This is a genomic window from Bradyrhizobium sp. AUGA SZCCT0182, assembly GCF_018130185.1.
Lineage (GTDB): Bacteria > Pseudomonadota > Alphaproteobacteria > Rhizobiales > Xanthobacteraceae > Bradyrhizobium.
In genome coordinates this window covers 32,501-89,669 of the sequence record NZ_JAFCLY010000017.1, presented here as the reverse complement: position 1 = coordinate 89,669, position 57,169 = coordinate 32,501, and the positions used below count along the sequence as shown (strand labels likewise).

The 57,169-nt window shown below is 62.8% G+C and carries 51 protein-coding genes and 1 pseudogene; 31 read left to right on the top strand and 21 right to left on the bottom strand.

Annotated features, from left to right (window positions below; genetic code table 11):
* Positions 1-19: 19 nt before the first annotated feature.
* The 5 genes from JQ611_RS19285 to JQ611_RS19265 form a co-directional block, all read right to left on the bottom strand.
* Entirely contained in the window at positions 20-604 is a 585-nt protein-coding gene (locus tag JQ611_RS19285; protein ID WP_249133292.1) for a TadE/TadG family type IV pilus assembly protein, read from the bottom strand.
* 19 nt (positions 605-623) lie between these two features.
* Positions 624-1,157: a TadE/TadG family type IV pilus assembly protein gene (locus JQ611_RS19280; RefSeq protein WP_212390155.1), complete on the bottom strand. Its 534-nt coding sequence runs from the start codon at positions 1,155-1,157 to the stop codon at positions 624-626.
* Positions 1,158-1,272: 115 nt separating this feature from the next.
* Positions 1,273-2,088: a Flp pilus assembly protein CpaB gene (cpaB, locus tag JQ611_RS19275; protein ID WP_212466286.1), complete on the bottom strand. Its 816-nt coding sequence runs from the start codon at positions 2,086-2,088 to the stop codon at positions 1,273-1,275.
* A gap of 156 nt (positions 2,089-2,244) precedes the next feature.
* Positions 2,245-3,072, bottom strand: coding sequence for a sterol desaturase family protein (locus JQ611_RS19270; protein WP_212267055.1), 828 nt, complete (start codon positions 3,070-3,072; stop codon positions 2,245-2,247).
* Between the two features lie 210 nt (positions 3,073-3,282).
* A complete protein-coding gene (locus JQ611_RS19265; RefSeq protein ID WP_212466285.1) occupies positions 3,283-4,110 on the bottom strand; it encodes a sterol desaturase family protein in 828 nt (275 codons plus the stop codon).
* Between the two features lie 308 nt (positions 4,111-4,418).
* On the opposite strand from JQ611_RS19265, the gene JQ611_RS19260 reads away from it, so the two are divergent.
* The 9 genes and pseudogenes from JQ611_RS19260 to JQ611_RS19220 all read left to right on the top strand — a co-directional run bounded on the left by JQ611_RS19260 (position 4,419) and on the right by JQ611_RS19220 (position 12,781).
* Entirely contained in the window at positions 4,419-4,583 is a 165-nt protein-coding gene (locus JQ611_RS19260; RefSeq protein WP_192737154.1) for a Flp family type IVb pilin, read from the top strand.
* 219 nt (positions 4,584-4,802) lie between these two features.
* The gene (locus JQ611_RS19255) at positions 4,803-5,327 is read left to right on the top strand and encodes a prepilin peptidase (protein WP_192737153.1); all 525 of its coding nucleotides are present in this window, start codon (positions 4,803-4,805) and stop codon (positions 5,325-5,327) included.
* A gap of 127 nt (positions 5,328-5,454) precedes the next feature.
* Positions 5,455-5,652: pseudogene (locus tag JQ611_RS41790) on the top strand (Flp pilus assembly protein CpaB); the annotation flags it as partial.
* A 158-nt stretch (positions 5,653-5,810) separates the two neighbouring features.
* Positions 5,811-7,295 (top strand): type II and III secretion system protein family protein, encoded by a 1,485-nt coding sequence (locus JQ611_RS19245; RefSeq protein WP_212466283.1) that lies wholly within the window; start codon positions 5,811-5,813, stop codon positions 7,293-7,295.
* Between the two features lie 9 nt (positions 7,296-7,304).
* A complete protein-coding gene (locus JQ611_RS19240; protein WP_212267047.1) occupies positions 7,305-8,054 on the top strand; it encodes a CpaD family pilus assembly protein in 750 nt (249 codons plus the stop codon).
* Positions 8,051-9,322, top strand: a complete 1,272-nt coding sequence (locus JQ611_RS19235; RefSeq protein WP_212267045.1) for an AAA family ATPase — start codon at positions 8,051-8,053, stop codon at positions 9,320-9,322. Before JQ611_RS19240 ends, JQ611_RS19235 begins: the two co-directional genes overlap by 4 nt.
* Before the next feature lie 22 nt (positions 9,323-9,344).
* Positions 9,345-10,814 (top strand): CpaF family protein, encoded by a 1,470-nt coding sequence (locus tag JQ611_RS19230; protein WP_212267043.1) that lies wholly within the window; start codon positions 9,345-9,347, stop codon positions 10,812-10,814.
* On the top strand, positions 10,814-11,791 hold the full coding sequence (locus JQ611_RS19225) for a type II secretion system F family protein (protein ID WP_212267041.1): 978 nt from the start codon (positions 10,814-10,816) through the stop codon (positions 11,789-11,791). Before JQ611_RS19230 ends, JQ611_RS19225 begins: the two co-directional genes overlap by 1 nt.
* Positions 11,792-11,800: 9 nt before the next feature.
* Positions 11,801-12,781 carry a type II secretion system F family protein gene (locus JQ611_RS19220; protein WP_212466282.1) on the top strand — a complete coding sequence of 327 codons (981 nt, stop codon included), beginning with the start codon at positions 11,801-11,803 and terminating at the stop codon, positions 12,779-12,781.
* Between the two features lie 234 nt (positions 12,782-13,015).
* Here JQ611_RS19220 and JQ611_RS19215 read toward each other — a convergent pair whose 3' ends face one another.
* On the bottom strand, positions 13,016-13,843 hold the full coding sequence (locus tag JQ611_RS19215; RefSeq protein WP_212267036.1) for a tetratricopeptide repeat protein: 828 nt from the start codon (positions 13,841-13,843) through the stop codon (positions 13,016-13,018).
* 212 nt (positions 13,844-14,055) lie between these two features.
* Here JQ611_RS19215 and JQ611_RS19210 point away from each other — a divergent pair, with 212 nt between their 5' ends.
* Positions 14,056-15,438, top strand: coding sequence for a M17 family metallopeptidase (locus tag JQ611_RS19210; RefSeq protein WP_212466281.1), 1,383 nt, complete (start codon positions 14,056-14,058; stop codon positions 15,436-15,438).
* Positions 15,431-16,273, top strand: coding sequence for an NlpC/P60 family protein (locus JQ611_RS19205; RefSeq protein WP_212466280.1), 843 nt, complete (start codon positions 15,431-15,433; stop codon positions 16,271-16,273). The genes JQ611_RS19210 and JQ611_RS19205 overlap by 8 nt, the downstream gene beginning before the upstream one ends.
* A 56-nt stretch (positions 16,274-16,329) precedes the next feature.
* Here the strand turns inward: JQ611_RS19205 and JQ611_RS19200 are convergent, their stop codons facing one another.
* From JQ611_RS19200 to JQ611_RS19175, 6 genes are all read right to left on the bottom strand, one after another.
* On the bottom strand, positions 16,330-17,955 hold the full coding sequence (locus JQ611_RS19200) for an ABC transporter ATP-binding protein (protein ID WP_212267031.1): 1,626 nt from the start codon (positions 17,953-17,955) through the stop codon (positions 16,330-16,332).
* A gap of 7 nt (positions 17,956-17,962) precedes the next feature.
* Positions 17,963-19,141, bottom strand: a complete 1,179-nt coding sequence (locus JQ611_RS19195) for an ABC transporter permease (RefSeq protein WP_212267029.1) — start codon at positions 19,139-19,141, stop codon at positions 17,963-17,965.
* Positions 19,141-20,247, bottom strand: a complete 1,107-nt coding sequence (locus tag JQ611_RS19190; protein ID WP_212466279.1) for a microcin C ABC transporter permease YejB — start codon at positions 20,245-20,247, stop codon at positions 19,141-19,143. Before JQ611_RS19190 ends, JQ611_RS19195 begins: the two co-directional genes overlap by 1 nt.
* 3 nt (positions 20,248-20,250) lie before the next feature.
* Positions 20,251-22,125 carry an extracellular solute-binding protein gene (locus tag JQ611_RS19185; protein WP_212466333.1) on the bottom strand — a complete coding sequence of 625 codons (1,875 nt, stop codon included), beginning with the start codon at positions 22,123-22,125 and terminating at the stop codon, positions 20,251-20,253.
* An 8-nt stretch (positions 22,126-22,133) separates the two neighbouring features.
* On the bottom strand, positions 22,134-24,035 hold the full coding sequence (locus JQ611_RS19180) for an extracellular solute-binding protein (RefSeq protein ID WP_212466278.1): 1,902 nt from the start codon (positions 24,033-24,035) through the stop codon (positions 22,134-22,136).
* A gap of 212 nt (positions 24,036-24,247) precedes the next feature.
* Entirely contained in the window at positions 24,248-24,796 is a 549-nt protein-coding gene (locus tag JQ611_RS19175; protein WP_212466277.1) for a cytochrome c family protein, read from the bottom strand.
* 210 nt (positions 24,797-25,006) lie between these two features.
* Between JQ611_RS19175 and JQ611_RS19170 the strand changes: the two genes are divergently transcribed.
* Together JQ611_RS19170 and JQ611_RS19165 are read left to right on the top strand one after the other, a co-directional pair.
* Positions 25,007-25,747, top strand: coding sequence for a 3-deoxy-manno-octulosonate cytidylyltransferase (locus tag JQ611_RS19170; RefSeq protein WP_212267021.1), 741 nt, complete (start codon positions 25,007-25,009; stop codon positions 25,745-25,747).
* Between the two features lie 30 nt (positions 25,748-25,777).
* A complete protein-coding gene (locus JQ611_RS19165; protein WP_212466276.1) occupies positions 25,778-26,638 on the top strand; it encodes a prephenate dehydratase in 861 nt (286 codons plus the stop codon).
* A gap of 168 nt (positions 26,639-26,806) precedes the next feature.
* Here the strand turns inward: JQ611_RS19165 and JQ611_RS19160 are convergent, their stop codons facing one another.
* Positions 26,807-27,826 (bottom strand): LLM class flavin-dependent oxidoreductase, encoded by a 1,020-nt coding sequence (locus tag JQ611_RS19160; protein ID WP_212267016.1) that lies wholly within the window; start codon positions 27,824-27,826, stop codon positions 26,807-26,809.
* Between the two features lie 390 nt (positions 27,827-28,216).
* On the opposite strand from JQ611_RS19160, the gene metF reads away from it, so the two are divergent.
* From metF to maiA, 3 genes are all read left to right on the top strand, one after another.
* The gene (gene metF, locus JQ611_RS19155; protein ID WP_212466275.1) at positions 28,217-29,131 is read left to right on the top strand and encodes a methylenetetrahydrofolate reductase [NAD(P)H]; all 915 of its coding nucleotides are present in this window, start codon (positions 28,217-28,219) and stop codon (positions 29,129-29,131) included.
* Positions 29,132-29,135: 4 nt separating this feature from the next.
* Positions 29,136-32,990, top strand: a complete 3,855-nt coding sequence (gene metH, locus JQ611_RS19150; RefSeq protein WP_212466332.1) for a methionine synthase — start codon at positions 29,136-29,138, stop codon at positions 32,988-32,990.
* A gap of 123 nt (positions 32,991-33,113) precedes the next feature.
* The gene (maiA, locus tag JQ611_RS19145) at positions 33,114-33,776 is read left to right on the top strand and encodes a maleylacetoacetate isomerase (RefSeq protein ID WP_212466274.1); all 663 of its coding nucleotides are present in this window, start codon (positions 33,114-33,116) and stop codon (positions 33,774-33,776) included.
* A gap of 1,520 nt (positions 33,777-35,296) precedes the next feature.
* On the opposite strand, the gene JQ611_RS19140 is transcribed toward maiA, so the two are convergent.
* Both JQ611_RS19140 and JQ611_RS19135 read right to left on the bottom strand, forming a co-directional pair.
* Positions 35,297-35,968 carry a hypothetical protein gene (locus JQ611_RS19140; RefSeq protein WP_212466273.1) on the bottom strand — a complete coding sequence of 224 codons (672 nt, stop codon included), beginning with the start codon at positions 35,966-35,968 and terminating at the stop codon, positions 35,297-35,299.
* Positions 35,969-36,046: 78 nt separating this feature from the next.
* Positions 36,047-36,349: a hypothetical protein gene (locus JQ611_RS19135; RefSeq protein WP_212267176.1), complete on the bottom strand. Its 303-nt coding sequence runs from the start codon at positions 36,347-36,349 to the stop codon at positions 36,047-36,049.
* A gap of 775 nt (positions 36,350-37,124) precedes the next feature.
* Here JQ611_RS19135 and JQ611_RS19130 point away from each other — a divergent pair.
* The 8 genes from JQ611_RS19130 (at position 37,125) to JQ611_RS19095 (ending at position 44,607) form a co-directional block, all read left to right on the top strand.
* A complete protein-coding gene (locus JQ611_RS19130) occupies positions 37,125-37,907 on the top strand; it encodes an SDR family oxidoreductase (protein WP_192738251.1) in 783 nt (260 codons plus the stop codon).
* A 15-nt stretch (positions 37,908-37,922) separates the two neighbouring features.
* The gene (locus JQ611_RS19125; protein WP_212466272.1) at positions 37,923-38,912 is read left to right on the top strand and encodes an NADPH:quinone reductase; all 990 of its coding nucleotides are present in this window, start codon (positions 37,923-37,925) and stop codon (positions 38,910-38,912) included.
* Between the two features lie 168 nt (positions 38,913-39,080).
* Entirely contained in the window at positions 39,081-39,929 is an 849-nt protein-coding gene (locus tag JQ611_RS19120; RefSeq protein ID WP_212416038.1) for an MBL fold metallo-hydrolase, read from the top strand.
* A 194-nt stretch (positions 39,930-40,123) separates the two neighbouring features.
* Positions 40,124-40,966, top strand: coding sequence for a fumarylacetoacetate hydrolase family protein (locus JQ611_RS19115; RefSeq protein WP_212033656.1), 843 nt, complete (start codon positions 40,124-40,126; stop codon positions 40,964-40,966).
* A 150-nt stretch (positions 40,967-41,116) separates the two neighbouring features.
* Positions 41,117-41,731, top strand: a complete 615-nt coding sequence (locus JQ611_RS19110; protein ID WP_212267165.1) for a glutathione S-transferase family protein — start codon at positions 41,117-41,119, stop codon at positions 41,729-41,731.
* A 16-nt stretch (positions 41,732-41,747) separates the two neighbouring features.
* Positions 41,748-42,935: a serine hydrolase gene (locus tag JQ611_RS19105; protein WP_212466271.1), complete on the top strand. Its 1,188-nt coding sequence runs from the start codon at positions 41,748-41,750 to the stop codon at positions 42,933-42,935.
* The gene (locus JQ611_RS19100; RefSeq protein ID WP_212466270.1) at positions 42,932-43,801 is read left to right on the top strand and encodes an MBL fold metallo-hydrolase; all 870 of its coding nucleotides are present in this window, start codon (positions 42,932-42,934) and stop codon (positions 43,799-43,801) included. The genes JQ611_RS19105 and JQ611_RS19100 overlap by 4 nt, the downstream gene beginning before the upstream one ends.
* The gene (locus tag JQ611_RS19095) at positions 43,798-44,607 is read left to right on the top strand and encodes an enoyl-CoA hydratase/isomerase family protein (protein ID WP_212466269.1); all 810 of its coding nucleotides are present in this window, start codon (positions 43,798-43,800) and stop codon (positions 44,605-44,607) included. Before JQ611_RS19100 ends, JQ611_RS19095 begins: the two co-directional genes overlap by 4 nt.
* Positions 44,608-44,613: 6 nt before the next feature.
* Here the strand turns inward: JQ611_RS19095 and JQ611_RS19090 are convergent, their stop codons facing one another.
* A complete protein-coding gene (locus tag JQ611_RS19090; RefSeq protein WP_212267157.1) occupies positions 44,614-45,156 on the bottom strand; it encodes a methylated-DNA--[protein]-cysteine S-methyltransferase in 543 nt (180 codons plus the stop codon).
* Positions 45,157-45,331: 175 nt separating this feature from the next.
* Between JQ611_RS19090 and JQ611_RS19085 the strand changes: the two genes are divergently transcribed.
* Both JQ611_RS19085 and JQ611_RS19080 read left to right on the top strand, forming a co-directional pair.
* The gene (locus JQ611_RS19085) at positions 45,332-46,144 is read left to right on the top strand and encodes an alpha/beta fold hydrolase (RefSeq protein ID WP_212466268.1); all 813 of its coding nucleotides are present in this window, start codon (positions 45,332-45,334) and stop codon (positions 46,142-46,144) included.
* Positions 46,145-46,148: 4 nt separating this feature from the next.
* Positions 46,149-46,961, top strand: coding sequence for an alpha/beta fold hydrolase (locus tag JQ611_RS19080; RefSeq protein WP_212466267.1), 813 nt, complete (start codon positions 46,149-46,151; stop codon positions 46,959-46,961).
* Positions 46,962-46,974: 13 nt separating this feature from the next.
* Here the strand turns inward: JQ611_RS19080 and JQ611_RS19075 are convergent, their stop codons facing one another.
* Together JQ611_RS19075 and JQ611_RS19070 are read right to left on the bottom strand one after the other, a co-directional pair.
* Positions 46,975-48,708, bottom strand: a complete 1,734-nt coding sequence (locus JQ611_RS19075) for an adenylate/guanylate cyclase domain-containing protein (protein ID WP_212466266.1) — start codon at positions 48,706-48,708, stop codon at positions 46,975-46,977.
* A gap of 183 nt (positions 48,709-48,891) precedes the next feature.
* Positions 48,892-49,347: a carboxymuconolactone decarboxylase family protein gene (locus JQ611_RS19070; protein WP_212267288.1), complete on the bottom strand. Its 456-nt coding sequence runs from the start codon at positions 49,345-49,347 to the stop codon at positions 48,892-48,894.
* Between the two features lie 119 nt (positions 49,348-49,466).
* On the opposite strand from JQ611_RS19070, the gene JQ611_RS19065 reads away from it, so the two are divergent.
* From JQ611_RS19065 to JQ611_RS19050, 4 genes are all read left to right on the top strand, one after another.
* Positions 49,467-50,333: a sigma-70 family RNA polymerase sigma factor gene (locus JQ611_RS19065; protein ID WP_212466265.1), complete on the top strand. Its 867-nt coding sequence runs from the start codon at positions 49,467-49,469 to the stop codon at positions 50,331-50,333.
* Between the two features lie 102 nt (positions 50,334-50,435).
* The gene (locus tag JQ611_RS19060; RefSeq protein ID WP_212466264.1) at positions 50,436-51,110 is read left to right on the top strand and encodes a GntR family transcriptional regulator; all 675 of its coding nucleotides are present in this window, start codon (positions 50,436-50,438) and stop codon (positions 51,108-51,110) included.
* Positions 51,111-51,244: 134 nt separating this feature from the next.
* On the top strand, positions 51,245-52,045 hold the full coding sequence (locus JQ611_RS19055) for a phytanoyl-CoA dioxygenase family protein (protein ID WP_212466263.1): 801 nt from the start codon (positions 51,245-51,247) through the stop codon (positions 52,043-52,045).
* A gap of 176 nt (positions 52,046-52,221) precedes the next feature.
* Entirely contained in the window at positions 52,222-53,541 is a 1,320-nt protein-coding gene (locus tag JQ611_RS19050) for an NAD(P)H-dependent oxidoreductase (RefSeq protein ID WP_212466262.1), read from the top strand.
* 8 nt (positions 53,542-53,549) lie between these two features.
* Here JQ611_RS19050 and JQ611_RS19045 read toward each other — a convergent pair whose 3' ends face one another.
* Both JQ611_RS19045 and JQ611_RS19040 read right to left on the bottom strand, forming a co-directional pair.
* On the bottom strand, positions 53,550-53,921 hold the full coding sequence (locus tag JQ611_RS19045) for a VOC family protein (RefSeq protein WP_212267286.1): 372 nt from the start codon (positions 53,919-53,921) through the stop codon (positions 53,550-53,552).
* A gap of 73 nt (positions 53,922-53,994) precedes the next feature.
* Positions 53,995-55,080, bottom strand: a complete 1,086-nt coding sequence (locus JQ611_RS19040) for an NAD-dependent epimerase/dehydratase family protein (protein ID WP_212267135.1) — start codon at positions 55,078-55,080, stop codon at positions 53,995-53,997.
* A 309-nt stretch (positions 55,081-55,389) separates the two neighbouring features.
* Here JQ611_RS19040 and JQ611_RS19035 point away from each other — a divergent pair, with 309 nt between their 5' ends.
* On the top strand, positions 55,390-56,478 hold the full coding sequence (locus JQ611_RS19035; protein ID WP_212267132.1) for a TRAP transporter substrate-binding protein: 1,089 nt from the start codon (positions 55,390-55,392) through the stop codon (positions 56,476-56,478).
* 133 nt (positions 56,479-56,611) lie between these two features.
* Here the strand turns inward: JQ611_RS19035 and JQ611_RS19030 are convergent, their stop codons facing one another.
* Positions 56,612-57,151: a hypothetical protein gene (locus JQ611_RS19030; RefSeq protein ID WP_409411283.1), complete on the bottom strand. Its 540-nt coding sequence runs from the start codon at positions 57,149-57,151 to the stop codon at positions 56,612-56,614.
* Between the last annotated feature and the right edge of the window lie 18 nt (positions 57,152-57,169).

Sequence of the window (57,169 nt, the reverse complement as noted above, 5' to 3'; positions counted from 1 at the left end):
TACCCTTGCGCCGCGCGACCTAAGTAGTGGGACAGCTACCAGTGGCGCCAACCGCAGGCGGCGGATTGAAAACGCACAGTGACTGACGCGGACGGGTATAGGTGACGTCGCTCAAATTTTTCCCGGCCTTCGGCATCAGATAGCCGATGATCGGTTTATGCTGGTACGTGACCTCGCTATAGATCAGATACGAGCCGGCGACCTTGAGTGCGGCAGGTACAGTCACGGTACCCGCCGGCGGCGTTGATCCCGACGTAGCGGTCCAGATCTGACGCACGACAAGATCCTTGTCGATGTAGAGCTCCACGATCCTGGCATTCACCTCCGAGGACGGATACGGCGTCATGATGCCGGTGCTGGCATTGAATATGTTACTCAATTGACCAGTCGTCACCGAGACGTTCTGCGACGTCAGATCGGACAGCGTTCGCGCCATCAACGTCACCTTGCGGTCGACCGCGACGGCCGTCGAGTACTCGACCGTACCGAAGAACAACACCAGCATCACCGGCACGACCATGGCGAATTCGACCGCCGCGATACCCCTTGTGTCACCGGGCAGAGCGCGCGCCGAACGCCGCATGCGAAGCCAAACTCTGGTCATCAGACTCATCGCCCTGCCCTTAATTGAAAGGTTCGTTCTGGAACGCAGCAGTTGCGGTCAACAGCCGCGTGCCGTCGGAGAGATTCGAAATGTCATAACCGAACTTGGTGACCAGGATCGGCCATCGATAGAACAGCCGCACCACGACGATGTCGCCGGGGCCGCCGGGTTTGTAATTGTTCGGATTGGTGAATGCCTTCTTGGTGATCGGGTTACCGACGTCGACGTCGCTGAACTGCGTATAGCTCTGTACGTCGACTTCAATTTTGTTGCATTCGAACAGCGCGGCGACCTTGCCGCAGACGACCGTCTTGAACTCTGCCGGAGTGAGCTGCTGGTTCTGCGCCTGACCGGTCATGATCATGCGCGCCGAATCCTGCGTCACCGTCTCGAGCACCTGGCTGGCAAAGAACATCAACGCCGTCTCGATGATCGCAAACAGCAGCGCAAAGAATATCGGCGCGACAAACGCGAACTCGACGACGACCGAGCCACCGCGATTGCGGCGAAAACGGCGCAGCAACTGGCTGAAGGAGCGGATATGCGACGGCATCGAAGCGACCTCAGGCGCGTGCGGAACTGCCGTCATAAGTAGCCGAAACAGATTGTCGAAGTGTTTCGGCGGATAGAAGCAGAACGACCCGCGCCGTTAAGCCGCCGTTAACTCTCTACCGCCGGGCGCAAAGCGGCGTGCAACTCAGCACGTCGGCGCTGCTGCTTCCGCGGTAAACCGTGACCAGTTTGCTGTTGCCGGTTGGAGCAACGGCCGCCGTTTTGCTGTCCGTGATGCTGCGCAACGCCAGTGATAAACTCCCGCTCAGGCGCGCTTTTCCAAGAATCTCGACTTCATCAGGCGTCATTTCCAGCGTCGCCGTCTTTCCCAGCACCGCGTTTTGGCCCTCTTTTTCCTTGGGGGCCTGGTCGATGGCGAGAACCCGGACATTGGTCAGAACGGTCTGGGAGGAGATGATATCGGGCGGCTGCCCCCCGCCATCGACACTCTGCTGCTTCTCGCGCTTCGACAGAATCACGTCGACGCGGTCGTTCGGCAGAATAAAGCCGCCTGCCCCGGTTTCGGCCGAGATTTCAGTCGAGACGGCCCGCATTCCCGTCGGCAGGATCGCCGCCATGAACCCTGAACCGTTCGCCTTGACCAACTTTTGCTCGCGAATCGGTTCTCCCGCGATGAATGGCATGCGGGCGATGGAGCCAACGATTTGGGTGATGGCCTCGGGCCGGTCCTTCTTGCGAATGAAGCTGCCGCTTGAAGACGACTCGGTCCAGGTCTGCCACTGCAGGTTTTCGGCGGCGACAGTCTGGCCAAGGCCGATGTCATCTTTGGCTACGAGCACGTCCGCCGTCGGCAGTTGTGGTACTGCTGCGACCGGTGCGGGGGCTTCTTTGTCGATACCGCTCGCAAGGTATGCGGCAACACCGCCAGCACTGATTGCGATGGCCAGAACAATAATTCGGGCGGTGTTCATACGCTTTTACTCATACATGACGCAGCGACGCTTCCGGCGCTGAAGCGAGTCTAGCCGGATATAGGTCAAAGCAAGGTTAAGGGAGCGCATCGAAGTCGCGTTAACAAACCCCGCTGTCGGGAACCGGACTGACGCCCGACGCTTCGCGTTCCGAGCCTATTTCCGGAATGGATAGGCCAGTTGCCCTGCGATCTCGCGCGGGAAGGTCGACTGATCGTCGACACCGTAATTGTCCGGCAAACGGCCTTCGGGCATCCGGAAGGTTCCGAACAGGATGTCCCAGAGCGGAAAGGTGCCCGCGAAATTGGTATTGCCGCCCTCTTCCTGCGCGGTGTGATGCCAGCGGTGGAATACTGGAGTGGCAAGCACGTATTTGAACGGGCCGAGCGTCCAGTTCAGATTGGCGTGAACGAACGCCGAATGGAAAATGTTGAAGGGGCCAAGCCACAGCATCACGTTCGGCGAAATACCCGCCATCAGCAACGCGACGTCGATCCCGATGGTCCCGAGCAACAGGTTGACGGGGTGAAAGCGCGCCGCCGAAATCCAGTCCACATCCTCGGAGGAATGATGGATGGCGTGGTATTTCCAGAAGCCGCCGCCATGGAACATGCGGTGCAGCCAGTACATCATGAAATCGGCGAGCACCAGGAACAGCACCGCCTGCAGCCACAGCGGCAGCGTCGACAGCGGCCCATGGCCATTGTCATAGAAGGCGATCAGTTCGTCGGCGTCATGAATTTGGAACACCAGGGCGGCGCCGAGCACCAATAGCCCGATCCGGAACACGCGGGCGAACAGTGGCACCAGGAACCAGTAAGCGAGGTCGGTCACCAGCTCGCGCTTGCGCCACCACGGCCGGCCGGGATTGCAGGCCCAGAAATGCGCCAGCACCGAGAACACCAGCGCCAGGGCGATCGTCACCGGCACCACGATGGCCATCGTCTGGCCAAGCATCTCGACGATTTCCAGGCCCAGGAACATTGCCGCTTCTTAGCACCTTGCGCGATAAAGCGCCCCCCCAGAACTCGATTTCTGCAAGGCTCAGGCGCGCAGCGTGCCGCGATCGGATTGGGCGGTCAATTCCGCCGTGAGCAAAACTTCCGGCAGGATTCTGCCGGGCCACCGCGCTGGATCTTCCGGCCGGCATCTCACCCCCGGATCAAGTCCGAGGGCATGCTTTCCTCGAATGCGCTACTGGCGAAACGGATAGGCCAGTTGTCCGCCGATTTCGGCCGGCACCGACCGATCGTCGACGCCGTAATTGTCCGGCAGCTTGTTTTCCGGCATCCGGAACGTTCCGAACAGAATATCCCAGAGCGGGAAGGTGCCGGCAAAATTGGTATTGCCGCCCTCTTCCTGCGAGGTGTGATGCCAGCGGTGGAACACCGGCGTCGCCAGCACATATTTGAACGGGCCGAGCGTCCAGTTCAGATTGGCGTGGACGAAGGCCGAGTGGAAGGTCGTGAACGGCCCGACCCAGAGCATGATGTTGGGCGAGATGCCCGCCATCAGAAGGATGACGTCCACCATGATCGTTCCGATGAACAGGTTGACGGGGTGAAACCGCGCCGCGGAAATCCACTCGAGATCTTCCGAAGAATGATGGATCGCATGGTACTTCCAGAAGCCGCCGCTGTGAAACATCCGGTGCAGCCAATACAGCATGAAGTCGGAGGCAACCAGGAACAGCAGCGCCTGCACCCAGAGCGGAAGCGCGGCCAGCGGCCCGTGGCCATTGTCGTAGAATGCGATCAGGGCGTCGACATCATGAATGTTGAAGACGACACCGGCGCCGAGCACCAACAGCCCGATGCGGAACACACGGGCGAACACGGGAACGAAGAACCAGTAGCAGATGTCGGTGATGAGTTCGCGCTTGCGCCACCACGGCTTGCCGGGATTGCAGGCCCAGAAATGCGAGAGCACCGTGAACACCAGGGCGAGGCCGATCGTAACCGGCACTACCTTCGCCATGGTCTGGCCCATCATCTCGATGACTTCCAACGGCATACCCGACATGACGGCCTCGCTTGATGGGGAGACCCAAGGGGTATCACCCTCGCGCTTAAGGAGCGGTGAATTCGGCAATGATTCAGGCCGTACGCGGCTGCGACAGCAAGGCCCGCAATACTACGCGCATTTTATCAACTGGCTTAATTCCGCGTTTACTCTGAGTGAGAACAGCGAGTTCCCCGCGGTTTTACGCAACCGAATTAACTGCGCCGCAATGGTCGGCTTTTAGGGTGAAGTCATGGTCACGGTGCTGAGAACGCCGGCGAGACCAAATGATAGTTCGACCAGCCACGTGTACACAGGAGTTATCTATTATGAAGAATCTCGTTTCGCGTTTCGTCAAGGATGAGTCCGGCGCGACTGCCATCGAATACGGCCTGATTGCCGCCGGTATTGCGATCGCGATCATCACCGCCGTTCAGGGCGTCGGCGGCAAGCTGTCGACCAACTTCGGCACGATCTCGACCTCGCTGAAATAAGCGATCGTCGCAATTTGCTTCAAAGGCCCCGGGTCACCCGGGGCCTTTGTCGTTTGCGCGACTTAGGGTCGTTTCCGAGACTCGGGGTTTTTGCGGGATCCGTCTCGTGCGGGCCGTTTTCCGATTGTTCACTTCTCGCCGATAGGTTCGCCGGATGCTGGAACGTCTTCTTTCAGGTCTTCCCGGCCTTCGCGTTGGCAGCACGGGCTGTGTGAATCCATGATCCTCGATATTGCCCGCCTCATGCTGTTTCCGGCCCTGATGGCATTCGCGGCCGCGAGCGACCTTTTCACCATGACGATTTCGAACCGGATATCGCTGGCCCTGGTGGCCGGCTTTCTGGTTCTGGCGCCGCTGGGCGGAATGGGCCTGCACGATTTCCTGATGCATCTCGGCGCCGGCGCCACTGTCCTCGTCGTGGCCTTTGGCTGTTTCGCGATGGGCTGGGTCGGCGGCGGCGATGCCAAGGTCGCGGCTGGGGTAGCGCTCTGGTTCGGCTTCGATCACCTGCTCAACTATCTGCTCTATGCGTCGCTGCTCGGCGGCGCCCTGACGCTGCTGCTGCTCTATGCCAGGCAATGGCCGCTCCCCCGGCCGCTCACGGGCCAGGCCTGGCTGCTCCGCCTCCACGACAAACAGACCGGAATCCCCTACGGCATCGCGCTCGCGATCGGCGCGTTGATGGTCTATCCGGAGACCGAGTGGATCAAGTCGATCGACGTCACGCACCTCGCAATGCGTTGATCCTTCGAACGGTAACGCACCGTTAAGGCAATTTACTCACGCCTCATTAACCATGCTTTGACGAATAGCTGGTCAACTCCCATCACGGCGGCGGAAGCGTCGCGGCGTAATGTGGAAAGTGAAGCGTATGAATACCGCTCGCATTGTCGTTTTGACCATCGCCATGGGCGCTGGCGGCACTGCCGCAAATCCGGCCAGCGGATCCTACCACCAGCCAGCCGCGCCCGAGCCGGTCGCGCAGCTGCAGACCATCGATATTCTGGTCGCCAGGGGCGACATCGGCCTCGGCCAGTCGCTCAAGCCCGAGGATATGCAATGGCAGAGTGGCACGCTGTCGCTGGCGCTGCGCAGCATCGCGGACATCAACATGGTCGAGAACAAGACGGACGGCCAACCCATGCGGCGCGGCGACAGCATCAGCGTCGTCAGATACGGCGTGGCCAGCCAGCAGTCGATGCAGAAGTGACCGAAAGGACGCACGTTATGAAGTGCAGGGGAAATCAGCCGATGCTGCGGACATTTATCGTCCGCGCCCTGTCATTTTCGGCGGTCGCAGCGCTGACGCTCAATCCGGCCCTGGCGCCGGTCAAGGCAAGCGACTATCGCGCCGCGGCGCCCGCCGCCATGGACGGCCAGATGAACGCGCGCGCGGTTTCGCTCGGGATCGGAAAGTCGATCGTGATCGACCTGCCGCGCGACATCAAGGACGTGTTGGTGGCCGATCCGAAGATCGCCAACGCCGTCGTCCGCTCCTCCCAGCGCGCCTACATCATCGGCGCGGCGGTGGGCCAGACCAACATCATATTCTTCGATTCGGCGGGCCAGCAGATCGCGGCCTATGACATTGCGGTCACGCGCGACCTCAACGGCGTGCGCGCCGCACTGAAACAGACGCTTCCGAACTCGGACATCCGTATCGACGGCGTCGGCGACGGCGTGGTGCTGACCGGCACGGCGGCAAGCCCGATCGACGCGCAGCAGGCCTTCGATCTGGCCTCCCGCCTCGCCGGCGGCACCGACAAGGTCGTCAATTCGATCGCCGTCCGCGGCCGCGACCAGGTGATGCTGAAGGTGACGGTTGCCGAAGTCGCGCGCAACATCATCAAGCAGATGGGCATCGACCTTACGGCCAGCATGACCTACGGCACGGCGGTGGTGAACTTCAGCAACGCCAACCCGTTTACCGCCTATGGCCGCCCGCTGGTCGCAGCTAACGCCGCATCGGGAACGTTCGGCGGCGGCAACGTCCCGTCGGTGACGGCTACCCTTCGCGCCATGGAAAGCGCCGGCGTGGTGCGGACGCTGGCCGAACCCAATTTGACCGCTATTTCCGGTGAGTCCGCCACCTTCATCGCCGGCGGCGAGTTTCCCGTTCCCGCAGGCTATTCCTGCGACCCGGTCACGCGCGTCTGTACGACCCAGATCCAGTTCAAGAAGTTCGGCATTTCGCTCAATTTCACGCCGGTCGTGCTGACCGAAGGCCGTATCAGCCTGCGGGTGATGACCGAGGTATCCGAACTGTCGAACGAGAACTCGATCACGCTGACCCAGTCGGTGAGTTCCACGAGCACCAACTCGCTGACCATTCCCTCGATCAAGACCCGCCGCGCGGAGACAACGCTTGAAATTCCCTCGGGCGGCGCGATGGCGATGGCCGGCCTGATCCAGGAACAGACCAAGCAGGCCATCAATGGCTTTCCGGGTCTCGCGCAATTGCCGGTGCTCGGCACGCTGTTCCGCAGCCGCGACTTCGTCAACAGCCAGACCGAGTTGATGGTCCTGGTGACGCCCTACGTGGTTCGCGCGGTGGCGCAGAAGGATCTTTCGCGCCCCGATGACGGGTTCGCCAACGCCTCCGATCCGCAGACCGATCTGCTCGGCAGCATCAATCGCGTCTACGGCGTTCCGGGCCGCAGCAATGAGCCGGGACGGAAATATCGCGGCACCTACGGCTTTATTACGGACTGAGGCGGGACGATGACACGACAAAGCACATCCGCAATAACCGCCGACCGCAAGCGCGCTCTCCGCCTCGCGGGAGCGCTGATCGGTCTGGCCGTGGTGCTGGGCGCCTGCAAGCACACCGACCCGGTGGCGACGGCAAGCGTGCCGGACGATTATCGCCTGCGCCATCCGATCGCGATTCAGGAAGCCGATCGCACGGTGATCGTATTCGTCGGCCGTGGCCGCGGCGGACTTTCCGCGAACCAGCGCTCCGATGTGATGGGAATGGCCCAGACCTGGCTCAAGGAGGGTACCGGCGGCATCACCATCGACATGCCCACCGATACGCCGAACGCGCGCGCTGCCAGCGAATCATTGCGCGAGATCCAGGCGACGTTCGCCGCCGCCGGCGTCCCGCCGCGCGCGGTCGCCATACGCCAGTATCGTCCCGAGGACCCCAGGCACATGGCGGCGATCCGGCTGACCTATCCGAAGATCTCGGCCACCGCCGGGCCCTGCGGCCTGTGGCCCGACGACCTCGGACCGTCCGTCAACAACCGGGGCTATTTCGAAAACAAGCCCTATTACAATCTCGGTTGCTCCAATCAGCGCAATCTTGCCGCGATGGTCGATAATCCGTCGGATCTCGTGCAGCCGCGTGAGGAGACGCCCGCTTATACGCCGCGGCGCAACATCGCCTTCGACAAATATCGCAAGGGTACGTCAACCACGACCACCTATCCCGAAGCCGACAAGGCCAAACTCAGCGATACAGGCAAATGATCAGCTACTCGCGCCAGACCCCCGAACAGCAGCCGGACGGCCAGCCGCCGTCGACGGAAGATCATATCGCGCCGGCGCCGCGGGTGTCCGTCCAGGCATTCTGCGAGACGGTGGAAACCGCTGCCGCCGTGCAATCGGCCGGCGAAGACCGCCGCCTCGGCAAGGCTCATTTGAAGATCCAGATGGGCGGCATGGCCGCCGCCATCGAGGCCTATCGCTCCGCGCCGACACCGAACGTGATCATCCTGGAAACCGAAGGCCGCAACGATATCCTGCTCGGCCTCGATCAGTTGGCCACCGTGTGCGACGCCGGAACGCGCGTGATCGTGATCGGCCGCATCAACGACGTCACGCTGTACCGCGAGCTGGTGCGCCGCGGCGTCAGCGACTATGTGATCGCCCCGGTCACCGCCATCGACGTCGTCCGGGCGGTCTGCAACCTGTTCTCGGCGCCCGAAGCCAAGGCAGTCGGCCGCATCATTGCCGTGGTCGGCGCCAAGGGCGGCGTCGGCTCGTCCACCGTCGCGCATAACGTCGCCTGGGCGATCGCCCGCGATCTGGCGCTGGATTCGGTGGTCGCCGATCTCGACCTCGCCTTCGGCACCGCCGGCCTCGACTACAACCAGGACCCGCCGCAGGGCATCGCGGACGCGGTGTTCTCGCCCGACCGGGTCGATACCGCCTTCATCGACCGCCTGCTGTCGAAATGTACCGACCATCTCAGCCTGCTCGCGGCGCCAGCGACGCTCGACCGGGTCTATGATTTCGGCGCCGACGCTTTCGATGCGATCTTCGATACGCTTCGCACCACGATGCCCTGCATCGTGCTCGACGTCCCCCATCAATGGTCGGGATGGACCAAACGCGCGCTGATCGCAGCCGACGATATTCTGATCGTGGCGGCCCCCGATCTGGCCAATCTGCGCAACACCAAGAACATCTACGACCTCTTGAAGGCGTCGCGGCCGAACGACCGCGCGCCGCTCTACTGCCTCAACCAGGTCGGCATTCCGAAGCGCCCCGAGATCCCCGCCAGCGAATTCGCCAAGGCCATCGAGAGCCAGCCGATCGCCACGATCCCGTTCGAGCCGCAGATGTTCGGCTCGGCCGCCAATAACGGCCAGATGATTGCGGAAATCTCCGCCAATCACCGGACCACCGAGATGTTCCTGCAGATTGCGCAGCGGTTGACAGGCCGCGGCGAGACCAAGAAGCCGAAGGGGTCGTTCCTGTCGCCCCTGATCGAGAAGTTGCGGGCCAAGAAGTAAGCCGTCCGCGTGGAGTACGATCGTGTTTGGTAAGCGTAGCGGAGACAACGACACGCGGGCGCCGAAGCCCGCCATTCACGCGCCGGAGCCCTCCGGCGTGGCGGCCGTTTCGCGCGAAATGGCCGCGCCGACCGTCTCTTCCCCGCCGATCGCGCCCTCGAAACCGCCGCCGGCGCCCGCCATGGAAGCGCGGCGCTCCGACAATTATTACCAGGTCAAAGCCACGATCTTCGGCGCCCTGATCGAGGCGATCGACCTTGCCCAGCTCGCCAAACTCGACGGCGAGTCGGCGCGCGAGGAAATCCGCGACATCGTCAACGAGATCATCGCGATCAAGAACATCGTGATGTCGATTGCCGAGCAGGAAGAGCTGCTCGACGACATCTGCAACGACGTGCTCGGTTACGGTCCGCTGGAGCCGCTATTGTCGCGCGACGACATCGCCGACATCATGGTCAATGGCGCCGGCACGGTGTTCATCGAAGTCGCCGGCAAGATCCAGAAGACCGGCATCCGGTTTCGCGACAACCAGCAACTGCTCAACATCTGCCAGCGCATCGTCAGCCAGGTCGGCCGGCGCGTCGACGAATCATCGCCGATCTGCGACGCGCGTCTCGCCGACGGCTCCCGCGTCAACGCCATCGTGCCGCCGCTGGCAATCGACGGGCCCGCGCTCACCATCCGCAAATTCAAAAAGGACAAGCTGACCCTCGAGCAGCTGGTCAAGTTCGGCGCGATCTCGCCGGAAGGCGCGGAAATCCTCCAGATCATCGGCCGCGTCCGCTGCAACGTGCTGATCTCCGGCGGCACCGGCTCCGGCAAGACCACGCTCTTGAACTGCCTGACCCAGTTCATCGAGCATGACGAGCGCGTCATCACCTGCGAAGACGCCGCCGAGCTTCAGCTGCAGCAACCGCACGTGGTGCGGCTGGAAACCCGGCCACCCAACATCGAAGGCGAAGGCCAGGTCACGATGCGCGAACTGGTCCGCAACTGCCTGCGTATGCGGCCCGAACGCATCATCGTCGGCGAAGTCCGCGGACCCGAGGCGTTCGACCTGCTGCAGGCGATGAACACCGGCCACGACGGCTCGATGGGAACGCTGCACGCCAACAACCCGCGTGAAGCCCTGTCGCGCTGCGAATCGATGATCACGATGGGCGGATTTTCGCTGCCGTCCCGCACCATTCGCGAGATGATCTGCGCCTCGATCGACGTCATCGTGCAGGCCGCGCGTCTGCGCGACGGCTCGCGCCGCATCACCCACATCACCGAGGTGATGGGGATGGAAGGCGATACCATCATCACCCAGGACCTGTTCCTGTATGACATGATCGGCGAAGACGCCAACGGCAAGATCATCGGCAAGCATCGCTCGACCGGCATCGGACGCCCGCGGTTCTGGGAACGCGCGCGATATTATGGCGAGGAGAAGCGGCTCGCGGCCGCGCTCGATGCCGCCGAAGTCACAGCTGAACCCGGAGCACGCTGATGTCCATTCAAGCGCTCGCACTGGCCTTTCTCGCATTCACCGCGATCGGCGGCATCGCCTGGGTCTTCGTCTACCCGATGCTGTCCGGCGAGAAGAAAGCGGAATCGCGCCGCGCCTCGATCGCGCGGTCCGAACCCGCGGCAGCGCGTCAGGCCGACAAGAGCCAGCGTTCACGCCGCGAACAGGTCGAGGGATCGCTGAAGGATCTCGAGTCGCGCCGGCTGAAGGAAAAATCCATTCCCCTGAGCACGCGCATCACCCAGGCCGGACTTTCCTGGTCGACGCAGAAATTCTGGATCATCTCCGGCGCCCTGGCTGCGGTCGCCGGCTTCGCCGCGTTCAGCGTCGGCGGCGGCGTTTTGGGCGCGCTCGGCATGGCCTTCGGCGCGGGCTTCGGGCTGCCGCGCTGGCTGCTGGGCTATCTCAAGAAAAAGCGCGAAAAGGCATTTTTGAAAGCGCTGCCGGACGCCGTCGACGTCATCGTCCGCGGCATCAAGGCCGGACTGCCGCTGTTCGAATCGATCAAGGTGGTCGCGGCCGACTCGCCGGAGCCGCTGAGGAGCGAGTTCCTGGCCATCATCGAGACCCAAACCATCGGCATGCCGCTCGGCGAAGCCTGCGCGCGCCTTTATGAAAGGATGCCGGTGCCGGAAGCCAACTTCTTCGGCATCGTGATCGCGATTCAGCAGAAATCGGGCGGCAACCTGTCGGAAGCGCTCGGCAACCTTTCGAAGGTGCTGCGCGACCGCAAGAAGATGGCGGAGAAAATTCAGGCGATGTCGATGGAAGCCAAAGCCTCCGCCGCCATCATCGGTTCTCTGCCGCCGGTCGTGATGGTGCTGGTCTGGATTACGACGCCCGAATACATCTCGCTGCTGTGGACCGACCGGCTCGGCCAATTCATGCTTGTGTGCTGCGTTGGCTGGATGACGATCGGCGTTCTCGTGATGAAGAAAATGATCAACTTCGACTTCTGACGGTGTAACATGATTGAGTTCCTCATAAACAAGATGCACGACGCCCGGTTCATGACCATGTTCCTGGCCGCCATTGCCGCGACCCTGACCGCCTACACGCTGGTCACGCCGCTGTTTGCCGGCGAAGGCCTCGCCAAGCGCATGAAAGCGGTCGCCAGCGAGCGCGAACGCATCCGGCAGCGCGAGCGCGACCGTCTTGCAAAAACGGAAAAAGTATCGCTGCGCCAGAGCCCGAAGCAGCTGGTATCCAAGGTGGTGGAAGACTTCAACCTGACCAAATGGCTGGCACAGGAAGCCGCGCGCGACAAGCTGATCATGGCCGGCTACCGCGGCCACGCGCCCTACGTCACGTTCCTGTTCGCCCGCGCGGTGACGCCGATCGTGCTTTTCATCGGCGCGGTCCTCTACGTCTTCGTGATCACGCACATGGACAAATCGATGCCGGTCAAGATCGGCATCTGCGTCGGCGCGGCCTATTTCGGGCTGCAGGCGCCGATGCTGTTCCTGCAGAACGCGATCACCAAGCGCCAGCTTTCCGTCAAGCGCGCGTTCCCCGACGCGCTCGACCTGCTGTTGATCTGCATCGAGTCCGGCATGTCGGTCGAAGTCGCCTTTCGCAAGGTCTCCACCGAAATCGTCTCGCAATCGGTGGCGCTGTCGGAAGAATTCGCGCTGACCACGGCCGAACTGTCCTATCTGCAGGACCGCAAGGTGGCCTACGAGAACCTGGCGAAGCGTACCGGCCTCGACGGCGTCAAATCGGTCTGTCTGGCCTTGCAGCAGTCCGAACGCTACGGAACGCCGCTCGGCCAGAGCTTGCGCGTGATGGCGCAGGAAAACCGCGACATGCGCATGAACGAGGCCGAGAAGAAGGCGGCCGCCTTGCCGCCGAAGCTGACCGTGCCGATGATCCTGTTCTTCCTGCCGTGCCTGTTCATCGTCATTCTCGGGCCGACCTACATCAAGCTGCAGACGACGACGATCCTCTGACGATTCTCTAAAGCATCATCGGTTCTGATTGAATCAGAACCGATAGCTGCTTTGGCGCGCTTTCTACCGCAGATGAGCACGCAAACCGCGTAAACTCGATTGCTGTGCGAACCGGCAGCCACCCCCGGATCAAGTCCGGGGAGCATGCTCCGCTCGAAAGCGTTCTAAATCGGGATTAGTCCGGCGGAAAATCTGGATTGAGCGGTCCGGGCCGATCGGTCCGCCGCGCGGCTGTCAGTCGGGCCGATTGAGCGCGGCAACCGGGACGGTCTTGCCGCCGCGCGGATCCTTGCGGCTCAGCATTTCCCGCAAATAGGCCACGTTCGCCGCGGCCTCCTCGGACGGCAGATCGCCCTTGGCGATGGTCTCGGCCTCGGCGAAGCGACCCTGCAGGCCGACCACCAGCGCCAGATTCTGCCGCACCCGCGCGTCCGCCCGCGGATTGCCATAGGCCCGCCGCAGCGTCGCCTCGGCGTCGGGCAATTCGCGCGTCAGCATGTAGGACAGGCCGAGATTGGACAGCACCGACGGTTCTTCCGGCGCGATCTTCAGCGCGCTGGCGTAATAGCGGCGGGCTTCGTCGTGCTTGGCCAGCTTGTCGAGCACGGTGCCCTGCACCGAGAGGATGCGCCAGTCGGGATTGTCGGGCGAATGGGCGCGGCTGAGGACGTCGAAGGCGGCTTGCGAATTGCCGTTGTCGGCGAGCGCGCGGCCATAGCCGGCGAGCAGCGCCTTGTTGCCGGGATGGGCGATGGTTGCCTGTTCGAGAACGGCGGCGGCCTGCGAACGCTGGCCTGAGGCACGCAGCGCCTGGCCATAGGCCAGGGCGGCGTTGGCATCCTTGGGATTGGCGCGATAGCGCTCGCCATAGACTTCGACGGCCCGACGCGGATCGTCGGGAATGGCGGGAGCGGCGGCGCTGCTGGACTTCTGGGTCAGCGCGCCCGTCACATCGGACATGGTCTGGCAGCCGCCAAGGCCTGCGGCCAAAATCGCCGTCACGGCCGCGGAGGCGAGAAACCGGGCCACATTGGGCCGGACAAGGCTGGATGATGGACGCATGGCACTTCAACTCACGATTTCGGGTGGAGCCGAACACGCCAGCAATAGACTGTTAACCCTAACGGCTGGTTAATCGGCAGGCGGGAGCTGCGGCTCTGCGTTGGGCCCCCGACGGCTTTTGACCCACAATTTTGCAGCTTCGCCATTGAAGTCACACGAATATCCTGCAACCTCGGCAGCTGACCGAGCCCGCTCCATTCCGCGAGACAAGCATGCAATCCCCGTTCGAGACCGCGCCCGCCGCTTCCAGCATTCCGATTTATTTTGCCACCAAGGCGACATGGGCCACGGTCAGCAAGGAGCTTCCTCCACACGCCCAGCAATTTGCTCTCGCCAACGATTTTTCCGCCAAGCCCGGCAAGTGCCTGACGCTCCCCTCGCCCGACGGACAGATTGCGCAGGTCATCTTCGGTCTCGAAGAGGAGGCAAGCAAATCCCGTGACCTGTTCCGGCCCGGCGCGCTGCCCGGCCTGCTGCCACCGGGCGTCTATCACTTCGCCAATGCGCCGCACGACACGCGCCTCGCCACGCTCGCTTTCGCGCTCGGAAGCTATCGCTTCGGCCGCTATCGCAAGGCGGACCGCCCCGATGTTCGGCTGGTGCCGCCCGATGGCGTCGACATATCAGACATCGCGCGGATGGCAGAAGCGGCCTCGCTGGCGCGCGACCTCATCAATACGCCATCGAACGACATGGGACCGGAGCAGCTGGCGGCAGCCGCCGAGCACCTCGCGGCTCGCTTCGGCGCCAGCTTCAAGGCCATCGTCGGCGACGAACTGATCCAACAGAATTTCCCGCTGATCCACGCCGTCGGCATGGCCTCGACGCGCGCGCCGCGGCTGATCGATATGAGCTGGGGCGATCCTGCGCATCCCAAGGTGACGCTGGTCGGCAAGGGCGTGTGCTTCGACACCGGCGGGCTCGATCTAAAACCCTCCAGCGGCATGTTGATCATGAAGAAGGACATGGGAGGTGCGGCCAACGTGCTGGCGCTGGCCCAGATGGTGATGGACGCCAAGCTGAAAGTCCGGTTGCGGGTGCTGATCCCCGCGGTCGAAAACGCGGTCGCCGGCAACGCCTTCCGTCCGCTCGACATCTTCAGGTCGCGCAAGGGGCTTAACGTCGAGATCGGCAACACCGACGCCGAGGGCCGGCTGGTGCTCGCCGACGCGCTGGCCTTTGCCTGCGAAGAGAAGCCGGATCTGCTGGTCGATCTGGGAACCCTGACCGGTGCGGCGCGTGTTGCATTGGGGCCGGATTTACCGCCCTTTTACACCAATGATGAGACGCTGGCGCAGGACGTTGCGCGTTTCGCAACCGGGGAGCGGGATCCGTTGTGGCGCATGCCACTGTGGCCGGCTTACGATTCCTGGCTGGATTCGAAAGTCGCCGATATCAACAACGCGCCGTCGGGCGGTTTCGCCGGTTCGATCATTTGCGCGCTGTTCCTGCAGCGCTTCGTCACCGACGCCAAAAGCTGGCTGCATGTCGATATCTACGGCTGGACCCCCTCGGCCAAACCCGCGCGCCCCGAGGGCGGCGAATGCCAGGCCGCGCGCGCGATCTACAAATTGCTGAGTGAGCGCTATGGATGATCCACGCCTGACCCCGGCACGCCCTGATCTGGCCGCCAAATATCTCGAAGGCAAGGTCAAGGCGGCGCGTTTTGTGACCGGCGAAGAATTCTGTGTGGTCGATGCGATCGCGCCGCTGCGCGAGGCGCCGGCCGCCGATGCCGCGTTGCTGACGCAGGCGCTGAAAGGCGAACGCGTCACGATCTACGACCGCAATGGCGAAGGTTTTGCCTGGGGCCAACTGGGCAGCGACGGCTATGTCGGCTGGATTCCCGACGCCGCGCTCGGCAAACCATCCGCTGCACCGACCCACAAGGTCACGGCGTTGCGGACCTTTGCGTTTCCGGCTGCGTCGATCAAGCTGCCGCCGGTGGATACGCTGTCGATGGGCGCGCTGCTTACGGTGGCGCGCGAAGACGGCGCGTTCGCCGTGACGCGCGAAGGCTGGTACCTGCCGCGCCGCCACGTCGGCGGCCTGGAGACGATGGAGAAGGATTTCGTTGCGGTCGCGGAAAAATTCGTCGGCACGCCCTATCTGTGGGGCGGCAAGAGCAGCCTCGGCATCGATTGCTCCGGCCTGGTGCAGATAGCGCTGACCGCCGCCGGCACCGGCTGCCCGCGCGACAGCGACATGCAGCAAGACGGCCTCGGCCGCGCCTTGAATCCTTCCGAGACCAAAAAGCTGCAACGCGGCGACCTGATCTTCTGGAAGGGCCATGTCGCGATCGTGCGCGACGCCGACACCATGGTGCACGCCAATGCACATCACATGGCCACGGCGATCGAAAATACGCTGGAGGCCATCGCCCGCATCAAGGCGGCAGGCAGCGAAGTCACGGCGATCAAGCGGCTTTAGTTCTTTGACGCGTTTTCTTTAAGCGAACCGGTGTCCACTTCGCTCGAAAACGCTATCTAAATATCCACCGTCCCGTCAGGCACGGCTTCGATCCGGAACGCGGCGGCGAACAGCGCGCGGGTGTAGTCGCTCTGCGGATTCTTGAACAGCTCGGCCGCCGGCCCTTCTTCCACCACCTTGCCGTGACGCATCACGATCAGATGGCTCGCCAGTGAGGCGACCACGCGCAGATCATGCGAGATGAACATGTAGGTGAGGTCGCGCTTGCGCTGCAGCTCGCGCAAGAGGTCGACCATCTGGGCCTGGAACAGCATGTCGAGCGCGCTGGTCGGCTCGTCCAGCACGACGAAATCCGGCTCCAGCACCACCGCGCGCGCGATGGAAATGCGCTGGCGCTGGCCGCCGGAGAATTCATGCGGATAGCGAAACCGGGTCTTGGGGTCGAGGCCGACATCCCTGAGCGCCTTGATGACGCGCGCCTCGCGCTCCTCATATGTCAGCTTGGGCTGATGCACGCTCAAACCCTCGGCGACGATATCGCCGACCGACATGCGCGGGCTGAGCGCGCCGAACGGATCCTGAAACACGATCTGCATGTCGCGGCGGAACGGCAGCATCGCCTTGAAACGCAGGCTCTGGATGTTGTTGCCGAGGAACACGATCGGCCCGTCCGACGAGATCAGCCGCAGCAGCGCGAGGCCGAGCGTGGTCTTGCCGGAACCGGACTCGCCGACAACGCCGAGCGTCTCGCCCTTGCGCACCGCAAGGCTGACGCCATCCACCGCCTTGATATGGTCGACCGTTCGGCGCAGCAGGCCGCGCTTGACCGGAAACCAGACCTTCAAATTATCCGCCGACATCACCACCGGCGAATCGGGCCGCGGCGGCGCCGGGTCGGGCTTTGGTTCGGCCGCGAGCAAGTCTCGTGTGTATGAATGCTTCGGCGCCGTAAAAACCTGTTCCACCGGCCCCTGCTCGACGATCTTGCCGCCATTCATGACGCAGACGACGTCGGCGATGCGGCGGACGATGCCAAGATCGTGGGTGATGAACAGCATGCTCATGCCGAGCCGCGTGCGGATTTCGGCCAGCAGCGCCAGGATCTGGGCCTGCACCGTGACATCCAGCGCCGTGGTCGGTTCGTCCGCGATCAACAGGTCCGGCTCATTGGCGAGCGCCATCGCGATCATGACGCGCTGGCGCTGGCCGCCGGACAATTGATGCGGATAGCTTTGCAGCCGCCGGTCCGGATCGGGAATGCCGACCTGGGTCAAGAGTTCGAGCGTGCGCGCCCGCGCCATCGCGCCGCGGACGCCGTTGTGGAGAGACAGTATCTCGCCGATCTGCGCCTCGATCGTATGGAGCGGATTGAGCGAGGTCATCGGCTCCTGGAAGATGATCGAGATGTCGTTGCCGCGGATTCCGCGCATCTCGTTCTCGGGCGCCGTCAACAGATCCTGGCCGCGAAAGCGAATGCTGCCGGAAGGATGCGAGGCCGTCGGGTATGGCAGCAGCCTCAGGATCGACAATGCACTGACGGATTTTCCGGAGCCGGATTCGCCGACGAGGGCCACGCACTCGCCGCGCCGAATCGAAAACGAGACATGATCCACCGCAAGGGTGTCGCCGAACGCCACCGAGAGATCGCGGACATCGAGCAGAGGCTGGTTGATGGCGTCCATGCTGCCCTTACCTGAACGTCTTGCGCGGATCGAAGGCGTCGCGTGCGGCCTCGCCGATGAAGATCAACAGCGTCAGCATGATCGCGACCGAAAAGAATCCGGTGAGTCCGAGCCAGGGCGCCTGCACATTGGCTTTTGCCTGCGACAGCATTTCACCCAGCGACGCCGAGCCCGGCGGCAGGCCGAAGCCCAGAAAGTCCAGCGCCGTCAGCGTCATCACCGACGACGACACGATGAACGGCAGGAACGTCATGGTCGCCACCATCGCATTCGGCAACAGATGGCGGAACATGATCCTGGCATTGGAGACGCCGAGCGCCCTTGCGGCCTGGATGTATTCGAAATTGCGGCCGCGCAAAAACTCCGCGCGCACCAGCCCCACCAGCGACACCCAGGAGAACAGCAGGAGAATGCCGAGCAGGATGAAGAAGCCCGGCGGCAGCACCGCCGAGATGATCAGGAGCAGATAGAGCGAGGGAATCGCATTCCAGATCTCGATGAAGCGCTGAAACAGCAGATCCGTCATGCCGCCGAAATAACCCTGCACGCCGCCGGCGGCGATGCCGATGATCGAGGAGAAGATCGTCAAGGTCAGGCCGAACAAGACAGAGATGCGAAAGCCGTAGATCAGACGTGCGACCACGTCGCGGCCCTGGTCGTCGGTGCCGAGCCAGTTGTATTCGAGGTCGCTGCAGCCGTTGAGGCCTTTCTTCTTCACCACCTCCGCGCACTGGGCCTCGGTAAGCATCCAGGTCGGCTTCGACGGCGCCGGCGTCGGCAGGTCGAGATTATGCGTGGTGTAGGAGTAGCGGATCAGTGGCCAGACGATGGTGCCGCCCTTGTCGGCGATCTGCTTCTGCAAGTACGGATCGCGGTAGTCGGCGGCGGTCTCGAAATCGCCGCCAAAGGTGGTCTCCGAATAGCTGAAGAAGGCGGGCCAGTAGAGATGGCCTTCATATTTGATCAGGAACGGCCGGTCGTTGGCGATCAGCTCCGCAAACAGCGAGATCACGAACAGGACCATGAAGATCCAGAACGACCAGTAACCCCTGCGATTGGCCTTGAAATTCTGCCAGCGGCGGCGGTTGAGCGGCGACGGCGTGAAGGCATGGCGCGTCATCGGCACGGCTTCGCCGAGCGGCGATTGCGTCGTGGCTTCGACCGGCTGGGGCGCGGTGATCGTCATCAGACTTCACGCGCCTCGAAGTCGATCCGTGGGTCGACCCACATATAGGCGAGGTCGGAGATCAGGTTGACCACGAGGCCGACCAACGAAAAGATGAACAGCGTACCGAACACAACGGGATAGTCGCGGTTCAGCACGCTCTCGAAACCGAGCAAGCCGAGCCCGTCGAGCGAGAAAATGGTCTCGATCAACAGCGAGCCGGAGAAGAAGGCGTGAATGAACGCGCTCGGAAAACCCGCGATCACGATAAGCATGGCGTTGCGGAAGATATGATTGTACAGCACCTGCCGTTCACCGCAGCCCTTGGCGCGCGCCGTCATCACATATTGCTTGCGGATCTCGTCGAGGAACGAGTTCTTGGTCAACAGCGTCATGGTAGCGAAGGCGCCGAGCGCCATCGCGATCAGCGGCAGCGTGATGTGCCAGAAATAATCGATGATCTTCCAGTACCAGGGGAACTGCGCCCAGCCGTCCGAGGTCAGGCCGCGCAGCGGGAAGATGTTGAAGAACGAGCCGCCGGCGAACAGGATGATCAGCAGGATCGCGAACAGGAAGCCGGGAATCGCAAAGCCTATGATGATGATGGCCGAGGTCCAGGTGTCGAATCGTGAACCGTCCTGCACCGCCTTGCGGATGCCGAGCGGGATCGAGATCAGGTAGGTGAGCAGCATCATCCAGATCCCGAGCGACATCGAGACCGGCAGTTTCTCCTTGATCAGCTGGATCACGCTGACATCGCGAAAATAGCTCTTGCCGAAATCGAACCGCGCGAAATTCCACACCATCAGAGCGAAGCGCTCATACGCCGGCTTGTCGAAGCCGAATTGCGCTTCCAGCTTCTTGATGAATTCCGGATCGAGCCCCTGCGCGCCACGGTATTTCGAGCTGACGGCATCCGCCGACGCGCCGACCTGGCCGCGCGGGCCCATATCGCCGCCGCCGCCCGATATTCTGGAGGTGCCGCCGGTATCGGCGCCGGAGAGCTGCGCGAGTACACGCTCGACCGGACCGCCGGGGGCGAACTGCACCACGATGAACGACACGAACAGGATGCCGAGCAGCGTCGGGAGCATCAGAAAAATACGGCGGGCGATATAAGCGGCCATGTATTATTTCGCCTGCTCGAGTTTCAAAGCCTTGTTGGGGTCGTACCACCAGTTCTCCGGCGCCCCGGTGCCTTGCGCGTAGCGTGCCGGCTTGAGCGGGTGGTCAAATTGATCCCAATAGGCGATCGGGTGGTTGGTGCGAAACCACTGCGGCACCCAATAGCGGCCGGCCCGAAACACCCGATCGAGCGCACGGCACGCGATCGTCAGATCGGCACGCGTTTCGGCGCCGATGGCCTTGTCGACCAGCGCGTCGATTGCAGGATTGGCTACTCCCGCCAGATTGTACGATCCCTTGGTGGCCGCCGCATGCGATGTGAAGTAAGGCCGCAGGCTGTCGCCCGGCGTCGGCGACATGCTCAGGCGCATCGTCGTCATGTCGAAGTCGAACGATTCCACGCGAGCGCGATACTGCACGGCATCGATCAGCCGGATTTCTGCCTCGATCCCGAGCAGTTCCAGGTTCTTGATGAAGGTCGCGTGATGCGGCTTGAACGAGGGCTCGTCGAGCAGAAACTCGATCTTCAAGACCTCGCCGTTCGGCAGCAGGCGCTTGCGGTCCTTCACTACAAGTCCCGCGTCCTGCAGCAACTGCCCGGCCTTGCGCAGCAAGGTGCGGTCCTGGCCGGAGCCATCCGACACCGGCGGCACGAACGGCTCACCGAACACTTCGTCGGGCACCTGCCCGCGGAACGGCTCGAGGAGCTTCAGCTCTTCAGGCGACGGCAGCCCGGTCGCCACCATGTCCGAATTCTGGAACGGCGAAACCGTGCGCGCATAGGCGCCGTACATCACGGTCTTGTTGGTCCATTCGAAATCGAATGCGTTGATGACCGCTTCGCGTACCCTGGGATCCCTGAGCTTGTCGCGACGGGTGTTGAAGAACCAGCCCTGTCCACCCGAGGGCAGTTCATCCGGCAGGGTCTCGCGCTTGACCCGACCGTCCTTGATCGCGGGAAAATCGTAACGGGTGGCCCAGATGCGCGCCGTGAATTCCTCGCGGTAGAGATAATTCTTGCCGGTAAAGCCTTCGAACGCGACATCGCGGTCGCGATAGAATTCATAGCGCACGGCGTCGAAATTGTAGCTGCCGCGGTTGACGGCCAGATCGGCCGCCCACCAATCCTTGACGCGCTCGTACTCGACGAACCGGTTGATCTCGTATTTGCCGACCTTGTACGGTCCCGAGCCGAGCGGGATATCGGTGGTCGATTCCTCGAATGACCGCGTCGCGTAATAGGCCTTGGAGAAGATCGGCAGGCTCGCGACATAGAGCGGTACGTCGCGCGCGCGGTTTGGTGCAAACATCACGGCCACCGTCGCATCGTCGAGCGCCTCGGCCTTCACCATGTCGCGCAGTTGGACCACAATCAGCGGGTGGCCTTTTTCCTTCAGCGTGTTGAGCGAGAAGGCGACGTCATGCGCCGTCAGCTTCGAGCCATCGCGAAAGCGAGCCTCGGGACGCATGGTGAAGCGGTAGGTGAGCTTGTCGGATGAAATCCACACCGACTTCGCCGCAAGGCCATACATCGCGTCGGGCTCATCATTGGCGCGCGCCATCAGCGCGTCAAAGGTCAGCTCCATGCCCTTGGCGCCTTCGCCCTTGAGGACGAAGGCGTTGAACGAATTGAACGTCTGGAAGGACTGATTGTAGGCGCGGGTGGACGGGATCGTGGAAAACAAGCCACCCTTCGGCGCATCCGGATTGACGTAGTCGAAATGCTTGAAGTCAGCCGGGTATTTCAGGTCGCCGAAGACCGACATGCCGTGCATCTCGGTGCCACCATTGTCGGCGGACGCGGGACGAAATTTTGCTGCACTCAGGGCTAGAACGCCGAGGCCGAGCGCCCGGCGGCGAGACAACAGCGGCCCGCGCATGATTCGGTTCAAGATCGACCACCCGTCTTGGCCGCCTTAGCCGTGTCCCACCACCAAAGTGTGGGAAAGCCCGAAACGCCGTATTTGGGCAAAGGCTCCGGACGACTGAAACGGTCCCAGCGCGCGGCGCGTTGAAATCCGCCGGCGAATTGCGGGACGACGTAGGCGTTCCAGAGCAAGACCCGATCCAGCGCCTTGCAACTCGCGACCAGGTCGGCGCGGTCCTTTGCAAAGATAATGCGCTCGATCAGGGCATCGACCGCGGGATTCTTGATGCCGGGAATATTGCGCGAACCGGGCCGGTCCGCGGATTCCGACCCGAAGAAATCGCGCTGCTCGTTGCCCGGTGACAGCGACTGTCCCCAAACGGTCGTCACGATGTCGAAGTCGAAACTGCGCAAGCGGTTCTGGTATTGCACGCTGTCGACCGTGCGGATGTTCACGGTGATGCCGAGCCGCTCAAGGTAGGGCTTGTAGAAGAGGATACTGCGCTCGTCACCCTGGGCCTGGCTCAGGAACTCGACGCTGACGGGCTGACCTGCCGCATCGACCAGCTTGCGATCGCGCGTTTCAAACCCTGCTTCCTTGAGGAGGCGCGTGGCTTCACGAAGATTGTTGCGAGCCGCGTCGTCATTACCGCCAACCGGATTCTTGTACGGCGTCGTGAACAGTTCGGCAGGCACCTTGTCGCGCAGCGATTCGAGAATTTTCAGTTCCGCGCCTTCCGGGAGACCAGTGGCCATGAATTCGGCGATACCGTCGAAATAGCTGTTGTCGCGGTGGTATTCCCCGTTCGAGAGCAGTCGGTCCGACGTCTCCCAATCGTAGGCAAAATTGAAAGCACGGCGCAGCCTGACATCGGCAAATAGCGGCCGGCGAAGGTTGAACGCGTAACCCTGCATCCCCCCCGAACTCGAATTGACGAATTTTTCCTTGATGACCCGCTTGTCGCTCACCGCGGGAAAATCGTAGGCGGTCGACCATTGTTTGCCGCTACGCTCGGTAAACCAGTCCAGCTGGTCGCCCTTGAAAGCCTCGCGTCCGACGGTATCGTCGCGAAAGAATTCATACCGGATCTGTTCGAAATTGTTCTTTCCGACCGATACCGGAACGTCCTTGCCCCAATAGTCGGGGACGCGCTCCAGCACGACCGATCGGCTCGCGACAAATTCCTTGACGCGATAGGGTCCCGACCCCAGCGGAATCTCCAGCGTGGTCGCGGTCACGTCACGCTTGCGTCCCTGGGGGTCATTTCCTTCCCACCAGTGCTTGGGCAGCACGGGAAGTTCGCCGGCAATGCTTGGCAGCTCGCGATTCCCGGGACCATCGAAGGTAAACTTGATCTCACGGTCGCCGACCTGCTCGGCCTTGACGATATGCTGGTAGTACGTGCTGTACATCGGACTGTTCTTTTTCATCACCTCGAACGAGTAGATGACATCATCCGACGTCACGGGCTTGCCATCGTGCCAGCGCGCGGCCGCGCGCAATCGGTAGATGACATACGAAAAATCGTCGGGGTATGCGGCAGCCTCCGCGAGCAATCCGTAGGCGGTCGACGGTTCATCGAGCGACCGGGTCGTCAGTGTCTCGGAGATCAGCCTGACCCCGTCAGCCAGTGATCCCTTCAGCCCATCGACCACAAGATTGAAGTTGTCGAAGGTGCCGAGTTCGAACATGCGGACGACGCCGCCCTTGGGCGCGTCGGGATTGACGTAGTCGTAACGTTTGAAATCGGCGGGGTATTTGATGTCGCCAAAGGTCGATACGCCGTGCCGCCATTTCAGTCCGTCCGGCGCGGATTGCGCATGCGCCGTTCCGATCGCGGAAACATTTGTGTTGAGCCCCAGCGCCGGAGCCATCGCGGCGACCGCGCCGCCTTGCAGGAGATGTCGTCGGGTGATCGCCAAAGGCAGAATTCCTGTTGCTGAGAAGCGCTACTGAGGACCCAATATAAGGCAAGGGTTCGGCAAATTACGTTGCTTTTTCCTCATGATATCAACCGTGGAACAACGCCGGTGCGGCGAAACGTCCCGATAACAACAACGCGATCATCATACGCAAACGGCCAGGCAATGCCTGGCCGTCGTGCCGCAGAAGTCCGTGCAGGACTGTCGAAACGTTATTTCGCCGCCGTCGGCAGCGGGACCGGCTTGTCCGCCAGCGTGGCCAGATAAGCAATCACGTCGGCGCGCTCGCTGTCCTTGCTGATGCCGGCAAAGCCCATCGCGGTGCCCGGAATAAAGGCCTTCGGATTGGCGAGGAACTTGTTGAGGTCGTCAAAGGTCCAGGTGCCGCCCTTGCCCTTCATCGCGGCCGAGAAGTTGAAGCCGGCTTTCCCCTCGCCCTTCTTCTCATTGATGACGCCGAACAGGTTCGGGCCGACGCGGTTGGGGCCACCCTTTTCGAAGGTGTGGCAGGCCGCGCACTTCTTGGCGGCGCCGAGGCCCTTTTCAACCGAAGCGGTCTGCAGCAATTTCTCGATCGGCTCGGACGGCGCCGCCGCTTCCTTGGCTCCGCCGGACGCGGCTTCCTTCACGGCAATCTCGAAGCCCGGCTTTTCCGGCAGATGGGGCGCGAAAATCGCGTTGGCGGCAAAGCTCGTCACCAGGACGAGAATGCAGGTGGCGAGAATGGCGCCGATGATCTTGTTGAGTTCGAAGGAGTCCATAGTGGCTCAGGCTCCAGGCCTTAAAGGATCGACTTAAAGGCCGGCAAAACGGCCGCGGTTTAGCCTCAGGAATCAGGCTTTCGCGCCGCACCCTCAGCAGGGTTGAGATATCGGTTTGCCCGGGCTCTGGCAACCCGTATAAACGCCCCGACTTTCCGCCAATCCCCATTATTTCCGGCCTGTTTTCGCTAGCCCGTGACCTCGCGCCCGATGACCGAAACCCGCAACCTGGTGCTGATTCCCGCCCGCATGGCCGCCACAAGGCTGCCCGGCAAGCCGCTATTGGATATCGGCGGGGTGCCGATGATCGTCCATGTGCTGCGGCGGGCGGAAGCCGCCAACATCGGCCGGGTCGCGGTCGCCACCGACACGGCGGAAATCGCCGCCGCCGTGACGTCCCATGGCGGCCTAGCCGTCATGACCCGCCCCGAACACCCTTCGGGATCGGACCGGATTTACGAGGCGCTGAGAACCCTCGATCCCGAGGGCAAGGTCGAGATCGTGGTCAATCTGCAGGGTGATTTTCCAACCATTTCGACCGACAACATCCGCGACGTGCTGCCGCCGCTTGCCGACCCCGCGGTCGATATCGCAACGCTGGCGGCCGAGATTCACACCGAGGAAGAAGCCAACAATCCGAATGTGGTGAAGGCGGTCGGCTCGCCGATCGCCCCGCGAAGGTTGCGCGCGCTTTATTTTACCCGGGCAACGGCGCCCACCGGCGTCGGGCCGCGCTACCATCATATCGGCCTCTACGCCTACCGCCGCGCTGCGCTGGAGCGTTTTGTGGCGCTGCCGCCCTCGCCGCTCGAACAGCAGGAGAAACTCGAGCAGCTCCGGGCGCTGGAAGCCGGCATGCGGATCGACGTCATGATCGTGGACACGGTCCCGCGGGGCGTCGATACCCCGGCCGACCTCGAAACCGCCCGCCAGATCCTGGCCAAAACCTGAACGGCTGATACAAGGCCCCAGAAAGACGACATGACAAGCAAGCTGAAAATCGCGTTCCAGGGCGAACCTGGTGCCAACTCCCATATCGCCATCGTCGAGGCCTATCCGGACGCCGAGCCGTTGCCGTGCCCGACCTTCGAGGACGCGCTGGCCGCGATCGCCTCGGGGGATGCGGATCTGGGGATGATCCCGATCGAGAATTCGGTCGCCGGCCGCGTCGCTGACGTCCATCATCTCTTGCCGCAGTCCGGACTGGTCATCGTCGGCGAATGGTTCTTGCCGATCCATCACCAAATGATGGCGCCGCGCGGCGCCAAGCTCGCGGATATCAAGACCGTCGAGAGCCACGTCCACGCGCTCGGCCAGTGCCGGCGCATCATCCGCAAGCTCGGCATCAAGCCGATCGTCTCGGGCGACACCGCAGGCTCAGCCCGCATCGTCGCCGAACGCGGCGACAAGAGCTGCGCGTCGATCGCGTCCCGGCTCGCCGCCGAGATCTACGGCCTCGATATCCTCGCCGAGGACGTCGAGGACGAAACCCATAACACCACGCGCTTCGTGGTGCTGGCACGCGAGGCCAAATGGGCTGAAGCGGGATCGGGGCCGCTGGTCACCACTTTTGTTTTCCGGGTGCGCAATTTGCCCGCCGCGCTCTACAAGGCGCTCGGCGGCTTTGCCACCAACGGCGTCAACATGACCAAGCTGGAAAGCTACATGGTCGACGGCGAATTCTCCGCCACGCAATTCTACGCCGATGTCGACGGGCATCCCGAGGACAAGGGCCTCGCATTCGCGCTGGAGGAGCTGAAATTCTTCTCGCGCGAATTCCGCATCGTCGGCGTCTACCCGGCGCAACCGTTCCGCCTGACGTTCAGCGAAGCGACGGATTAGGATTGGTCCCAGCCTCTCAACGCGTCGTCCCGGCGCACGCCGGGACCCATACCGCGTGATCCATCGATAAGGCAGGCTGGCTGACGACTTTCGCAGAACGAGCGTCGGTGGCTATGGGTCCCGGCCCCCGTGCGCAATTGCGCACTAGGCCGGGACGACGGAAACTTTTTACGCCGCCTCTTTGCTGCTGAGCCCGAACGCATCCGCGAGCAGGCTATACGATTTCTTGCGCGCGTCGTGGTCGTAGACCGCGGTGATGATCATCAGCTCATCCGGCTGGCTTGCCGTGATCATCGGCCGCAGCTTGGCCATCAGCGTCGCCGGGCTGCCGACGAACAGCCGCGAGCGGTTGCGCGTGATCGAGGCCCGCTCCGCGTCCGAATAGGGATAGGCGAGCGCCTCCTCGACGCTCGGCAGCGGCAGATACTGGCCGCGGTCGCGGCGCAGGCGATTGAGATCCATCGAGGAGGCGAGCTTTTCGGCCTCCGCGTCGGTTTCGGCGGCAACGGCTGCGATCGCCAGAATGCCGTGCGGCGCCGGGCGCCAGCCCGATGGCTTGAAGCGCGCGCGGTAATGCGTCATCGCCTCGATCGCGTCATAGGAAGCGAAGTGATGTGCGAACGCGAAGCCCATGCCGACCTGGGCGGCGAGTTCCGAACTGTAATCGCTGGAGCCAAGCAGCCAGATCGGCGGCAGCGGCGAGTCGTCCGGCATCGCCACCACGTTGTTGTAGGGATGGCCGGCCGGGAAATCGCGGGTCTCCCACAGGATCAGCTCCTGCAGCCGTTCGAGGAAATCGTCGCCCTCGCGTTTATCGAGCCGGCTGCGCAGCGCATACGCCGTCGCGCCGTCGGTGCCCGGCGCGCGGCCAAGGCCGAGATCGATGCGGCCGGGGAACAGCGCCTCCAGCATCTTGAAGCGTTCGGCGACCACCAGCGGGGCGTGATTGGGCAGCATCACGCCGCCGGAGCCGACGCGGATGTTTTTCGTCACCGCCGCGATCTGTCCGATCATCAGATCGGGCGCGGGGCTCGCGACCGAGGCGAGGTTGTGATGCTCGGCGAGCCAGTACCTGACATAGCCGAGCCCGTCGACATGGCGTGCCAGATCGATGCTGTTGCGCAAGGCCGCTGCGGGTTTGGTGCCTGTGGTGACAACGGAGAGGTCGAGGACTGAAAGCGGGATCATGGCGCTAAGCTAGTGCGGCAGGTGGAAGCGACAAAGGCCCGGCGCGCGCAGATCAGGCCCGCGCTTCCAGGGACGGAGATCAGGACTCGACGGTTGTTTGGTGGGACACGATACAATACATCGGATCGCTATCCATCCTGCCCACAAACTGGTTCAGCGACGGGCAGGAGCTCCACGGGCACATGCCCTTGTATTATCTACTATTTTTTACAAAATCTCTGAGAATCCTGCTGCCCATCATCCTGTTGTAACGACCTTAAATTTCGATATTAATGTAATAATTGGGCAAATTCCCATCTCTGATGGGCTATTGGGACGGCCTCGTTTGGCCTATTTTAGCTGATGGCCGCTAGGCCTGATGCCCGTCCGCCTGTGGAGCCTGTGAGTGCCATGACCGAAGTTACGTCCGCCGCGTCCAACAGTCACCGCGCGCTGCAATCGCCAAAAATCTCCTTTGAGTTCTTCCCGCCGAAGACCGAGGAGATGGAGCGCTCGCTCTGGGAAACCATCAACCGGCTGGCGCCGCTTGCCCCCAATTTCGTGTCGGTGACCTATGGCGCCGGCGGATCCACGCGGGAGCGCACCCATTCGACCATCGCCCGCATCCTGAAAGAGACCAATTTGACGCCGGCCGCGCATCTGACCTGCGTCGGCGCGCCGAAGGGCGAGATCGACGACGTGGTCGCGCGCTATCACGAGATCGGCGTTCGCCACATCGTGGCGCTGCGCGGCGACCCCACGACCGGCATCGGCACCGCCTACAACGCGCATCCCGACGGCTATCAAAGCTCGCCCGACCTGATCGCCGGCATCAAGAAGCGCTACCCCGATTTTGAAATTTCGGTCTCGGCCTATCCGGAGAAGCATCCGGAGAGCCCGAACCTCGACGCCGACATCGACACGCTTCAGGCCAAGGTCGATGCCGGTGCGGCGCGCGCCATCACCCAGGTGTTCTTCGATAACGACCTTTATCTGCGCTACCTCGACCGGGTCCGCGCCCGCGGCATCAACATCCCCGTAGTGCCCGGCATCATGCCGATGCACAATTTCAAGCAGGCGCGCAACTTCGTGACCCGCGCCGGCACCACCGTGCCGTCCTGGCTGGCGGACAAATTCGAAGGGCTCGACGACGACGCCGAGACGCGAAAGCTCGTCGCGGCCACCGTTGCCGCCGGGCAGGTGCAGAAGCTGGCAAAACAGGGCGTCGACACCTTTCACTTCTACACCATGAACCGCGCGGACCTTGTGTTCGCGATCAGCCATTTGCTGGGCATCCGTCCCCATGGCGCACAGAAAGCTGCCTGATCCGATGACCGTAGCTGTGTCCCCGAAGCGAACCGCCCTGCTCGCGGCTGCCCGCGAACGCATCCTGGTGCTCGACGGCGCCATGGGCACCATGATCCAGGGCCTGCAATATGACGAGGCGGCGTTCCGCGGCGAACGCTTCAAGGATTTCCACCGCGACGTCCGCGGCAACAACGATCTGCTGATCCTGACCCAGCCGCAGGCGATCGAGGACATCCACGCCGATTATTTGCGCGCCGGCGCCGACATCGTCGCGACCAACACCTTCTCCTCGACCTCGATCGCGCAGGCCGATTACGACATGTCGGATCTGGCCTACGAACTCAACCGCGATGGCGCGCGGCTCTGCCGCAATGCGGCCGAACGCGTCACCGCCGAGGACGGCAAACCGCGCTTCGTCGCCGGCGCGCTGGGGCCGACCAACCGCACCGCCTCGATCTCGCCTGACGTGTCCAACCCCGGCTACCGCGCCGTCACCTTTGACGACCTGCGCAAGTCCTATGGCGAACAGATCAACGGCTTGCTCGACGGCGGCGCCGACCTGCTGCTGGTCGAAACCATTTTTGACACACTGAACGCCAAGGCGGCGCTCTACGCGATCTCGGAAATCTGCGAGCAACGCGGCATCGACGTGCCCGTGATGATCTCGGGCACCATCACCGACAAATCCGGCCGTCTCCTGTCCGGGCAATTGCCGGAAGCGTTCTGGAATTCGGTGCGGCACGCCAAGCCGATCACGATCGGCTTCAACTGCGCGCTCGGCGCCGAGGATCTGCGCGCCCATATCGCCGATATCGGCCGCGTCGCAGATACGCTGGTGTGCGCCTATCCCAACGCCGGCCTGCCCAATGAGTTCGGCCAGTATGACGAGAGCCCGGAATTCATGGCCGGACTGATCGGCGAGTTCGCAGCTGCGGGTCTCGTCAATATCGTCGGCGGCTGCTGCGGCACCACGCCCGCCCACATCGCGGCGATTGCGGCGGCCGTCGCCCCGCACAAGCCCCGAATCGTTCCCGAGATCGAGCCGCGTCTGCGGTTGTCCGGCCTGGAGCCGTTTGAGCTCACGCCCGCGATCCCGTTTGTAAACGTCGGCGAGCGCACCAACGTCACGGGTTCGGCGAAATTTCGCAAGCTGATCACCGCCGGTGACTACACCGCCGCGCTTCAGGTCGCGCGCGACCAGGTCGAGAACGGCGCCCAGATCATCGACGTCAACATGGACGAAGGCTTGCTGGATTCCGAAGCCGCGATGGTGACGTTCCTCAACCTCGTCGCCGCCGAGCCCGATATCGCCCGCGTTCCTGTGATGGTGGACTCCTCGAAATTCAGCGTGATCGAAGCCGGCCTGAAATGCGTTCAGGGCAAGCCGGTGGTGAATTCGATCTCGATGAAGGAGGGCGTGGAGAAATTCATCCACGAGGCCCGCATCGCGCAGCGCCATGGCGCCGCCGTCGTGGTGATGGCGTTCGACGAGGTCGGACAGGCCGATACGTTTGCGCGCAAGACCGAGATCTGCAAACGCGCCTATGACATCCTGGTTGGCGAACTCGGCTTCCCGCCCGAGGACATCATCTTCGACCCGAACATCTTCGCGATCGCAACCGGCCTCGAAGAGCACAATAATTACGGCGTCGACTTCATCGAGGCGACGCGCTGGATCCGCAAGAACCTGCCGCATGCGCATATTTCCGGCGGCGTCTCCAACCTGTCGTTCTCGTTCCGCGGCAATGAGCCGGTGCGCGAGGCGATGCATTCGGTGTTCCTGTATCACGCCATCAAGGCCGGCATGGACATGGGCATCGTCAATGCCGGGCAGATGATCGTCTATGACGATATCGACCCCGAGCTGCGCCAGGTCTGCGAAGACGTCATCCTCAACCGCGACCCCGGTTCTTCCGAGCGGCTGCTGGCGCTGGCGGAGAAATTCCGCGGCAAGGAGAAGCAGACCAAGGAGCAGGATCTGGCCTGGCGCGAATGGCGCGTCGAGAAGCGGCTTTCCCACGCGCTGGTGCACGGCATCACCGAATATATCGAGGCCGACACCGAAGCGGTGCGGCAGACCGTCGAGCGGCCGCTCAACGTGATCGAAGGCCCGCTGATGGACGGCATGAACATCGTCGGCGACCTCTTTGGCGACGGCAAGATGTTCCTGCCGCAGGTGGTGAAGTCCGCCCGCGTGATGAAGCAGGCGGTGGCCTATCTGATGCCGTTCATGGAAGAGGAGAAGGCGCGCAACCTCGCCAATGGCGTCACCAGCAACGGCGGCCGCAACGCCGCGGGCAAGATCGTGCTCGCAACCGTGAAGGGCGACGTCCACGACATCGGCAAGAACATCGTCGGCATCGTGCTGCAATGTAACAATTTCGAGGTGATCGACCTCGGCGTCATGGTGCCCGCATCCAAGATCATCGAGACCGCCAAGGCCGAGGGTGCCGACATCATCGGACTCTCCGGCCTGATCACGCCCTCGCTGGACGAGATGAGCTTCCTCGCCGGCGAGATGCAGCGGCAGGGCATGAACATGCCGCTGTTGATCGGCGGCGCCACCACCAGCCGTGTTCACACCGCCGTCAAGATCGACCCGAACTACAAGGGCGGCCCGGTGGTGCATGTCAACGACGCCAGCCGCGCTGTCGGAGTGGCGTCGTCGCTGCTGTCGCCGGACCGCCGCGAGGCCTATGCCGCCGACATCAGGACCGAATACGCCAAGATTTCCGCGGCGCATTTCCGCGCCCAGGCCGACAAGAAGCGGCTGAAGCTGGCCGATGCGCGCGCCAACGCTGTGAGTATCGATTTTGCCAAGACGCCACCATCGAGGCCGGCGTTCCTGGGCATCCGGAGCTTTGACGCCTATGATCTGGCGGAGCTCGCCGAATACATCGACTGGACGCCGTTCTTCCAGACCTGGGAATTGACCGGGCGTTTTCCGGCCATCCTCGACGATCCCAAGATCGGCGAAGTCGCCCGCTCGCTCTATGACGACGCGCGCAAGATGCTCGATCTCATCGTCAAGGAGAAATGGTTCACGGCGCGCGCCACCATCGGCTTCTGGCCGGCCAACGCTGTCGGCGACGACATCAAGGTGTACGCCGACGATGCCCGCAAGACCGAGATCGCGACCTTCCACACGCTGCGCCAGCAGCTGGAGAAGCGCGAAGGCCGCTTCAATTCGGCGCTGTCGGATTTCATCGCGCCGGCCTCTTCCGGCGTGCCCGACTATATCGGCGCCTTCGTGGTCACCGCCGGGATCGGCGAGGACGTCGTTGCCGACCGCTTCAAGAACGCCAATGACGATTACTCCTCGATCCTGTGCAAGGCGCTGGCCGATCGCCTCGCCGAAGCCTTCGCCGAACGCATGCATGCGCGCGTGCGCCGGGAATTCTGGGGCTACGCGCCGGACGAGACGCTGGCGCCGGATCAGCTGATCCTTGAACAATATGCCGGCATTCGCCCGGCGCCCGGCTATCCCGCGCAGCCCGATCACACCGAGAAGGCGACGCTGTTCCGGCTCTTGGACGCTGAGAATACCGCGGGCGTGAAGCTCACCGAGAGTTATGCGATGTGGCCGGGCTCGTCGGTGTCCGGTCTTTATTTCAGCCATGCTGAGAGTTTTTACTTCGGCGTCGGCAAGATCGAGCGCGACCAGGTCGAGGACTACGCCGCGCGCAAGGGCATGAGCGTCGCCGAGACCGAGCGCTGGCTGGCCCCGGTGCTGAATTATATTCCCTCGCAGGATCAACCGGCGGCGCCGGCACCCGCGCCGATCGCGGCAGTCCCCGCCAACGACGTCGCCTCGCATCCGCCAGGGTGCACCTGCGCGGTGCATCTGGCGTATCGGAAGAAGGCGGTCGGGGCGTAAGGCTTCCCGGCACATACCGCTGTCATCACCGGGCTTGACCCGGTGATCCATCTTCAAGAGACTCTTGTGAAGGTGATGGATGCCCGGATCAAGTCCGGGCATGACAGAGTGTGCCGAGGCCCCATGAAATTCTTCTCCTTCTGGCGATCGCTGGCGAGCTTTCGCGTTCGCATCGCGCTCAATCTGAAGAACCTCCCCGCCGAAGTCGTGTTCGTCGATCTCGACGCCAACGCGCAGCGCGGCGAAGAATATCGCCGCATCAATCCGCAGATGGCGCTGCCGTCGCTGGTGCTGGATGACGGCACCGTGCTGTTCCAGTCGCTCGCGATCCTCGAATATCTCGAGGAGACGCACCCCGCCCCGCCACTGCTGCCATCCGATCCGCGCGGCCGCGCCCGGGTGCGCGGGCTCGCGCAAATGGTCGCCTGCGAAGGCCATCCGCTGCTGACGCCGCGGGTGCGCCGCTATCTCGATCACGAACTGAACTTGCGCGACACCCAGCAGGCCGCATGGCGGCGGCACTGGACGGTCGAGACGCTGGCGGCGTTGGAAGGCCATCTCGCCGGCCACAAGAACACGGGGCGATTCTGCCATGGCGATGCGCCCGGCATGGCCGACATCTGCCTGGTGACCCACGTCACCGCGGCGGTCAATCAGCAGATCGACCTTGCGCCCTATCCTGTCCTGAAGCGCATCTTCGAGACCGCGATGGCGCTGCCGGAATTTGCCAGCGCGCATCCATCGATGCAGCCCGATATGCCGGAAGCGATGCGGAGGAAGGGATGAGCGGGCACACTGTCTCATCACCACCACTCGTCGTCCCGGCGAACGCCGGGACCCATACGCCGCGGCGACTGTTGTTTGCAGAAGGTCTCTAACGCCAGCGCTCTAATCGATGGGCCGCGGCGTATGGGTCCCGGCTCAAGGCCGGGACGACAGCATTGTTGTTGCTGCACTGAACACACCTTCGCGATCTCGCGGCCTGCGACGCCCGAGCTTTGCCAGAAACTTCCTTACCCTCCAATGAGAGGGCGCAGGGAAGACCGGGTGCGCGCTGCACCCGCGGTCTCGCGTGCGGTTTGCACAAAACAAGGTGCACACGAGCATACAGGGCAGCGGAGAACACCCGGCCTTCCCTGCGCAATGGCTTTACGGCTTATGCCGTGATCTCCCCGGAGACGAGTTCTTGGTTGACTCCGTCGCTGCCGTTTCCGCTTGCGCTTCTCCGACAGCTTGACGCCTGCAACGGGCGCCAGGACCACACGGTTTTGCCGTACGCCCGTCCGCGCCGTCGTCTCAGCGCAAACAAGCGTCCACCGCAACCCGCCCAACGTCCGTGACGACGGCCGACGCCCTTCTGAGTAGGACGGGATGGGCAAACACATACGCCTGATTTGTGTTCTGGTAAACAGAAATATTTTTTATTTTGGGGCTTGACACGATTTCCGAAAATGCGAAGTGATTTGCCCGTCGGGTTGTTTTGTCGCAGTCGAAGCAACCCCCTCAATCGTCATTCCCCGATGCGCAATTGCGCATCTGAGGGCTCGCGGAGCGAGAACCCGAAAATCCATTGAGCGACGGCGCATGCGCCCTGATGGGTTAAAATCCCCAACAAGCCCACCAGTGAGCTGGATGACTGAGGACGCATTTTAGATTATCGACCGCCTCTTTGATATCCGCCTCCGCTTCGCGCATCACCTTACCCAGCGCGTAGACAACACAAGAAATAGCGCCCGATTACCCCGGTACTTGGCCGCTGGTCTGGTGCTCTCAAACCCGCCGATAATCGTGGCCCCATAGCGGTCACAGACCCGCCATTCCCACTTGGTCGAGCTTCGCTTGGTAATCAACACTTCCAACACGGTGCGTCCCGCCATCCCCAGTTGCGCACCATCAAGATACCAACGGGCTTTAAGGTGTCGGTTCGCTTTTAGACTCTCAGATGTAGTTTGATGAAAGTGAGTGTTTGAAACAGTGTTTGAAACACGGCGTCTATCGATGTCTCAGTTTGGCAGGTTTGTCACTTTTGTGCCGATGCCGCACGGCTGCCACGTGGTGCTCATTGGTGACGTGATGGCGAGGCCCGCTCGGTCGTTGAGCGATCGGCGGATGTAACTGATCCCAACGCTCCAACAGGACCCCCGGCGGACGATAGCTCACAGCTTTCTTGTACATGGAGCCCAACAAGGGATCGTTTGGCATCGATGTCGCCATAACGGCGATGTTCGGGCAGTCTTGCCGGGCGTATGCTGTTTGGCTGATGACGACACTCCGCCTGCAGGGCGCGCGACAATCACTCCTCAACGTCACAGCACGCATCCGCAGCGGGCCGATCGAGCGTAGGCCAAAAGCCGGGGGTCGGCCTTGGAATGCGCCTCGCAAAAGCGGCCTATGATTTGGGTCACTTTCTCGCTGTAGTCTCGCTGCCAGTGTCCCAGCCCGTGTAGAGCGCTCTCCTGGCAAGCGATCGAGTTGAGATGAAGGATGCGCTCCATGGTACGCAGCGCGCAATCGTGGAGAGTTTGCAGGTCCGGATCGCCCGCATGAGCCAAACTCGGAAACGCATCCCACCACATATAGCAAACACAGTTAAGCGTTCCGGCATCGGCTTCGCTTAGGTGAGATAAACTGGGAGCGCACCGTGGCTCGAACAATTTCGTAAATAGTGCTGCGACAGACTTAACGCAGCGGACACGGTCTTCGACCGGCACATCAGTTGAACAAAACCATCTGTTATCGCCGCTTGCGCTCGTATTCACGAGGTAGGTTAAGCCCTGTGCAATTTGGCTGTCAGCAAATCCCTGTAATGCCGGCTCGGGGTCTTCAAACAGTCGAGTGAAGTAGGATACGGCTTCCACAGGTGGCGGATCCCACCAATCATGGTCCGGATCGAAGTACCAAGGCGCTTGCTGAAAGCGAACTTCGCGTCCAAACGAGTGTTCCAGCCAATCATCAAAAGTGAGTTTTTGCAGGCGCATCACGGAAGCCGCGACCAGTACATCAAGAGGCGATAATCTTGTTGCCTCTCACCGTAGAAGCTCTGAAGTCAGATCAGGTCAATCATTGCCTTCAGCCTTGACCGGCGGCTTCTGCGCGCTCTGAACGCTCTGGCTCAGCGACGCCAGCGCAGTCTTCAGCTCGTCAGAGATGGATGCGATGTCCCGAATGTCTTCGAAGGCCTGAGCGACGCGCTCACTCGCTGATTTCTCGAATGGTTCGAAGCCTTCAGAGATGCGCGGTCCTGCTCCAAGATCTGTGAAAGCGGCCATAGGCCCGAGCAGGAGGATTGCGGTTCCGACGATGCCGATTTTACGGATGTGACGGATTGGCGGTGGCTGCACTAGGCGGTCGTTGGTCATGTCTCCACCTCACGGCGCATAGGCTTGCATCATGCCAATGGTCGCGAACAAACGGTAGATCGGGCGTCGACCATTAGGAGGTACTCCCAAGCAGAGGCGCTTTCTTGTCCAACCATCAGAGCGCGGTCAGCACCATGCGCCGGCAACACCCGCGCGAACTCCCCCTGGCTAACGCCAGTTCGTAGGGCGGGTTCTCTTTAACCCGCCATCTCGCTAGGCAGCCATCGTTTCGGGAGATCAGTGATACAGTTTGTAGACCCATTCGATCGTCGGCAGTGACGTCCCCACAAATACGCCGATCGAGAACGCCTTTCGAATTGGTGTCCCCCAAGGAAACCATCTCGCTCCGCCCATAAAATATACTGCGGCCCAACCGAGAGCAAACACCGTCCAATCGCGCCAAGCGATTTCCATTGCCACTGCAACTATAGCTGCGAAAGGAATAGGCCTAACCGGGAAAGAAGTTGCCCAATCGACTCCCGCACAGGGCCTGACGGGGTCATTTGTTTCTGTTCCATCTTTCAGCCGGTGTGCAGTAGCAGGTAGAAGGATTACCGGATGTCGCGGGGCCTGTCATCGGGCGTGCATTCGCGCGACCCGTTGGCTCATCCGGGCTGACCATCGACCGGCTGAAGCGAGAGCAGCGAATTTAGCAGGCGGTGATCGACTGATATGCATTTCGCGCAGCGACGAGCCACTTATCATGGCCGTCGCGATTGGCTACACTGCTCCAATCGAAATCTAGAAAATCACCTGACATAACGGGAGTGAGACAGTGGATCTTGGAATCAAAGGCCGCCGCGCCATCGTATGTGCCTCCAGCAAAGGTTTGGGACGCGCCTGCGCGATGCAACTGGCCAATGAAGGCGTGCACGTCACCTTGACGGCGCGCGGCGCCGAGGCGCTGAAAAAGACCGCCGATGAAATCCGCAAAGCGCATCCCGGCGTAACGGTGACGGAAGTCGCCGGCGACATCACCACGCCCCAGGGACGCGCGGACGTGCTCAAAGCCTGTCCCGATCCGGACATTCTGATCAACAACGCCGGCGGCCCGCCGCCCGGCGATTTCCGCAACTGGACCCGCGACGACTGGATCAAGGCTGTTGACGCCAACATGCTCACCCCGATCGAGCTGATCAAGGCGACGGTGGATGGCATGATGGCGCGCAAGTTCGGCCGCATCGTCAACATCACCTCCGCCGCGGTGAAATCGCCGATCGACATATTGGGCCTTTCCAACGGCGCCCGCGCCGGCCTCACCGGCTTTGTTGCCGGTATCTCGCGCAAGACCGTGATCAACAACGTCACCATCAACGGGCTGCTGCCGGGTCCCTTCGACACCGACCGCCTGCGCGGCACCGCAAAGGGCGAAGCCGAGAAGCGCAAAATCGACGTCGAGCAGGTGCTGGCAGAGCGCGCCAAGCTCAATCCCGCCGGACGGTTCGGCACCCCGGAAGAATTCGGCGAGGCCTGCGCCTTCCTGTGCAGCGCCAAGGCCGGCTTCATCACCGGGCAGAACATCCTGCTCGACGGCGGTGCGTTCCCCGGAACGCTGTAGTGTAAGGGGCGCCAGATGAAAGCGGTCTGGTACGAGCGGACGGGCCCTGCGCCCGAGGTGCTGACCTATGGCGAGATGCCGACACCTGAGGCCGGCCCGGGCGAAGTCCGGGTGCGGCTGAAGGCGTCCGGCGTCAATCCCGCCGATGTCGGCCGCCGCGGCGGCAGCTATCGCGCGATGGAATATCCGCGCGTGATCCCCAACAGCGACGGCGCCGGGATCATCGACCAGGTCGGCGAAGGCGCCATGCATCTGAGAGTCGGCCAGCGCGTCTGGCTGTTCAACGGTCAGCGCAACGGCCGCGCCTTCGGCACCGCGGCGGAGTACATCGCGCTCGCCGAGCATCTGGTGACGCCGCTGCCGGACAGTCTTTCATACGCCGCCGGCGCCACGCTCGGAATTCCCGGCATGACGGCGTGGTGCTGCCTGTTCTGCGATGGTCCGATTACGGGAAAAACCGTGCTGGTCACCGGCGGCGCCGGCGCGGTCGGCCATTATGCGGTGCAACTTGCAAAATGGGGCGGCGCGCAGGTGATCGCGACCGTCAGTTCGGAAGCGAAGGCCGAACAGGCGCGGCTTGCCGGCGCCGATCTCGTCATCAACTACCGCAATGATGACGTCATCGCCAAAGTGCTGGCCTTCACCGGCGGGCGCGGCGTCGACCGCGTGGTCGACGTCGATTTTGGCGGCAACATCGCCATCACCCTGAAATTGATGGCGATGAATTCGACCATCGCGGTCTACGCCACCAATGGCAATCGCACGCCGCTGGTCCCGATGCGCGACCTGATGGAGAAATGCATCGCGCTACGCGCGCTGGTGCTGTTCGCACTGCCGCCGCCGCTGCTGGCCGCAGCCCAGGCCGACATCACAAAATGGCTCACGGCGGGCAAGCGCATCCACAACGTGGCCCGGGAGTTTGCACTGTCGGAGACGGCCCAGGCGCATCTCGCGGTGGAAAAGGGCGACAAGCTCGGCACCGTCATCGTCGACTGCGCGCGGTAGCTGACTCCCTCGCCCCGCTCTTGCGGGGAGAGGGTTGGGGTGAGGGGCTCCCTCAACGAGCGATTTGCTGGTTGGATAGACCTACCCCCTCACCCGGCGCTACGCGCCGACCTCTCCCCGCAAGCGGGGCGAGGTAAGCAAGAAACGAAACAAGGGAGGAACCGCCGGATGCACTGGACGATAGGCAAGGTCAAAATCACCAAGGTCGTCGAGCTCGAGACCGTCGGCAGCACCCGCTTCATCCTGCCGCTCGCGACCAACGAGGAGATCCAGAAGCTGCCCTGGCTGATCCCGCATTTCGCCAATGAAGAGGGCCGCCTCAAAATGTCGATCCATTCGCTGCTGGTGGAGACACCCAAGCGGCGGATCATCGTCGACACCGGATTGGGAAACGACAAGCAGGGCCGCAACGTACCGACCTGGAACAACCGCCAGGACCCGTTCCTCGACAGATTGACCGCGGCGGGCTTTGCGCCTGACAGCATCGACACGGTGCTCTGCACCCACCTGCATGTCGACCATGTCGGCTGGAACACCAGGCTGGTCGGCGGCCAGTGGGTGCCGACCTTCGCCAACGCCCGCTATGTGTTCGGCAAGACCGAATTCGAGCACTGGCGCGACCACAGCGACGAGCCCGACAAAAAGGCGGTGTTCGGCGATTCCGTCAAACCGATCGCGGATGCCGGCAAGGCCGATCTGGTGCCGAGCGATGCCAGGCTTTCGGACGAAATCACCCTGATCCCGACGCCCGGCCACAGCCCCGGCCATATGAGCATCCACATCAAGTCCGACGGCCAGGAGGGCCTGCTCACCGGCGACGTCGCCCATCACCCCTGCCAGATGGCCCATCTCGACTGGTCGTCAACCGCGGATTCCGACCCCAAAGCGTCGGCCGTGACGCGGCGCGAGCTGTTCGGGCGTTTTGCCGACACGCCGACGCTTGTCATCGGCGGGCACTTCAATGCCGGCCATATCAGGCGCGAGGGGGACGCCTTCAAGTTCATCGCGCTGGGGTGAACCCGGATTGTAGGGTGGGTGGAGCGAAGCGATACCCACCGCCTCAGGATGCAGGAAAGCTGGTGGGTATCGCTGCGCTCCACCCACCCTACGAATTAAGAGACCTGCAATGCGGGGCGCTTCCGTGGTTGAATTTCCCCGCCCGCTGTTCCATGAAGCATTCCAAGTAAATAAACCCCTGAGGGAGCAGTACAATGAAGCTTGTTCGTTACGGCGCGCTTGGCCAGGAAAAGCCCGGCCTGATCGATAAATCCGGCCAGCTGCGCGATCTTTCCGCGCATGTGAAGGATCTTAACGGCGAGGCCTACGCGCCCGCTTCGCTGGCCAAGCTTGCAGCATTGGACCCCTCAAAACTTCCCGCCGTCGACGGCAAGCCGCGCTTCGGTGCGCCGGTCACCGGCATCTCGAAATTCGTCGCGATCGGCCTCAACTACGTCGATCACGCCAAGGAAACCGGCAATCCGATTCCGCCCGAGCCGATCTTCTTTTTGAAGGCCAACACCTCGCTGAGCGGCCCGAACGACGCGATCGAAAAGCCGCGCGAGTCCAAGAAGCTCGACTGGGAAGTCGAGATCGCCGCCATCATCGGCACCCGCGCCAAATATGTCAGCGAGGCCGACGCGCTCAATCACGTCGCCGGCTACTGCGTCTGCAACGACGTCTCCGAGCGCTACTTCCAGCAGGAGCGCGGCGGCCAATGGACCAAGGGCAAGTCTCACGACACGTTCGGCCCGGTCGGCCCATGGCTGGTGACCAAGGATGAAATCGCCGACGTGCAGAAGCTGTCGATGTGGCTCGACGTCAACGGCAAGCGCTGCCAGACCGGCTCGACCTCGACCATGATCTTCACGATGGCGAAGTGCATTGCCTACGTCTCGACATTCCTCACGCTGCTGCCCGGCGACATCATCACCACGGGCACGCCGCCCGGCGTCGGCGCCGGCATGAAGCCGCCGCAATTCCTCAATGTCGGCGACGTCGTCACCCTCGGCATCGAGGGCCTCGGCGAACAGCGGCAGCAAGTCATCGAGGCGTGAGGTTGGCGGGGTGGAGCACTTGCTCACTCGTCGTCATGCCCGGCCTTGTGCCGGGCATCCACGTCTTGACGGTGCATCGGCAACGAAGACGTGGATGGCCGGGACAAGCCCGGCCATGACGGAGAAACGAACTGGTCAGGGAATAACAACATGAAACTCAGCTTCTCTCCCGCCTCGCCATTCGCCCGCAAGGTCCGCATCGCCGCGATCGAGACCGGGCTGATCGACAAGATCGAATTCATTTCGGCGACGGTGGCGCCCGGCACCGTCAACGAGGAATATTCGAAGATCACGCCGCTGAAGAAGCTGCCGGTGCTGATCCTCGACAATGGCGACGTCATTCTGGATTCCTACGTCATCGTCGAGTATCTCGACGAACTCGCCGGTGGCAACAGGCTGATCCCGGCCTCCGGCCCGACGCGCTGGCAGGTCAAGTCGGATCATTCGCTGCTGCAGGGCATGCTCGATGCCATGCTGCTGTGCCGCTACGAGGGTATGGTGCGTCCGCAGGAATTGCGGTGGAAGGCCTGGTCCGACGACCACTGGAACCGGGCCTGGACCGGCATGGCGCGGTTCGAGAACAAGCTAGAGGTGCTGTCGCGGCCGTTCGACATCGTGCAGATCGGCCTCGTCTGCGTGCTCGGTTATGCCGATTTCCGCTTTGCCGATTGCGGCTGGCGCAAGGCGTTCCCGAAGCTCGATGCCTTCCATCAGAAAATGCTGGAGCGGCCGTCGGTGAAAATCTCGGCTCCCCCGCCGGCGTAACAATGGAGACGGCAGCATGCGTGAGGGCGGCAGGAAATTGCGGCGCCTCGGCATCGCTGCCGTGCTCCTGCTGTCGGCGTCCGTGACCGCGCTGGGACAAACCGGCATGGCTTGCGGAACGCCCACCGCCCTCGACGATGGCTGGGCCATCGCCTCCCCCGAAAGCGTCGGCCTCGATGGCGCGCGGCTTTGTGCGATCGCGGCGCGCCTGAAGGAAATTCAGGCCAACGTCCACGCCGTGGTCATCGTCCGCCACGGCAAGCTGGTGTTCGAACAGTATTTCGCGGGCTATGACGAGCCCTGGGGCCAGGGCGGCGGCCAGCACGCGTTCGACGCCACGACGAAGCACGACATGCGTTCGGTATCGAAGAGCGTGATCTCGCTTTTGGTCGGCATCGCGGTCGACCGCAAGCTGATCGCGAGCGCGGACGAGCCCGTCGTCAAATTCTATCCTGAATACGCTTCCGACAAATCGCCGGGCTGGGACCAGGTCACGCTACGCCATCTGCTCACAATGTCGTCCGGCATGCAGTGGGACGAGAACCGCGCCTGGAACGATCCGAAGAACGACGAACCGCATTTGGGCGGCGAGACCGACCCGATCCGCTACATTCTGTCGAAGCCGATCGTAAAGCCGCCGGACAATGTGTGGACCTATAATGGCGGCGGGACGGATTTGCTCGGCAATATCCTCGAACGCGTCTCCGGCAAGCCGCTGGAAGCGTTCGCGCGCGAGGTGCTGTTTGGGCCGATCGGAATTACCGATCTGGAATGGAAGACCTACTCGAAGAACGGCAAAGTCGCTTCCGCCGTCGGCCTGCGGATGCGGCCGCGCGATGCCGCCAAGCTCGGTCAGCTCGTGCTCAATCGCGGCACCTGGGGCGGACAACAAATTGTCTCGCCGGAATGGATCGAGCAATCGGTGCGGCCGCGGTTTCAGGCGATCGGCTATTTCAGCGGGCTGTTCTTCTATGGCCAGCAATGGTGGATGGGCCGTTCTATCGCGCAGGAGAAGGAAGTGAAATGGATTGCCGCGATGGGCCTCGGCGGCCAGCGGCTTTTCATCGTGCCCGACCGCGACCTTGTGGTGATGACGACATCAGGGCTTTATCCTCAACCACGCCAGGGCGACGGAGCGTTGGATATGATGGCGAACTACATCCTTCCCGCCGTTCGCGACGACAAGAACAAGGAAAAGCCATGAGCCTGAAATTCACCGTCGGCGATCTCACCATCCACCGTATCATCGAGCAGGAAGCCGCCTTCGTGCCGGCGCTGGAGATGCTGCCGGGGCTAACGCCGGAACTGCTGGCGGAAAACCGGGGCTGGATGCAGAAGGCCGGCGCGCTCGACGCCAATGACGTGCTGATCCTGTGCTTCCAGTCCTACATCGTGAAGACGCCGCACCACACCATCCTGATCGACAGCTGCATCGGCAACGACAAGCCGCGGCCGCTGCGTCCGAAATGGAACATGAAGACCGACGACACTTATATCCGAGGGCTTGCCGCGGCGGGTTTCGCCGTCGGCGATATCGACTATGTCATGTGTACGCATCTGCATGTCGATCACGTCGGCTGGAACACGCGGCTGGAAAACGGCCGCTGGGTGCCGACCTTCCCGAAGGCGCGTTACGTGTTCGGCAAGACCGAGTTCGATTACTGGACCGAGACGCATGCCAAGACGCCGGTACCGCCGTTCGGCGACAGCGTGTTGCCGGTGGTCGAAGCCAGACAGTCCGAAATCGTGCGCGACGATTTTGCGATCGGCGACCACGCGCGCCTCTTGCCGACGCCGGGCCACACCCCCGGCCATCTCGCCTTCACCTTCGGCCGCGGCAAGGACGATGCGGTGTTCTCGGGCGATCTGATGCATTCGCCGCTGCAGACGCGCTATCCGGAAATGTCGGTCAAGTTCGACGTCGACCAGGCGCAGGCGGGCGTCACGCGCCGCAGTTTCCTCGAACGCTATTGCGACACCGACACGCTGTGCTGCACCGCGCATTTCCCCTCACCGTCGACAGGCAAAATCCGTCGCGCCGGCAACGGATTTACCTGCGAGGCGATATGAGCGCGGCCCCGGAAACACCTGCCTTCGAAACCCTCGCGCTGGAACGGGTCGACGAGCACGTGACGATCGTGCGGCTGAACCGGCCGGACGCCTCCAATGCGCTCAACACCCAGATGGGCCGCGATCTCGTGCGCTGTTTCGAGGATGTGGCGCTCGACCCCGCCAATCTGCGCTGCATCGTCCTGACCGGATCCGGCGACAAGGCGTTCTGCGCCGGCGGCGACCTCAAGGAACGCCGCGGCATGACCGACGAGCAATGGACGCGCCAGCACGTGATTTTCGAGCGGATGGTGCGGGCGCTGATCGACTGCCCGGTCCCGATCATCGGCGCCGTCAATGGCGCGGCCTATGGCGGCGGCTGCGAGATCGCAGGCGCTTGCGATTTCCTCTACGCCGCCGAGACCGCACGCTTTGCCCTGACCGAGGTCACGCTCGGCATCATGCCGGGCGGCGGCGGCACGCAAACCCTGCCCCGCGCGGTCGGCGAGCGCCGGGCCAAGGAACTGATATTGACCGGCAAGCCGTTTACGGCAGCGCAGGCGCGCGACTGGGGCCTCGTCAACGAAGTGTTTCCGCAAGCCGATCTATTGCCGGAAGCGCTGGCGACCGCGTCGCACATCGCCCGCAACGCCCCGATCTCGGTCCGCCAAGCGAAACTCGCGGTCCACCGCGGCCTGCAATCATCGCTGCGCGACGGGCTTGCGCTCGAGATCGAGGCCTATAACCGGATGGTGCCGACCGAGGACCGCCGCGAAGGCGTGCTGGCGTTCAACGAAAAGCGCCCGCCGAACTTCAAGGGCAAATAATCTGCCTCAATCGAACAGGTTCGGCGTGTGGTTCACGACCGCGCCTTCGATCGCCAGCATTTTGAGTTTCGTCACCACGCCGCCATTGGCGGAGAAGCCGCCCGGCTTGTTGCCCGCCGCCAGCACGCGGTGGCAGGGCACCACGATCGGACAGGGGTTGCGGCCGAGTGCCTGGCCGACGTCGCGCGACAGCTCGACGCCGCCGAGCTTTTTCGCGATGTCGCCATAGGTCATGGTCTGGCCCGGCGGAATGGTGCGCGCGATGTCGTAGACGCCGCGGTTGAATTCGGGCACGCCGTCGAGGTCGAGCACGACGTCCGCCAGGTCGTTCGGCTTGCCGGCCAGGAGTTCGACGATACCTTCAATCGCAGCCTGCACGTTCGCCGGCGGATGCGCCTCGTCGATGTCGCCATGGCGCTGCTGCAGCCGGGTGCGGGTTTTCTTCTCGTCGCCCATCGGCAGTTGCACCGACACAATGCCGCGCTCGCCCCACACGATGCCACAGCGGCCGATCGGGGTGTCGAATATCGCAAATTGCTGTTCGGTCATGATCTCGCTCCAGATCCTCTCGCTCCGATAGTTTGAGCTTGATGCTGGTCCCAAATCTAGGCTTGGAGATTGTTGCTATCCACCCGAAACCTGAGGGAACTTGACGGCATAAACAACTTCCGATGATGTGGGATATTCACCGTTCAATGGCGCCGCCCCGCACACCGAGCCCCCCATGCAAACCCTCCCCGTCAACGGCTTCGACATGGCCTATCTCGAGGCCGGTGACGGCCCGCCGCTGGTGTGCGTGCATGGCTCGCTGTGCGACTTCCGGATCTGGTCGTCGGTGATGGGGCTGCTGTCGAAAAAACACCGCGTCGTCGCGCCGTCGCTGCGGCATTTCTTTCCCGACCATTGGGACGGAATCGGCGACACCTATTCGATCGCGCAGCATGTCGACGACGTGATCGCCTTCATCGAGAAACTCGGCATCGGACCGGTCGATCTGATGGGCCACTCCCGCGGCGGGCACATCACGTTTCGCGTCGCGCAGCGCCGGCCGGACCTGTTACGAAAACTGATCCTGGCCGAGCCCGGCGGCGAACTCGACGCCTCGCTCGATCCCGCCTACGAGCCCGGCCCCTCGCCGCTGGCGGCCCGAATTGCAGCGTCCGCGGAGGTCATCGCCAAGGGCGATATCGATGGCGGGCTTGCCATCTTCATCGACGCGCTCGAAGGACCCGGGGCCTGGAAGCGCCTGCCGGCGACGCCGAAGCAGTTGCTGCGCGACAACGCCACCACGCTGATCGGCCAGATGCGCGACTCGCGTCCGCCGTTCTCCAAGGCGGATGCGGAAGCGATCACGACGCCGACGCTGTTCATCGGCGGCGCCAACACCAGGGGCACGCCGCCGCTGGTGCTGCGTGCGCTGGCCGCGAATGTGAAGGGGTCCCGCACCGAGATGATCCCCCGCGCCACGCATCCGATGTTCGAACAGGCGCCGCAGAAATATTGCGAGATCGTGCTCGCGTTCCTGGCAGAGGCTTGATCCCATGCAAACGCTTCCCGTCAACGGCTACGACATCGCCTATCTCGACGTCGGACAGGGCCCGCCGCTGGTCTGCGTCCACGGCACGCTCGGCGATTTCCGCACCTGGTATCCGGTGCTCGGACCGCTGTCGAAAAAACACCGCGTGATCTCGCTCAGCCTGCGGCACTTTTTCCCGGAGCACTGGGACGGCGTCGGCGACGACTATCTGATGGCGCAGCATGTTGCCGACGTGATCGGCTTCATCGAGCAACTGAAACTCGGCCCCGTCGACCTGATGGGCCATTCCCGCGGCGGGCATATCGCCTTTCGCGTCGCCGAGCAGCGGCCGGATCTATTGCGCAAGCTGGTGCTCGCCGAGCCCGGCGGCGACCTCGACGCCACGCTCAGTTCAGCCGGTGCAGGCCCGGGTTCGTCGGCGATTGCGGCGCGGATTCCGGCCGCCGTAGAGAAAGTCAAAAGCGGCGATATCGACGGCGCGCTCGACCTGATCGTCGACATGATCGATGGCGAGGGCACGTGGAAGCGACTGCCGGCCGCACCCAAACAGCAGCTCCGCGACAACGCCTATACGCTGATCGGCCAGGTCGGCGAGAAACGCCGGCCATTTTCACGCAGCGAAGCGGAATCGATCAGGATGCCGACCTTGCTGATCGGCGGCGGCGACACGCAGGGCTCGCTGGCCCAGATCTGGCGCGTGCTGGCACTGCATATTCCGGGCGCCAGAACGGCCGTGATCCCCGGCGCCCGCCACTGGATCTTCGATCAAGCGCCGACGGAATACTCCGACGCCGTAATGGAATTCCTGGCGGCGTGATCGCCGCCGGTTGTCATTTCTGATCGAGAATCCATGCGCCGTCCCAATCGGCGGCCGGCGGGTTTGCCTGAAACTCACCGATGCGTTTGATGAATACCCTGGACGGCCCGTCGCCGGGGACCGCTTCGAGCCCGGCGCTGAAGGCGTGGCGCGCGTCGTCCCAACGGCGCTCGCGATAGGCGGCGAGCCCCTTCGAATAACTGTCCAGCAGCGACACCTGGTCCGGCGTGAGTTCGTCCTCGCGCCCGATGATCTCGAACACCGTCTCCGGCTGGCTCTGGCCGACCACGACCAGACGGTCGATCTCGCGAAACGCCAATCCGTCACCGGCTGCGGCGATGGTCGGCGCCGAGACCAGGCAATGGCTGCCATAGGCCTTGTTGGCGCCCTCCAGCCGCGACGCCAGATTCACCGCGTCGCCCATCACCGTGTAGCTCATCATGAATTCCGAACCGATGCTGCCGACCAGCACCTCGCCGGTCGCAACGCCGATCCGGACGTCGCAGTCGCTCGGCACCGTGCGCACGCCGAGCAATTCGGGAAGCTCCGTCCGCAACGTTGTACCGCGGCGAGCCATGTCGATCGCAGCCAAACATGCCAGCCGCGCCTGCTCGCCGTCTTCGTTGAACGGAGGACCCCAATAGGCCATGATCGCGTCGCCGATATATTTGTCGATGATGCCATGATGGTTGCGGATCGGCCCCGACATGGTCGACAGATAATGGTTCATGACCTTGACCAGCCCCTGCGGCGTCATGCCCGTGCTGAGGCTGGTAAATCCCTTCATGTCGCAGAACAGCACGGTCATCACGCGGCGCTCGCCATCGGTTGTGGTCAGCGATTGACGGTTGATCAATCCTTCCACGACGCGCGGGTCGATATAGCGGCCGAAGGTCTCGCGCATCTTCTCCTTGTGACGCAGTTGCTCGACCATGTTGTTGAACGCGGACGTGAGCTGGCCGATCTCGTCCCGCGTGGTGACGTCGATCGATCCATCGAGGCGGCCGGCCTCGACGGCGCGGGTGCCATCCAGCAGCCGCCGGACCGGCCGGGTGATGCCCATGCTGACGAAGATCGCGAACATCAACCCCAATACGGCCGCCAGCACCGTCAGGATCATGGAGATCACAATGGCCTTTTGCTGGTCACGCATCGTCACCACGGCATCGCTGCGGACCTGCACCAGCATATCCTTTCGGATTTCCTCCACCTTCTGATTGAAATCGTCGCGCAGCGTGTCGGCCCGGGCGAGGCTCGCCCTTACCTCGGCGAAATTGCCGGAAGCGAGCAGTGGCAACATCCGCTTGTTCTCATCGCTCAAGTAGCGGCGAAGGTCCTTGTTGACGTTCTCGATCCGGTCGTCGATCCGGCCGAGCCTGGCGTTATCGGAATCGGTAGAGGTGTCGTCGATGATCGCATTGATCAGCACCCGCGCGGCCTGCGCCTCTTTGTCGATCTCCAGGTCTTTCGCCTCATAGGTTTTTTGATGCTCCGCAAAAGCGGCATCATCCGGCGGCGACTGCGTCTTTGCGATTACCATCCTGCGAACCGCCAGCGCCTGCTCCAGCGAGCGGACATTCATCCGCGCCAGATGCCCGTAGGCCTCGACATATTTGCCGCTTAACTCATCGAGCTGATGGGCGACCTTTCGCGTCATCACCGTCGACAGAACCGATGTGATCGCCATCAGGACGATCAGCCCGACCGCGATGGCAAGGATTCGTTTGCGGATCGACGGTCGCAACATGGCTCGGGGCTCTGACATAACGGGCGGACCGGAATGGATGGTGGGGCAAACGAAAAAGCCCGGCCGATCGGGATCGGCCAGGCTTGTTCTTTAGCTCGCGCAGGTAAATTAAGCACGAGCCCGCGCACTGGAATTGCGGCCAGTGTCCCGGGATTCCGGGCCGGACCCCCGCGTAATCGCCCCTCACACCTTCCAGACGCCCACCGGCTGGCGCACGGCGACGTTGAGCCTGTTCCAGACATTGATGTTGGCGATCGCCAGGACCAGCGCTGCAAGCTCCTGTTCGTCGAACTGCTTGTCGGCCTCATTCCAGATCGCATCCGGCACCGGGTCGGCGCGGTCGCTGATGCGGGTCAGCGCTTCCGTCAGCGCCAATGCGGCCCGCTCGGCGTCCGTGAAGTAAGGCGTGTCATGCCAGGCCGCGACCGCGAACAGCCGCTCATCGGTCTCGCCGGCTTTCTTGGCGAGCTTGGGGTGCATGTCGACGCAGACGCTGCAGCCGTTGATCTGGCTGGCGCGCAGATGCACCAGTTCAAGCAGCTTTTCCGGCAAGCTGTTCTTGGTCAGTTCGCCGAGCGAGTGCAGCGCCTTCATGGCGTCGGGAACGACCATGACGGGGTGGTTCATTCGAGCCTGCATCATCTTTGATTCTCCATCCAATTTTGTTCGGTTTTGACGCCGCCGTGCCGATTTGCTGTCACATCGGCACGGTTTCGTTCGTCATAGCCAAGACGGAACGCGACATGGGAATGTGACCAATGGACGAGAAAAAGTTTCTGGCCGAGAAATTCGAGGCCAACCGAGGCCATTTGCGGGCGGTGGCCTACCGCATGCTGGGATCGACCGCCGAGGTCGACGATGCCGTGCAGGAGACCTGGCTGCGCTTGAGCCGCACCGATACCGGCGCGGTCGAAAACCTCGGCGGCTGGCTGACCACGGTGGTCGCCCGTGTCTGCCTCGACATGCTGCGGTCACGCAAATCGCGGCGCGAGCAACCGATCGGCCCGGATGTGCCGGAACCTGCGGCCAACGACGAACACGAGCGCGATGCTGATATGGCCGATTCCGTCGGCGCGGCGCTGTTGGTGGTGCTGGAGACGCTGGCGCCGGCCGAGCGGCTGGCCTTCGTGCTGCACGACATGTTTGCCGTTCCCTTTGAGGAGATCGCACCGATCGTCGGCCGCACGCCCGCCGCAGCGAGGCAACTCGCCAGCCGCGCCCGCCGCCGGGTGCAGGGCACCCCGCCCGCGCCGGACGCCGATTTCAGCCGCCAGAGACAGATCGTCGATGCGTTCCTGGCGGCCTCGCGCAGCGGTGACTTCGAAGGACTGCTCGCGGTGCTGGATCCTGACGTGGTGTTCCGTGCCGACCAGGCCGCTCAGCGGCTCGGTTCGCTGCCGGAAATCCGCGGCGCTGCGGCGGTTGCCGAAACCTTCAAGGGCCGCGCCCAGGCCGCAAGGCCCGCGCTGGTCGACGGCGCGCTGGCGGTCGCCGTCGTCCTCGGCGGGCAATTGCGCATCGTGCTGCGGCTGACCATCAGCGGCGAGCGGATATCGGCGGTGGACGCGGTGGCGGACGCGGAAGCGATCGGCACGTTCGACGTGGAGGTGCTTGCGCCCGGCTAGCTTCGGCCAGAGTTCCACACGTCAAAGCCCCCTTGACCGTGCAGCCAGCCAGGGGTATGAATACCGAATACGGAATTCCGTATTCCATTTTGGACGGCTGGCATGATCCCGTTAGATCCGCTCCCCAACCTGATCGACCAGGTCTATGCCCGGATCCTCGAGGCGATCATTGATCGGACGCTGCCGCCGGGGCAGCGCATCACCCAGAACGAGCTGGCCGAGAAGCTTGGCGTATCGCGCCAGCCGGTTTCCCACGCCCTGCATCTGCTGCACCGGCAGGGCCTGGTGGCCGAGAGCGGCCGCCGTGGGTTCGAGGTCACCGAGCTCGACCCGGCGCGTATCCGCCAGCTCTACGAGGTCCGCGGGGCCATCGACGCCCTGGCGGCACGGCTTGCCGCCGGACGCGTGAAGACCGACACGGCCGGGCGCGCGGCGCTGGAAGCGGCACTGCAAGCCGGCCGGACCATCGGCGAGGACACCCCGCTGGCGCGGCTGATTGCGCTCGACGTCGACTTTCACAGCGCGATCTACCGCCTCGCAGGAAACCCCGCGATCGAGGAAATGATCGCACCGCAATGGCCGCATATGCGCCGCTCGATGGCCACCGTGCTGGCCGAACTCGACTACCGCGACAGCGCCTGGAGCGAACACGAGGCGATCGCGGTGCAGATTCTGGCCGGCAAGGCTGGGGAAGCCGAGGCCGCGGCATTGGCGCATGCGCAAACGGCGGGACGGATGACGGAGGAAAGACTGAGGGCGACGGATAGGGCGGCGTAAGTCGTCATTCCGGGGCGTGACGAAGTCACGAGCCCGGAATCCATAACCACGATCGTGAGTATGGATTCCGGGCCTGCGCCAAGAGGCGCATCCTGGAATGACAAACAATAGAAAATAAACCAGGAGGAACGACCATGAAACTCACGCAAGAGCAGATCGACTATTTCAACCGCGAAGGCTGGCTGTTTCTGCCCGAGCTGTTCAGCCCCGAGGAAGTGGCCTATCTCGCGCGCGAGGCCGAAGGCATCTACGACGCTGATCGACCCGAGGTGTGGCGCGAGAAGAGCGGTGCGCCGCGCACCGCCTTTGCGGCGCATCTCTACAACGAGGCGTTCGGCGTGCTCGGCGCGCATCCGCGCATGATCGAGCCGGTCGAGCAGGTGTTCGGCGAAAAAGTCTACATGCATCAATACAAGATCAACGCCAAATCCGCCTTCACCGGCGACGTCTGGCAATGGCATCAGGATTACGGCACCTGGAAGCGCGACGACGGCATGCTGCTGCCGCGCGCGATGAACATCGCGATCTTCCTCGACGAGGTGATGCCGATCAACGGTCCCCTGATGCTGGTGCCGAAGAGCCAGCACGCCGGCGACCTCAAGGCCTCGCACGATCTCGAAACCACTTCCTATCCGCTGTGGACGCTGGACGAGGCCACGGTGACGAGGCTGGTGAAGGAAGGCGGCATCGTCGCGCCCACCGGCAAGGCCGGCGGCATGCTGATGTTCCACGGCAATCTGGTGCACGGTTCAGCCGGCAACATCACGCCCTATCCGCGCAAGATCGTCTATTTGACGCTGAATGCGGTTTCCAATTACATCCGCACCCCGACGCGGCCGGAATATATCGCCCATCGCGACTTCAAGCCGATCCAGACCGTGGACGACGACGCGTTGCTGCGATTGGCGCGGGCGCATCGCCAGGCGGCGGAGTAGAACCGCTCTCGTGCCCCGGACGCAGCGCAGCGTGCACAGGATCGCGCTACGCGCGATTCCGACGTTGCGCTGCTGAGCCGGGGCCTTTCTTTCGATCGTCCACTTGGGTCCCGGCTCTGCGGAGCAGCGTTTCACGCTGCACCGCGTCCGGGACACGCCACACCCGGAAATCCGCCATGAACCTCCACCACCTCCTCCAGGCCCGCCATGCGGCGGGCAAACCGGTTCGCGTCGCGCTGATCGGCGCCGGCAAATTCGGCTCGATGTTCCTGGCACAGGTGCCGCACACGCCTGGACTTGAGGTGCCGCTGATTATCGATCTCGACCGCGACCGCGCGCGCGAGGCGTGCCGTACCGTCGGCTGGGACCAGGAGCGGATCGCACGGACCGCCTTCACCGATGATGGCGCGCGCGCGATCGCGGGCGGCGCAATGGATGTCGTGGTGGAAGCGACCGGCAATCCGGCCGTCGGCATCCGGCATGCCCGCGCCGCGATTGCCGCCGGCAAGCATGTCGTGATGGTCAATGTCGAGGCCGATGTGCTGGCAGGTCCGCTGCTCGCGGAGGAAGCCCGCAAGGCCGGCGTGGTCTATTCGCTGGCCTATGGCGATCAGCCTGCGCTCACATCAGAGATGGTGGACTGGGCGCGCGCGACGGGATTCCGCGTCGTTGCCGCCGGTAAAGGTACAAAGTATCTGCCAGCCTATCATGATGTGACGCCGGAAGGCGTCTGGGGCCATTACGGCCTCACCGCGGATGAAGCGCAGTCGGCGGGCATGAACCCGCAAATGTTCAACTCGTTTCTGGACGGCACCAAATCCGCGATCGAGATGGCGGCAATCGCCAACGCTTGCCAGCTCGACGTGCCCACGGACGGCCTAAAGTTTCCGCCCTGCGGCGTCGACGACCTGCCGCATGTGATGCGGCCGCGCGACAAAGGCGGCGTGCTGGAGAAATCCGGCGTGGTCGAAGTGGTGTCGTCGCTGGAGCGCGACGGACGCCCGGTGTTTCGCGATCTGCGCTGGGGCGTCTACGTCGTGCTCGAAGCGCCGAACGATTACGCCGCTGACTGTTTCAAGCAATACGGGCTGAAGACCGACGCCTCGGGCCGGTATGCGGCGATGTACAAGCCCTATCATCTGATCGGGCTGGAGCTGAACATCTCCATCCTGTCGGCGGCACTGCGCAATGAGCCGACCGGGCAGCCCCATGGTTTTCGCGGGGACGTCGCGGCGGTCGCCAAACGCGACTTACGCGCCGGCGAAATGCTCGACGGCGAAGGCGGCTACACGGTGTGGGGCAAGTTGATGCCGGCGGCCGCCAGCCTCAAAGCCGGCGCGCTGCCGATTGGTCTGGCCCATCGCGTCAAGCTGAAGAACAACGTCGCCCACGGCGCGGTGGTGCGCTGGAGCGATGTCGAGGTCGACGAAGCCAACGATACCATCAAGACGCGCAAGGCGATGGAAGCGAAGTTTGCCGCGACGGGTAACATGTAGCGATTGGATTACACTTGGTTCCGGCGGCAAACCGCCTCGATGTTGTGGCCGTCGGGATCGAGCACGAACGCGCCGTAGTAATCTTCGTGATAATTCGGGCGCAGTCCCGGTTGCCCGTTGTCTCGTCCCCCGGCTGCGAGCGCGGCCTGGTGAAATCGATCTACGGTTTCCCTGTCGTGGGCCGCAAAGGCGACGTGGCTGCCGGTCTGCGAAGCGTCTTTCTCGCCGATCCAGAAGAATGCCTTCCGGTCGGCCCCATAGCCGGCGGCGGTTGGACCGTCAGCGTACAAGCGCTCGATGCCGAGCGGACGGAGCGCCTGATCATAGAATTTCCTTGACCGCTCGATATCGCTGACGCCCAGCGAGACGTGATCCAGCATCTTGAGTCTCCAATGTTTCATCCCGTCAAATCATGATGGCATCTGGCGCGGATCAGCGCAGCCCCCGAGAGTGCTACGGCAGCAAGCGGCTCGATCGCGCCAGTCCGAACCACTTCCGGAACATCGCCTCGGTGTCCATCATCTCCGTAAAGCCGGCCTGGTTGATCTTCACCGTCGAGACGATCGAGGGCGGGCCCGATTGGGTCTGGCCATGGCGCATGCTGTAATCGGCATACTGGAATGACAGGCCGACAAATTCTTCAAGGCCGGGCGAAATCAGATTATGCTTGCGCCGCAACTCGTCCCACGGCGCGATCCACTTGGGATATTCCTGCGCCAGCGACAGCGGCACGGCGTTGCCCGGCTTCATCTCAAGCGCATCTGCTATCGCCGGCCAGACATTCTCCCAGGTGAAGACATCGCCATTGGTGACGTTGAAGGCTTCGTTGCGCGCGGCGGCCGCCTCGCCGGCCCAGGCGATCGCGCGCGCCAAAAGATCGACGTCGACCGCTTGCGACACCCGCGCGGCACCGCCGGGATAATCGAGCGGCCGGCCCTGCTCGCGCAGCATGGCGGCATAGACGCCGAGCGGCGGGATCAGGTCCATCGCGCCGCCGATTGTCTCACCGACGATCAACACCGGACGCAAAATGCTCCAGTGCCAGGCCTTGCCCTGCTGCAGCTCACGCAGGAAATTCTCCTGCGCCCAGTAGAAATTCGGCTGCTCGTACATTTCCGAGCGGCCTTCGCGCGCCGGCACGGTGAGCGGGCGGACGTGGACGCCATAGGCCTTGGTGCCCTGCAGAAGTGCGACATGCCGAAGCTGCGGCGCGACCGGTTCGAGCGCGGCCATCAGATTGCGCAGCATCAAATCGTTGGTGCGGATCTGATCCTGATCGCGCCAGCCGTCGACCAGATTGGGCGCTTCATACAGCGCAGCGTAGACGAGATGGGTGGCGCCCTGCAGTTCGGTTGCAGCGCGCCGGCACTGCGCGGGATCGGTGAGGTCGATCTGCACGTGCCTGAAGCCATGGAGCTCGCGCGGCCTGCGCCGCGACAGCGCCAGAACGTCGCATCCCCCGGCGGCGCCGAAGTGCCGCAATGCGGCATTTCCCACCAATCCCGTGGCGCCCGCGACCACGACCTTCTTCTCTGCCATTTCCGGCTCCAGCGGCGATTACCGGCCTTCCTATCAGACCAACGCCGGTCGCGTCAGTCTACGTCTTAGCCTTTCGTCGTGTGAAGGCCGGGCATGTGAAGGCCGGACCATTGCGTAAACTTATTGCAGCTGTTCGCAGCTGCGGCGGGGCCAGAACCCTTGATTATCGACCCCCGATTGGTCATCCTGACCTACGGGTTTGAAAGGATTGATCTCAATCACCAATCGAACGTCGGCCATCGTCGGACAGAAACGACAATTCAAGATCGTTGTCCCGTGGTCAGTATTAAAAAACAAAAGGGGAAACGAATGAAACGTCGTGATTTTATCAAAGTAGGCGGTGTCGGTCTCGCTGCGACTGCGGTCGCATCACCTGCCATCGCGCAATCCAATCCTGAAATTAAGTGGCGGCTTGCGGCCAGCTGGCCAAAGGCACTCGATACGCTCTACGGCGGCTGCGAATTTTTCTGCAAGCGCGTTGCCGATATCACCGACAACAAATTCCAGATTCAACCGTTCGCCGCCGGCGAAATCGTGCCGGGCCTGCAGGTGCTCGACGCCGTCTCCAACGGCACCGTCGAGATGGGCAACACGGCGCTTTATTACTACTGGGGCAAGAATCCCGCGTTCACCTTCGGCACCTCGCTGCCGTTCGGGCTCAACACGCGCGCGCATATCGCGTGGATGCGGTTCGGCGGCGGCATGGATATGCTGAACGACCTAATGAAGGAATATAAGGTCACCGGCGTTCCGACCGGAAGTACGGGCGCCCAGATGGGCGGCTGGTTCCGGAAGGAAATCAAGTCGATGGAGGATTTCAAGGGCCTGAAATTCCGCGTCGGCGGTTTCGCGGGCACCATCATCGCCAAGGTCGGCGGCGTCCCGCAGCAGATCGCGGGCGGCGACATCTATCCGGCGCTCGAAAAGGGCACCATCGATGCGGCCGAATGGGTCGGTCCCTACGACGACGAGAAGCTCGGCTTCGTCAAGGTCGCCAAGTACTACTACTATCCGGGTTGGTGGGAAGGCACCGGCCAGGGCCACAACATCATGAACACCGAAAAGTTCAACGCCCTGCCGAAGCACTATCAGGCCGCGATCGAAGCCGCGTCCTACGACACGTTCAGCTGGGTCACCGGCAAATACGACTACGTCAACGCCGCAGCCTTGAAGCGGCTGCTGGTGGCCGGTGCGATCCTGAAGCCGTTCCCGCAGGAAGTGCTGGAAGCCTGCTACAACGCGGCGAACGAGATCTACGCCGATTTGTCCAAGACCAATCCGCACTTCGCCAAGATGTACACCAGCCTGACCGCCTTCCGCGCCGAATCGGTGGCGTGGATGCAGGTGGCCGAACTGAGCTACGACAGCTTCATGATGCGGATGCGCACCAGGACCTGAGGCGTTACAGTCAAAACGACAAAAGCCCCGGAGATTTCTCCGGGGCTTTTTTGTTGGGCGGCTTGACCGCGGTCTTGTTGTTAGAGCGTTTGTCTGGAGCTTCGGTTCTGATCCAATCAGAACCGATAAGCCTCTAGTCCTCGCTGAGCGCCTCGGCGAGCTTGTCGTAGTACTTCGTCACCAGGTCGATATTGCCCTTGTTCTCGATCACCGGCTGCGGCGATTTCAGCGCCTCGTTGAGATCGGCAAGCGCTTCCTTCTTGTCCTTGGCCGCCATTTTCTTGTCGGCCTGGACCTGTGCGATTGCTGTCTTGAGAACCGCTTCGGCGCCGACATACTTCTTGGTCGCCTGATCGAACCCGCTCAGCACCAATGTGATGTTGTCGACGACAATGTTGTAATCGTCAAAGTTGGCAAAACCGTTCTTCTTGGCGATGCCGTCGAGCTGGGCGGTAATCTTCGGATCCGGCTTGGCGTTCTCGTCGATCTTTTCGGTGATCGGGTCCATTTCCTTGGCGGCGGAGAGCACGCCCTGAACCTGGGCTTCGGTCAGCGCGATCTGCTTGAGCGGAGCTTCCTGTTGGGGCGGCGGGGGAGCCGGCGCGGGAGCGGCCTGCTTCGGCGGCGCCTGCTTGGCCTGCGCCATCGCGTCGCCGCTGGACAGCGCGGCCATCGCAAATGCGAGGCTGGC

Excerpts from the sequence above, each read along its gene's own strand:
- JQ611_RS19285 (WP_249133292.1), bottom strand. The coding sequence starts at position 604 with ATGACCAGAGTTTGGCTTCGCATGCGGCGTTCGGCGCGCGCTCTGCCC.
- JQ611_RS19280 (WP_212390155.1), bottom strand. The coding sequence starts at position 1,157 with ATGCCGTCGCATATCCGCTCCTTCAGCCAGTTGCTGCGCCGTTTTCGC.
- cpaB (WP_212466286.1), bottom strand. The coding sequence starts at position 2,088 with ATGAACACCGCCCGAATTATTGTTCTGGCCATCGCAATCAGTGCTGGC.
- JQ611_RS19270 (WP_212267055.1), bottom strand. The coding sequence starts at position 3,072 with ATGTTCCTGGGCCTGGAAATCGTCGAGATGCTTGGCCAGACGATGGCC.
- JQ611_RS19265 (WP_212466285.1), bottom strand. The coding sequence starts at position 4,110 with ATGTCGGGTATGCCGTTGGAAGTCATCGAGATGATGGGCCAGACCATG.
- JQ611_RS19260 (WP_192737154.1), top strand. The coding sequence starts at position 4,419 with ATGAAGAATCTCGTTTCGCGTTTCGTCAAGGATGAGTCCGGCGCGACT.
- JQ611_RS19255 (WP_192737153.1), top strand. The coding sequence starts at position 4,803 with ATGATCCTCGATATTGCCCGCCTCATGCTGTTTCCGGCCCTGATGGCA.
- JQ611_RS19245 (WP_212466283.1), top strand. The coding sequence starts at position 5,811 with ATGAAGTGCAGGGGAAATCAGCCGATGCTGCGGACATTTATCGTCCGC.
- JQ611_RS19240 (WP_212267047.1), top strand. The coding sequence starts at position 7,305 with ATGACACGACAAAGCACATCCGCAATAACCGCCGACCGCAAGCGCGCT.
- JQ611_RS19235 (WP_212267045.1), top strand. The coding sequence starts at position 8,051 with ATGATCAGCTACTCGCGCCAGACCCCCGAACAGCAGCCGGACGGCCAG.
- JQ611_RS19225 (WP_212267041.1), top strand. The coding sequence starts at position 10,814 with ATGTCCATTCAAGCGCTCGCACTGGCCTTTCTCGCATTCACCGCGATC.
- JQ611_RS19220 (WP_212466282.1), top strand. The coding sequence starts at position 11,801 with ATGATTGAGTTCCTCATAAACAAGATGCACGACGCCCGGTTCATGACC.
- JQ611_RS19215 (WP_212267036.1), bottom strand. The coding sequence starts at position 13,843 with ATGCGTCCATCATCCAGCCTTGTCCGGCCCAATGTGGCCCGGTTTCTC.
- JQ611_RS19210 (WP_212466281.1), top strand. The coding sequence starts at position 14,056 with ATGCAATCCCCGTTCGAGACCGCGCCCGCCGCTTCCAGCATTCCGATT.
- JQ611_RS19205 (WP_212466280.1), top strand. The coding sequence starts at position 15,431 with ATGGATGATCCACGCCTGACCCCGGCACGCCCTGATCTGGCCGCCAAA.
- JQ611_RS19200 (WP_212267031.1), bottom strand. The coding sequence starts at position 17,955 with ATGGACGCCATCAACCAGCCTCTGCTCGATGTCCGCGATCTCTCGGTG.
- JQ611_RS19195 (WP_212267029.1), bottom strand. The coding sequence starts at position 19,141 with ATGACGATCACCGCGCCCCAGCCGGTCGAAGCCACGACGCAATCGCCG.
- JQ611_RS19190 (WP_212466279.1), bottom strand. The coding sequence starts at position 20,247 with ATGGCCGCTTATATCGCCCGCCGTATTTTTCTGATGCTCCCGACGCTG.
- JQ611_RS19185 (WP_212466333.1), bottom strand. The coding sequence starts at position 22,125 with ATGCGCGGGCCGCTGTTGTCTCGCCGCCGGGCGCTCGGCCTCGGCGTT.
- JQ611_RS19175 (WP_212466277.1), bottom strand. The coding sequence starts at position 24,796 with ATGGACTCCTTCGAACTCAACAAGATCATCGGCGCCATTCTCGCCACC.
- JQ611_RS19170 (WP_212267021.1), top strand. The coding sequence starts at position 25,007 with ATGACCGAAACCCGCAACCTGGTGCTGATTCCCGCCCGCATGGCCGCC.
- JQ611_RS19165 (WP_212466276.1), top strand. The coding sequence starts at position 25,778 with ATGACAAGCAAGCTGAAAATCGCGTTCCAGGGCGAACCTGGTGCCAAC.
- JQ611_RS19160 (WP_212267016.1), bottom strand. The coding sequence starts at position 27,826 with ATGATCCCGCTTTCAGTCCTCGACCTCTCCGTTGTCACCACAGGCACC.
- metF (WP_212466275.1), top strand. The coding sequence starts at position 28,217 with ATGACCGAAGTTACGTCCGCCGCGTCCAACAGTCACCGCGCGCTGCAA.
- metH (WP_212466332.1), top strand. The coding sequence starts at position 29,136 with ATGACCGTAGCTGTGTCCCCGAAGCGAACCGCCCTGCTCGCGGCTGCC.
- maiA (WP_212466274.1), top strand. The coding sequence starts at position 33,114 with ATGAAATTCTTCTCCTTCTGGCGATCGCTGGCGAGCTTTCGCGTTCGC.
- JQ611_RS19140 (WP_212466273.1), bottom strand. The coding sequence starts at position 35,968 with ATGCGCCTGCAAAAACTCACTTTTGATGATTGGCTGGAACACTCGTTT.
- JQ611_RS19135 (WP_212267176.1), bottom strand. The coding sequence starts at position 36,349 with ATGACCAACGACCGCCTAGTGCAGCCACCGCCAATCCGTCACATCCGT.
- JQ611_RS19125 (WP_212466272.1), top strand. The coding sequence starts at position 37,923 with ATGAAAGCGGTCTGGTACGAGCGGACGGGCCCTGCGCCCGAGGTGCTG.
- JQ611_RS19120 (WP_212416038.1), top strand. The coding sequence starts at position 39,081 with ATGCACTGGACGATAGGCAAGGTCAAAATCACCAAGGTCGTCGAGCTC.
- JQ611_RS19115 (WP_212033656.1), top strand. The coding sequence starts at position 40,124 with ATGAAGCTTGTTCGTTACGGCGCGCTTGGCCAGGAAAAGCCCGGCCTG.
- JQ611_RS19110 (WP_212267165.1), top strand. The coding sequence starts at position 41,117 with ATGAAACTCAGCTTCTCTCCCGCCTCGCCATTCGCCCGCAAGGTCCGC.
- JQ611_RS19105 (WP_212466271.1), top strand. The coding sequence starts at position 41,748 with ATGCGTGAGGGCGGCAGGAAATTGCGGCGCCTCGGCATCGCTGCCGTG.
- JQ611_RS19100 (WP_212466270.1), top strand. The coding sequence starts at position 42,932 with ATGAGCCTGAAATTCACCGTCGGCGATCTCACCATCCACCGTATCATC.
- JQ611_RS19095 (WP_212466269.1), top strand. The coding sequence starts at position 43,798 with ATGAGCGCGGCCCCGGAAACACCTGCCTTCGAAACCCTCGCGCTGGAA.
- JQ611_RS19090 (WP_212267157.1), bottom strand. The coding sequence starts at position 45,156 with ATGACCGAACAGCAATTTGCGATATTCGACACCCCGATCGGCCGCTGT.
- JQ611_RS19085 (WP_212466268.1), top strand. The coding sequence starts at position 45,332 with ATGCAAACCCTCCCCGTCAACGGCTTCGACATGGCCTATCTCGAGGCC.
- JQ611_RS19080 (WP_212466267.1), top strand. The coding sequence starts at position 46,149 with ATGCAAACGCTTCCCGTCAACGGCTACGACATCGCCTATCTCGACGTC.
- JQ611_RS19075 (WP_212466266.1), bottom strand. The coding sequence starts at position 48,708 with ATGTTGCGACCGTCGATCCGCAAACGAATCCTTGCCATCGCGGTCGGG.
- JQ611_RS19070 (WP_212267288.1), bottom strand. The coding sequence starts at position 49,347 with ATGCAGGCTCGAATGAACCACCCCGTCATGGTCGTTCCCGACGCCATG.
- JQ611_RS19065 (WP_212466265.1), top strand. The coding sequence starts at position 49,467 with ATGGACGAGAAAAAGTTTCTGGCCGAGAAATTCGAGGCCAACCGAGGC.
- JQ611_RS19060 (WP_212466264.1), top strand. The coding sequence starts at position 50,436 with ATGATCCCGTTAGATCCGCTCCCCAACCTGATCGACCAGGTCTATGCC.
- JQ611_RS19055 (WP_212466263.1), top strand. The coding sequence starts at position 51,245 with ATGAAACTCACGCAAGAGCAGATCGACTATTTCAACCGCGAAGGCTGG.
- JQ611_RS19050 (WP_212466262.1), top strand. The coding sequence starts at position 52,222 with ATGAACCTCCACCACCTCCTCCAGGCCCGCCATGCGGCGGGCAAACCG.
- JQ611_RS19045 (WP_212267286.1), bottom strand. The coding sequence starts at position 53,921 with ATGCTGGATCACGTCTCGCTGGGCGTCAGCGATATCGAGCGGTCAAGG.
- JQ611_RS19040 (WP_212267135.1), bottom strand. The coding sequence starts at position 55,080 with ATGGCAGAGAAGAAGGTCGTGGTCGCGGGCGCCACGGGATTGGTGGGA.
- JQ611_RS19035 (WP_212267132.1), top strand. The coding sequence starts at position 55,390 with ATGAAACGTCGTGATTTTATCAAAGTAGGCGGTGTCGGTCTCGCTGCG.
- JQ611_RS19030 (WP_409411283.1), bottom strand. The coding sequence starts at position 57,151 with ATGGCCGCGCTGTCCAGCGGCGACGCGATGGCGCAGGCCAAGCAGGCG.